32 protein-coding genes, 3 pseudogenes and 1 riboswitch (1 of these 36 running past the window's edge) are annotated in these 57,671 nt (G+C 61.2%); of the genes and pseudogenes, 8 read left to right on the forward strand and 27 right to left on the reverse strand.

The features are described from left to right. Window positions 1-755 precede the first annotated feature (755 nt). Window positions 756-1,760: an Abi family protein gene (locus AC1A0G_RS09235; protein WP_476529149.1), complete on the forward strand. Its 1,005-nt coding sequence runs from the start codon at window positions 756-758 to the stop codon at window positions 1,758-1,760. Between the two features lie 343 nt (window positions 1,761-2,103). Then, the gene (locus AC1A0G_RS09240) at window positions 2,104-2,775 is read left to right on the forward strand and encodes a DUF3800 domain-containing protein (protein ID WP_476529151.1); all 672 of its coding nucleotides are present in this window, start codon (window positions 2,104-2,106) and stop codon (window positions 2,773-2,775) included. A gap of 167 nt (window positions 2,776-2,942) precedes the next feature. Here the strand turns inward: AC1A0G_RS09240 and AC1A0G_RS09245 are convergent, their stop codons facing one another. Then, window positions 2,943-5,003 carry an isopeptide-forming domain-containing fimbrial protein gene (locus AC1A0G_RS09245; RefSeq protein WP_476529152.1) on the reverse strand — a complete coding sequence of 687 codons (2,061 nt, stop codon included), beginning with the start codon at window positions 5,001-5,003 and terminating at the stop codon, window positions 2,943-2,945. A 358-nt stretch (window positions 5,004-5,361) separates the two neighbouring features. After that, window positions 5,362-9,453 carry a SpaA isopeptide-forming pilin-related protein gene (locus tag AC1A0G_RS09250; protein WP_476529154.1) on the reverse strand — a complete coding sequence of 1,364 codons (4,092 nt, stop codon included), beginning with the start codon at window positions 9,451-9,453 and terminating at the stop codon, window positions 5,362-5,364. Between the two features lie 899 nt (window positions 9,454-10,352). On the opposite strand from AC1A0G_RS09250, the gene AC1A0G_RS09255 reads away from it, so the two are divergent. Next, a complete protein-coding gene (locus AC1A0G_RS09255) occupies window positions 10,353-11,477 on the forward strand; it encodes an ATP-binding protein (RefSeq protein WP_476529156.1) in 1,125 nt (374 codons plus the stop codon). A 14-nt stretch (window positions 11,478-11,491) separates the two neighbouring features. Here the strand turns inward: AC1A0G_RS09255 and recR are convergent, their stop codons facing one another. The 15 genes and pseudogenes from recR to AC1A0G_RS09330 form a co-directional block, all read right to left on the reverse strand. Beyond that, window positions 11,492-12,094 carry a recombination mediator RecR gene (recR, locus tag AC1A0G_RS09260; RefSeq protein ID WP_476529158.1) on the reverse strand — a complete coding sequence of 201 codons (603 nt, stop codon included), beginning with the start codon at window positions 12,092-12,094 and terminating at the stop codon, window positions 11,492-11,494. An 85-nt stretch (window positions 12,095-12,179) separates the two neighbouring features. Continuing rightward, complete coding sequence (locus tag AC1A0G_RS09265; protein ID WP_476529159.1) at window positions 12,180-13,562, reverse strand: ATP-binding protein; 1,383 nt, start codon at window positions 13,560-13,562, stop codon at window positions 12,180-12,182. Between the two features lie 2,375 nt (window positions 13,563-15,937). Next, window positions 15,938-17,494 (reverse strand): annotated as a pseudogene (gene dnaX / locus AC1A0G_RS09270) (DNA polymerase III subunit gamma/tau); the annotation flags it as partial. 87 nt (window positions 17,495-17,581) lie between these two features. Then, window positions 17,582-18,430, reverse strand: coding sequence for an ABC transporter ATP-binding protein (locus tag AC1A0G_RS09275; RefSeq protein WP_476529161.1), 849 nt, complete (start codon window positions 18,428-18,430; stop codon window positions 17,582-17,584). A 50-nt stretch (window positions 18,431-18,480) separates the two neighbouring features. Then, window positions 18,481-19,656 (reverse strand): taurine ABC transporter substrate-binding protein, encoded by a 1,176-nt coding sequence (locus AC1A0G_RS09280; protein WP_476529163.1) that lies wholly within the window; start codon window positions 19,654-19,656, stop codon window positions 18,481-18,483. A gap of 52 nt (window positions 19,657-19,708) precedes the next feature. Beyond that, window positions 19,709-20,650 (reverse strand): ABC transporter permease, encoded by a 942-nt coding sequence (locus AC1A0G_RS09285; protein WP_476529165.1) that lies wholly within the window; start codon window positions 20,648-20,650, stop codon window positions 19,709-19,711. Between the two features lie 654 nt (window positions 20,651-21,304). Further along, entirely contained in the window at window positions 21,305-22,435 is a 1,131-nt protein-coding gene (locus AC1A0G_RS09290; protein WP_476529167.1) for an iron-containing alcohol dehydrogenase family protein, read from the reverse strand. 167 nt (window positions 22,436-22,602) lie between these two features. Continuing rightward, window positions 22,603-23,964, reverse strand: coding sequence for an aminotransferase class III-fold pyridoxal phosphate-dependent enzyme (locus AC1A0G_RS09295; RefSeq protein ID WP_476529168.1), 1,362 nt, complete (start codon window positions 23,962-23,964; stop codon window positions 22,603-22,605). 322 nt (window positions 23,965-24,286) lie between these two features. Next, window positions 24,287-25,546 (reverse strand): PucR family transcriptional regulator, encoded by a 1,260-nt coding sequence (locus AC1A0G_RS09300; RefSeq protein WP_476529170.1) that lies wholly within the window; start codon window positions 25,544-25,546, stop codon window positions 24,287-24,289. 16 nt (window positions 25,547-25,562) lie between these two features. Beyond that, complete coding sequence (locus tag AC1A0G_RS09305; protein ID WP_476529172.1) at window positions 25,563-26,282, reverse strand: sulfite exporter TauE/SafE family protein; 720 nt, start codon at window positions 26,280-26,282, stop codon at window positions 25,563-25,565. 1,002 nt (window positions 26,283-27,284) lie between these two features. After that, window positions 27,285-29,132, reverse strand: a complete 1,848-nt coding sequence (locus AC1A0G_RS09310; protein ID WP_476529211.1) for an ABC transporter ATP-binding protein — start codon at window positions 29,130-29,132, stop codon at window positions 27,285-27,287. 282 nt (window positions 29,133-29,414) lie between these two features. Then, window positions 29,415-30,245, reverse strand: a pseudogene (locus AC1A0G_RS09315) (ABC transporter ATP-binding protein); the annotation flags it as partial. A gap of 207 nt (window positions 30,246-30,452) precedes the next feature. Then, window positions 30,453-31,268, reverse strand: a pseudogene (locus AC1A0G_RS09320) (ABC transporter permease); the annotation flags it as partial. Window positions 31,269-31,562: 294 nt separating this feature from the next. After that, window positions 31,563-32,042, reverse strand: a complete 480-nt coding sequence (locus AC1A0G_RS09325; protein WP_476529174.1) for a MarR family winged helix-turn-helix transcriptional regulator — start codon at window positions 32,040-32,042, stop codon at window positions 31,563-31,565. A 687-nt stretch (window positions 32,043-32,729) separates the two neighbouring features. Beyond that, window positions 32,730-33,713 carry an aldo/keto reductase gene (locus AC1A0G_RS09330; protein ID WP_476529176.1) on the reverse strand — a complete coding sequence of 328 codons (984 nt, stop codon included), beginning with the start codon at window positions 33,711-33,713 and terminating at the stop codon, window positions 32,730-32,732. 442 nt (window positions 33,714-34,155) lie between these two features. Then, window positions 34,156-34,259: riboswitch (TPP riboswitch) on the forward strand. Window positions 34,260-34,517: 258 nt separating this feature from the next. Here AC1A0G_RS09330 and thiS point away from each other — a divergent pair. Together thiS and AC1A0G_RS09340 are read left to right on the forward strand one after the other, a co-directional pair. Beyond that, window positions 34,518-34,712, forward strand: coding sequence for a sulfur carrier protein ThiS (gene thiS / locus AC1A0G_RS09335; RefSeq protein WP_476529178.1), 195 nt, complete (start codon window positions 34,518-34,520; stop codon window positions 34,710-34,712). A gap of 455 nt (window positions 34,713-35,167) precedes the next feature. Beyond that, on the forward strand, window positions 35,168-36,070 hold the full coding sequence (locus AC1A0G_RS09340) for a thiazole synthase (protein ID WP_476529180.1): 903 nt from the start codon (window positions 35,168-35,170) through the stop codon (window positions 36,068-36,070). A gap of 383 nt (window positions 36,071-36,453) precedes the next feature. On the opposite strand, the gene AC1A0G_RS09345 is transcribed toward AC1A0G_RS09340, so the two are convergent. The 3 genes from AC1A0G_RS09345 to AC1A0G_RS09355 form a co-directional block, all read right to left on the reverse strand. Continuing rightward, the gene (locus AC1A0G_RS09345; RefSeq protein WP_476529181.1) at window positions 36,454-37,980 is read right to left on the reverse strand and encodes an amino acid permease; all 1,527 of its coding nucleotides are present in this window, start codon (window positions 37,978-37,980) and stop codon (window positions 36,454-36,456) included. 381 nt (window positions 37,981-38,361) lie between these two features. Then, on the reverse strand, window positions 38,362-42,207 hold the full coding sequence (locus tag AC1A0G_RS09350) for an FtsX-like permease family protein (RefSeq protein WP_476529213.1): 3,846 nt from the start codon (window positions 42,205-42,207) through the stop codon (window positions 38,362-38,364). Window positions 42,208-42,422: 215 nt separating this feature from the next. Further along, window positions 42,423-43,124 (reverse strand): ABC transporter ATP-binding protein, encoded by a 702-nt coding sequence (locus AC1A0G_RS09355; protein ID WP_476529183.1) that lies wholly within the window; start codon window positions 43,122-43,124, stop codon window positions 42,423-42,425. Window positions 43,125-43,418: 294 nt separating this feature from the next. Here AC1A0G_RS09355 and AC1A0G_RS09360 point away from each other — a divergent pair, with 294 nt between their 5' ends. Together AC1A0G_RS09360 and AC1A0G_RS09365 are read left to right on the forward strand one after the other, a co-directional pair. Then, the gene (locus AC1A0G_RS09360; RefSeq protein ID WP_476529185.1) at window positions 43,419-44,243 is read left to right on the forward strand and encodes a hypothetical protein; all 825 of its coding nucleotides are present in this window, start codon (window positions 43,419-43,421) and stop codon (window positions 44,241-44,243) included. Between the two features lie 159 nt (window positions 44,244-44,402). Continuing rightward, the gene (locus tag AC1A0G_RS09365; RefSeq protein ID WP_476529187.1) at window positions 44,403-45,890 is read left to right on the forward strand and encodes an amino acid permease; all 1,488 of its coding nucleotides are present in this window, start codon (window positions 44,403-44,405) and stop codon (window positions 45,888-45,890) included. Window positions 45,891-46,104: 214 nt separating this feature from the next. Here AC1A0G_RS09365 and AC1A0G_RS09370 read toward each other — a convergent pair whose 3' ends face one another. Next, the gene (locus AC1A0G_RS09370; RefSeq protein ID WP_476529189.1) at window positions 46,105-47,592 is read right to left on the reverse strand and encodes an alpha-L-fucosidase; all 1,488 of its coding nucleotides are present in this window, start codon (window positions 47,590-47,592) and stop codon (window positions 46,105-46,107) included. A 582-nt stretch (window positions 47,593-48,174) separates the two neighbouring features. Here AC1A0G_RS09370 and AC1A0G_RS09375 point away from each other — a divergent pair. After that, window positions 48,175-49,161, forward strand: a complete 987-nt coding sequence (locus AC1A0G_RS09375; protein WP_476529190.1) for a hypothetical protein — start codon at window positions 48,175-48,177, stop codon at window positions 49,159-49,161. Window positions 49,162-49,616: 455 nt separating this feature from the next. Here the strand turns inward: AC1A0G_RS09375 and AC1A0G_RS09380 are convergent, their stop codons facing one another. The 6 genes from AC1A0G_RS09380 to AC1A0G_RS09405 form a co-directional block, all read right to left on the reverse strand. Further along, complete coding sequence (locus tag AC1A0G_RS09380) at window positions 49,617-50,936, reverse strand: serine hydrolase domain-containing protein (protein ID WP_476529192.1); 1,320 nt, start codon at window positions 50,934-50,936, stop codon at window positions 49,617-49,619. Window positions 50,937-51,088: 152 nt separating this feature from the next. Beyond that, complete coding sequence (locus tag AC1A0G_RS09385) at window positions 51,089-52,282, reverse strand: glycosyl hydrolase (protein WP_476529194.1); 1,194 nt, start codon at window positions 52,280-52,282, stop codon at window positions 51,089-51,091. A 245-nt stretch (window positions 52,283-52,527) separates the two neighbouring features. Next, a complete protein-coding gene (locus tag AC1A0G_RS09390; protein WP_476529195.1) occupies window positions 52,528-54,810 on the reverse strand; it encodes an alpha-galactosidase in 2,283 nt (760 codons plus the stop codon). 213 nt (window positions 54,811-55,023) lie between these two features. Next, on the reverse strand, window positions 55,024-56,052 hold the full coding sequence (locus AC1A0G_RS09395) for a LacI family DNA-binding transcriptional regulator (RefSeq protein ID WP_476529197.1): 1,029 nt from the start codon (window positions 56,050-56,052) through the stop codon (window positions 55,024-55,026). A gap of 101 nt (window positions 56,053-56,153) precedes the next feature. Continuing rightward, a complete protein-coding gene (locus AC1A0G_RS09400) occupies window positions 56,154-57,206 on the reverse strand; it encodes a LacI family DNA-binding transcriptional regulator (RefSeq protein WP_476529199.1) in 1,053 nt (350 codons plus the stop codon). A 142-nt stretch (window positions 57,207-57,348) separates the two neighbouring features. Beyond that, window positions 57,349-57,671, reverse strand: the 3' end of a protein-coding gene (locus tag AC1A0G_RS09405) for a glycoside hydrolase family 2 protein (protein WP_476529201.1). Its footprint extends 2,425 nt past the window's final position; 323 of the gene's 2,748 nt are visible here — the last part of the coding sequence; its start codon lies off the right edge, out of view; it ends in the stop codon at window positions 57,349-57,351.

Consider the following 57,671-nt stretch of genomic DNA (forward strand, 5'->3'; position numbering starts at 1 on the left):
AAGTCAAGCACCCGGACGGATTAACACCCGAACCGTTAATCGCACCCCGACACACGAATCCGCAGTAAGCCTCACCCCAGATTTAAGACACACTTTTCTTTACTTAACCCCTCCGTGCTCAAACACCCACTTTCACATTCACGGTAGGCCAACGCCCACTTACGAAGGCCACTCATGGTAGGCAATCGCCCACTTACGAACCCACCGTCCGTAAACACCCACTTTTGCACACCCTTCGTGGTGCCCAAACGACCACTTTCACATTCGTGGTCGGCAAACACCCCTTTACGAAGACCGCTCATGGTACACAATCGCCCACTTACGAACCCACCGTCCGCAATCGCCCACTTTGCACACTCATCGCAGCGCCCAAATGCCCCCCTAACAAGACGCCGCCACTTAATTCCGTGATATTCCCGCTAGGAAACAGCCAATACCCGCCAAAACATCACGCCTGCGAGCCATCTGGCGTGACATTCCTGCTAGAAGGTGGACGCTATCCCTGCCATCACGCCAAAATAATCTCCATACTCGCCCACGCCCGCCCGCCAACACTTCCACCTCAGTCATCCACACCCCCGTACCAAAGCACAATCCACCATTTTCCAACGCCTCCGAGCCTTCGACCACATACCCTGAAAACGATGAGGAAATACGCGATACGCATGTATCGTTACTGGCACCGTTGCCGCGGCCGTGTCATGCCAACCCGGCACGACACCAACACACCAACCAACCGATAGGAGCCAGAACCCATGTCATCGTATACGAACACACCCATAGACCCTGCAGAACCAGTAGACCCCACAGAACCAGAACGCCCGCCCAATAAGCCGATGCTCACTATCGCGCAACAGATCGATCATTTCCGAGCACGTGGCATCACCTTCGATCATTGCAGCAAAAAAGAAGCCGCCCAATACCTACGCACGCACACGTACTACTACAAGATCGCCGCATACCGGTCGCTGTTCCCCAAACGCATCGGAGGCGCGCATGACGGCGAGTACGCGAATCTGGACTTCGCCTATCTGCGCGATCTTGATCGACTGGATCACCAACTGCGGCAACTGTTGCTGCCGATGACCTTGGATGTGGAGCATTACGCGAAGGTGCGACTCATGCGGTCGATCGAAGACCGGGAACCGGATGGATACGCGATCATCCAGGATTATTTCGACGCACTGACTGATTACAACCGCATGTACCGCATGCGCGAAATCGAACGACTGCGATCGGACCTGTACATGGGTGATCTGATTCGCAAGTATCCCACGGATAGGATGCCCGTATGGGTATTTTTCGAAGTGGTCTCGTTCGGAGCACTGATCGACTTCTATCTGTTCTGCGCGAACCGCTGGCATGATCGCGTCATGAAGGAGGAACACTACCTGCTACGTCAGGCGAAAGCCGTGCGGAACGCGACCGCTCACTCATCCGACATCATCAACGGGTTCGCAGACGATCGCAGTCGGATTCATACCGCCGCACTGGTCAATGAAGCTCTTACCGCTTCGGGAATTTCCCGAAATATGCGTCGAAGTAGGATGAGGAACCCCCGTATTCAGCAGATTGTGATGCTGCTGTACATATACCAGCAATTCGCCGTTCGCAGCCAACGATCTTCACAATTGGAAGACTACATACAGAAGCTGATGTCGTCTCTGGAACACATTGAATCGTGGAGCAGCAACAACGATAGCATCCGCGCATCGTCCAAGTTCTTGCGTGTTGTCCTTGACAAATGGCTCCTCAGCTGATTTACTGTTTTCCAGATAAAAAAAACTTAACGTTTTTGCAGGGCGGAGTCACGAAAGTGGTTGCGCCCAGTTTTTTTGTTCAGCCCCATGCGGCGATTGAATGAGGATTCAGCGACGGCAATCTCTGTAAATACGCAAGGAGTCCGGCATCCCGTTGAGTGGGGATGCCGGACTCCTGTGATGGTTCGGATTATGACCGAGGCGCGGCGCGACCGCAAACGCCCACTAATGAATTTTGTGGATTACCGCCACCGTGTTATAAAGAAAAAGCCGTCATGCTTCGGCATGAGGCTCCAAGCGCCGGGGGATTTCCCCCGGCATTCTTTTTCCGCAAGGGGGCGATATGACCGACATCAGCATTTTCGCGGACGAGTCAGGCACCCGCAGTGGATCGTCAGATTACTATCTCCTGACGCTGGTTTTACACGATCAAGAGAACGATATCGTTACAGGAATACAGCACTATGAACAGGCCTTGCAAGATCGAGGACTGCCCGATATCCCATTTCACGCCGGCCCACTGATGAACGGACACGACGATTACGAGTCACTACCTTTGGAAATACGCAAACAACTTTTTACGGCATTCTATACGTTCATCTGGCACCTCCCGATCTCTTACGTTACGTTCATCTACCACAAACAGGATTTGGGCGGAGTCAAAAGTCTCGAAGCCAGAATGAAGCAGGACATCGTTAATTTCCTTTTTGACAGGCTCGAGCATCTTCAGCAGTACGATCATGTCAAGATCTACTATGATGGCGGCCAACCAGTGGTGACCTATGCGTTGCACACCGCAGTGGAGTATGCCCTATCAAAGAGGGCAATACAGTATAAAGATGGTTCACCGAAGGAATATCGGCTCTCACAAGCAGCCGACTGCATTTGCGCGATAGAACTTACCGCCCGCAAATATGAGGATCATAGAACCACGACGACGGACAATAAGATGTTCGGCAGCAGCGGCACATTCAAGCGCAATTACCTGAAAAAGATTCGACGTATGCGTCTGTGATCGTCGAGATCATAAGCGAACAATGGTTTGGTGATATACGACAGGAGTCCGGCGTCCCCGTTGGGTGGGGATGCCGGACTCCTGTGATTGTTCAGATTACGACTGATGAGCGGTGACGTTACCGATCACGCGGTGCGATGACCGGTGATCGGTAACGGACCGACTGATCAGTGACGACGCAGCGCACGGCTCGTGGCGCGGGACTTCGTGTACACGAGACCAGCGGCCGCGGCGAGCAGCAGACCCGCCACCGTGAACAGCATGATGCCCGCAGCACCGGTCAGCGGCAGCTGCGACACGGACTTCACGTTGCGCACATTGAACTGGAAACCGGTCATGCCATCACGATCGACAAGGCTCCAAGCATCATCAACGCCGGTTTCATCGAACGAGATATAGCTGATGGTCTGATCACCCCAGTTCTTGGCTTCGCCGGTCTTATCAGCGTTCGGATTCGTGGTGTCGTCCTGATAATACTTCGGCGTGATCGTGAACTTGAACGTCGGCAGAATCATGTCCTGATAGCCTGCAGGAGCCTTGATTTCCTTGACCTCATATTCAACGACCTCGCCCTCGTTATTCGTGCCCTTCAGGCCGACAAAATCATTCAACTCACCCTTGTCATCGGAAGTGAACACCGTCGCCTGGGCCTCATCGTTGGTAGTACCCCACGAAACAGCCTTGACCTCATTGCCGGCTTCAGACTTGGTGACAGTCTTGGTAAGCCAAGAATCGTTCTGCTTCACCTTGAACTGAGCGCCCGCAAGCGGCACATCCTTACCGGCATCCTTCGCGTACTTCAGCAGCTTGAACCGGAAGCTGTACACGTTGACTTCGCCGCCAGGAACCTTGGTCTTGTCTTCCTTATTCTCCGGGTTGTTGGAGTACACCAGATCGACCTTGTTCGGGTTGCCGTTCATGCCAGTGGTATCAGAGATCAGCGCATCCTTGTTCAGCGTGGCCTTGAGAATGACGGTGACCACCGTGCCCTCGTCAGCCAGCGTGTTCTTGCCGACTTCATTGACATAGTTGGACAGATCGATGGTGATCTTCGTGTACGCGCCGCCCTGAGCCTCGCTCGTCTGACGGTTCGCAGCCGGATCGGTATCCTGAGACGCATATCCGCTGTCGGCACGCTCCACGGTCGCCGTGAAATCATACTTCAGATCTGCGTTGTTCAGCGGTCCACGAGTCAGCTCAGTATCACCAACCTTGACGACGATGTTACCGGCAATGTTCTCATTGAACGTCAGGCCCTTGCTCATCGTATCGATGATCTGATACGTACGGCCCGGCTTCTCGTAGCCCGTATAGTTGGGCAGCACCGACGTCAGCTGATATGTGACCGTATCGCCGATGTTGTAGTCCGGGGTCAGATTCGGGGTGGAACCGTCATCCTTAACAACCTGCTTGTGAATCGGCAGGGTCTGGTTCTTGAGATTGATTTCACCCGTAGCCAGTTCCTTGGTAATCGGATTGCCACTAGAATCAGTGCCAGTCTTAATCTTCAGCGCAGTGCCGGCTACCATACGCACGGAATTAGTCCACTTGTTCGTGCTGTCCGATGCATTGGTAGCATCCAGCACAAAGTACAGTCCCGGTTCCAAGCGTTCAACCATGAACGACGCATCCTCATTAGACGCAGGAACTTCAACTGTGCTGGCGGGGTCACCCAACTTGGAAACATCCAACGACTCAGCCAGCTCACGAGTCAACCCAGTCCACGGAGAAGTCGTGCTCACATCGATACGGCCATTAGACGATTTATCCACCTTCGGATCAGTACCGTCACCGGTCAGATCGGCCTGAGCTGCCCACGCCAGCGGATCATCAGAACGATACGTCTTCGGGGTTGTCTTGTTGCCGTCACTGTCGGTGTTCCACTCAGTGGCATACTGGTCAGCAGCAACATTATTCTTCGTAGCCTCAGCCATAGCCAGCTGAACTGCTTCATATGCGTCTGTCCACTGACGTGGGTCCTCATTCCAGCCGACCGTTTGTACACCGATCGAACCGGAATCAGTGTACTTAACATAATCAGCCAGCTTGTAAAGCTTGAACGTACGGCCCGCTAATTGTTCAGCCGATGTCGCATTGATCGTCAACGTTGTACCGGTAACTGGCAGAGTCTCCGTCGCGGTCTCATCCGCGTTGGCGGTGGTGGCGCCGAGGGCGAGGCCGCCGAGGAGAGTGGCCGCGGCGGCGAGGCCGGCGAATAGTTTCCTCATTCGCATGAGAAACCTTCTTTCTTGTTCCTTCTTGTTTCCTTATGTGTTTTCTGCAATCGCGGAGAACGGGCGGCCGATTGGCCGGCTCCGCGATCCGCAAATCTTTGGTTGTTGAGGTGGTCGGGTGTGACGCTCCCTCAGTCACGACTTCGCCGTGACAGCTCGTCCTGCAATTAAGGACGGACTGCGTCCGCCGTTGATCGGCTCGTCTGTCGACTCGCACATTGCCTACAAACAGCTTCTGCTGTTTGCTTAACGGCAATGTCCCAGCCGAGGGAGCCGAGGCGGCTTGCGCCGCTTCTTCATAGCGGGACGACTCACTAAGGGACGGCGCCCGGGTCGTGGCAGTGACGCGTGATCATACGATCACCGCCTTGCGCTTGAGCCACTCGTTCGTCAACGCCAGCGCCGCGATCGCCACCACAGCGATCCCGCCGCCAACCAGCATCCAATCGCGAGCCGCCCAGTTCCCCGGTCCTCCCGTAAGCGGCAATGCCGCGACCGCGCGCACATTCTGGATCGCATTCGTCCCGTTTGCGGCATCGTGCTTCACCGGCAGCGACGCACCAGTCGGCGCATCAATCTGCACAGCAGCGGATGGATGCTCGTGGCCGATTGCGAACGTGTACGTGTTCTTCGACAGCATGAACCCGCTCGGCGCCTTGGTTTCGGTCAGTTCGTAGTAGTACGTCGTCTTCGCATCCGGCGCGGGCGTCAATCCGACGACTTTGAACTTGCCTTCCGCCGGGTCGGCGTCCTTGTCATACGTGCCGGATTTGTCACTTTCGCCTTTGCAGTACGAGCCGTTGTTATCCGAGCAGTCCGTCACAGTAACGGTCTTGAACGAATCTGCGACTTGCGTAAGCTCGCCTTGCGCATTCTTCGTATATGGGCCGACGATCGACCATTCTGAATCAGCCAGCAGTTCGCCGGAATCGGCTGCGATCTTCGACCACGACACCGTCGGGCGCTGGTTCACAATGTTGTTCGAGCTGACTGGAGTCGTACCGTCAGATTCGTAGACCTGTACCTTTTCCGGGGTGCCGGTCGACGAAGTGGACTTCACCGTGAACAGGTAATACTTGCTGCTCACAGGCTGCCAGTATCCATTCGGGGCAGTGAGTTCCTGCAGCTTGTATATGCCCGGCTTATCGACAGTGATGTTGAACAGGCCGGCTTTATCGGTACCGTCCTTGTCTGCAAAGACCTTGTCTTTGTTCTTGGTCTCGCACTTGTCCACATCCGTGGCATTTTCATCGTTCTTGCAGTCCTCGATGTCATGCGACTGCCCATTAATATTGCTGCCGTCAGCATCCTTGATCTGCGTCACGCGCCACTTGGAACCATAGACGGTGTCGGTCGTGTTCGCATCGATCTTGCCCCACGAGACGCCTTGCAGCACCTTGTTCGTGATGTCCTTGTCGATGCTGGTCGCATTGCCGCTACCGTTATCCCATTGGGCTTGCGCATTATTGACCGTGAACGAATAGGTCTTCGAGGAACCATCGGCGTTGGCTTCCGGGGTATATCCGGTCGGAGCCTTGGTCTCGATCACCGTATACGTTCCATTGGCGATGTTATTGATGTCGAAGCCACCGCCGTCGGGGTTGTTGTCAAAACCGACGTACGAGTAGTCATCACTGGCATCAGCATCATTACCAATATTGTCCTTGATGATGGCGGTACGCGTCACCGTTACCGTGGTCTGACCGTTTTCTGTCTTCTTGGTCTCCTCTTGTTTCCAGCATGTGCCCTGGTTCCATGCCGCCGTACCGGCATCGGTCAGCTTACCATCGGTGCCAAGTTCACACAGCGTCGGATAGAAGTCCTCCTCGAACGGACCTCCAGCTTTGGCCTCCGCCTCCGCTTTCGCATTGACGGCATCGGCATTCGTGGCCGTACCGGTCGAGGACACCTGCCATTCGGAGCCGGCAAGCTGCTGACGCTTGGTAGCATCGGTATTGTCATCAGTCTTGCTCCACGAAGCCGTCCACGGCGTGGAGAATAGCACATTGCCGTTAGTGCCAAACGCACCGCCAGATAAGCGTGCCTTATTACCAGTGAATCTGACTGCTGCGTTGTTCCAAGCACCATCCTTATGAGCCTGTATTTCCTCGTTACTCTTACCAAGCACAGTAGTTTTCAAGCCAATACCGGTCACATAGAAATTACCAGCCACATATTCCGCATTGACAGCATTACTCTTGTCTTTCGGATAGCTAAGCTGTAACGTGTACGCATGATCGGACTTTGCAAAGTCAACGTTCTTCCCGCTAACGTCACTCAAAGCTCCGTTTTTCTCTACAGCCGTAATCGCTTCAGACGTGTTTGGCCAACCATGCTGCCAATTGTCGCCGAAGCCACTGGCCTTCTGGACAGGCTCACCATCCCAGCTCCATGAAACAACGCTCGACGTACGGTCAGTGAACCACGTATCCATCAGCTGGAAAGAGTTCTTTTTGACCGGCTTTGCATCTGTACTCTTCGCATACGGGTTCATGATCGCGAAATCATCACCAGCACGATTTGACAAAGTCTTACCGGCATAAGCGCCTTTATAATTCTCCCTCACCACTGTAAGGCTGTTATCGGTGTTCGGGTCAAGACTTGTGTCAGTCTTATTGTCATACAGCGCTATGTTGCCACCCTTGCTCGTAACACCAGTGCCGGAGGGACACAACCAGAATCCGCCGCCAAAGTGGCCGGCCTCATTTCCGGTTGCCGCTGCCTTCGCGACATAAGTAGTGGAGCCTTCCTCCGTGTACACTGCACCACCGAGATAACCGGAGGAGTTATCTGTAAACTCACCGCCCATGATGTATGCAGTGGATCCACCGTCCTGCACAAAAATGGCACCACCGGCACCGCCGGCTGGGGTCTGCAATACTGTATTGCCCTTATCATCCTTCGTACGATACTGATCGTTGAGCAACACACCAGCCCAGTTCTTTGTGAACGAAGGACGATTGCCCCTAACATCATTCTTCACCCATAATGTACCGTTCGCATACACGGCACCACCGCCACTCATGAATTGCCAGTCTTGCGTACGGTTGCCCGAGAACGTGACTTTACCTTCAATAGTCAGAGTACCTGAATTCGATCGGATCGCACCGCCCCCTGCGCGCTGATGTTTATAGCAATTGTTTTGCGTCTGCTCGGTCGAGCAATCGATATAACTAATTGATCCATCGTCATTCAGCGAGCCATACGCCTGACGGTTACCCGTGAACGTACCACCGGTGATATTTGTGACACTCGCGTTTAAAATCGCACCACCACCGTATCCCAATGCAACATTATCTTGGAATAGTCCCCCAGTCACGGTAAGGCGGCTGCCACTGTTATAGATTGCACCGCCACCTTTGCCCATCTCATTGTCTCCAGCGGAGACATTGTTCGAAAATGTTCCCCCGTAGACAGTCACTTCTCCAAAGGAGAAAATCACACCACCCGATTGCGCAGCAGTATTTCCAGTAAACGAACCATCATTAACCGTTAACGAGCCACCACTAACTCGGAATACCCCGCCGCCCTTCGTAGCATCTGGGCCTTGGACCGAAGCGTTCTGCTTAAACTGTCCTCCATTAACAATCGTTTTAGTGCCATTGTTCTGATACATGACACCGCCATTCCCAGCGATGTTACTCGAGAAAATACCACCGTTAATGGTAACGGTACTGCTGTAAGCATTAACGATGGCACCAGAACCATTGTCCGGCAATTTGAAGTCCTTGAAAGTCAAGCTACCGTCAATGGTGAGTGAACCAGCAGTCATTCCTATAACATGCATATTTTGTTGGCTGCTCTGCACAGTGCAACCGTCAGTGGCAGATCCACATCCTTGGAATGTGCCATCACCAGTCAAGGTCAATGCTCCAGATCCGCTGACCGAGAACAGAGTTTTTGCGAAATCCGCCGTCTGGCCTTGCACCACAGTGCCCTTGGCGATCTCAATGGCGACGGAACGTGTGACCGAAATAGTAGATGTTGCGCTTACAGTCGCATCAGCGGACAGCACGATGACATCGTCCGTCGTATTTTGCACTGCATCAGCCAGAGCATCCCACGTTGAAACAGCGGCCGCATCCGCGGCAGGAGTCACGGCGTTGCCGGTGTCTGCGGCGGAGTTACCATCATCGGACGGCGTTGTGGCGGAGGAATCGGGTTGCGTGGTCGATCCGGCGTTGGAGCTGGATGACTGGTCAGTCGCGTTCCCAGTTGCGACGTTACCGTTATCGGCATCCGACTGGTTTTCGGTGGTTTCCGACTGCTGGGCGTCGACCTGCTGATCCGTTTGCTGGGTCTGGGTCGTGGCCGCAACACTACCCCCCGTTGTTGGGGTGGTGGGTTCTTCGGCTATGGAGACGCTGGTGAATGCGCAGGTCATCGCGATGGCCAATAGGGCCGATATGGCCGCACAGGCATGCTTGCGCATCTTCTCAGGCATTTCACCACTCCTCATCATCAAACATCAGGCCACGTCTCGTGTGGTGACCATCCTCCTACGTTGTGGGATGATAGACCCCCGATGTGATCTTTTCACCCCCATTATAAGGGGGTGATTAACGGTAATCTGATCATTTGCGATTTTTTCAGTGACTTGAATCACATATGATAAATGTTGACATTTTGTCAACATACCTTGTATTTTCGTTGGAAATATAGCGATACAACCGGGTTAACGCAACACAGATAACGTTTGCAGATACAGCGCAAATCCACCATTTCTGAAACGAATCAGCCGACGATGATCAATGATCACTTCTTATCAATCAACAACGATCACGCTGTGAGCGATAACACACCTAACCTTCCGTAACCCACCCGCCAACGCGAACATCAGCGTCACCCATACCATGTCTGCCGATCGAGCGCCGCACCAAACGAAACACCACCAATGAGCCCCGACCGTCAACACAGTGCCTCGCCGGACTTAATGCGGTGGGTTTTGACGCTCCCCCAGCCGGCTTTGCCGACAGCGTCCCGCAATTGCGGACGACCTACGGCCGCGCCTTGTCGGCTCGCTGTCGCTCGCACCTCGCCTACAAACGCCGCCGGCGTTTGCTTCACGGCTCGGCCCTCAGCCGAGGGAGCCAAGAATAAAGACGCGTCAGTTTAGGTTCAATAAGTAGCAGTCGTCCCTAACGCCGAACTGCGGCACCGCCTAATGCCAGATCTTGCTCTCCGGTAAGTCAAGAATGTCCGAAATCTTGACTTACCGGAGAGCAAGATTCATGCCAGACAACTGCGGACAATACAGCGGCCTCTCCTTCGCTCCCATTTTTGATATTTTTGATATTTTTGATATTTTTGATTTCAATATCACCGATGACGGGAGAACACCATATGCGAGCTACGATGAACCCTTTCAAGCCAACCGCCGGAGGAGAACCGCCGTTGCTCATCGGACGAAACAAAGTCATACGCGACTTCGAAAAAGGACTCGACAACGGCGTCGGCGCACCCGGGCGTATCATGCTCATCACCGGAGCGCGAGGCACCGGCAAAACCGTCATGCTCACCGTATTTGGAGACAAAGCTCGTGCGCGCAAATGGGATGTCATCGAAGAAACCGCTTCGGACGGCCTGTGTGAACGTCTCGTCAGTGAACTGCGCAACCGCGACAGCATCATCGACCGGTTCACCATCAAACCATCCGTCAGTATCGCCGGGACCAGCCTTAGTCTCGGGGAAGCCGAACTCTCCCCCAAACGTATGCCGGAAACGTTACGCAAGGCAATGACCGAACGCATCACAGCGCTCGACAAACATCATGCGGGACTGCTGATCTCCATCGACGAAACCCAGGCCGCGTCGCGGTCCGATCTCGTCGCCATCGCAACGGCCATTCAGCACCAGATTCGCGAGCGCCGCAACATCGCCATCGTGTTCGCCGGTCTGCCACAAATGGTATCAGACCTGTTCAACGACGAGGTCATAACGTTCCTGCGCCGAGCGAAAACGAACATACTATCCGACGTCCCGATCGACGAAGTCCAGTCGGCATTCGCCGCAACGTTCCGAGACTCCGGCATGACCATCGACGACGACCAACTGCAGAGGGCCGCCCAGACAACGGTTGGATATCCGTACATGATCCAGCTCGTCGGATACCACATCTGGGACGCCGCTGATTCGCGAGATTCGGACACCGTTTCGGACGACGACATCACGAACGGCATTCGCGAGGCCCGCATCGATCTCGACAATGCGGTCTGCATTCCTGAACTGCACGGACTGTCGAAGCACGATCGTGAATACCTCGCGGCGATGGCACGGTTCGACGGACCTGCGGCCACCAACGAGGTGGCCGAGCTCATGGGCAAAAGCGCCAATTATGCGGCGACATATCGCAAGCGGCTGATTGACGCGTACGTCATACGGGAAACTGAACGTGGCGAGGTCGATTTTGCGGTGCCGTTCCTGCGTGAGTATTTAAGACGGCGGGGCGGCAACGAACGCCGTGCGTGACTATCGTTTATGTCTCACGCCTCGCGGCGGCCGGCGAGGGCGCGGCCGAGGGTGATTTCGTCCGCATACTCGAGGTCGGAGCCGACCGGCAGGCCGCTGGCGAGCTTGGTGACCTTGATACCGAGGGGGCTGAGCAAGCGGCTCATGTACGTGGTGGTCGCCTCGCCTTCGATGTTCGGGTCGAGCGCAAGTATGATTTCGGTGACCTCGCTGGTCTTAAGCCGGTCGAGCAGCTTGGGGATGTTCAGATCGGCCGGTCCGACGTTCGCCATCGGGTTGATCGCGCCGCCGAGCACGTGGTACAGGCCGCGGTATTCGCGCGTGCGTTCGATGCTCATCACGTCCTTCGGCTCCTCGACCACGCAGATCACACTGTGGTCGCGGCGCGGGTCGACGCACACCGGGCACGGGCTCGTCTCGCACACGTTGCCGCACACGTCGCAGAAGCGCACCTTCTCCTTGACCTCGGTGATCGCGTCGATGAGCTGCTGTGCCTCCTCGTCGGACGCGGACAGCATGTAGAACGCGATGCGCTGCGCGCCCTTCGGCCCGATGCCGGGCAGGTGCGCGAACGCGTCGATCAGGCGCTGGATCGCGCCGTCATATGCGAGTGCCATGTGGGTGCCGCCTTTCTTCCCGGTTCGTTACGGATGAACGTATGCGGCTTCATTATGCCGCATCGGCGCATACAACGCCGCATAATCACACCGGACGCACCGTCAACGAAAATCCAGGATCGGCATCCTCGACTCCACTTGCCGACGCAAGATCACAGACGTCCCGTAGACAGAACATCGCATAAAGCGGCATATATGTCGTCGCCCCTTCCCGCATGACATTGGATCGAGACAACACCACGCCTTGCGCTATACGGTATTCGGGATTGGACAGCACTGCATCGATGGCGGCATGCGCGCGATACGTACGGCCTGATTTGATCTCAAACGGCATTACGGAATCGGCATTCGTATCGGCGATGAAATCGACCTCACCGCGCTTCTTCGCCATGTAATAATACAAAGGCACGTTTTGCGCAGTGAGTTCCTGAGCGATGACATTCTCGTATATCGCACCCAGATTCGGAGACGGATCATCAAGATATGCAGCCCTAGCGGTCGGCTGCGGATATCGTGCCATGAGCATACCGGCATCGGATTGGTACAGTTTGAATTTCGGTGATTGCGCGGTCCGCTTCAACGGCGACTTCGGTTCGGTGACACAGTCGGTTTTCAATGCAACGCCGGCGTCCACAAGCCAGAGAAAGTCCTTCTGGTTACGTTCATATCGGGCGGTCGGACCGATAGAAGACACCGCGAATCTACCGTTGCCGTCGACGAGCTGAGCGGGAAGCCGATCAAAGATCTCCTGCACCTGCAATGCTCGATTACCTGCATATTGCGAGATATCGTGGCGATACTGTCGATTGAGTTCGATCTGCGCCGCACGCACAGCCGCCAGATCACCCTTGCTATCAAGAAACCGTTGGACGACTTCCGGCATCCCTCCGACCACCACATAAGTACGGAAATTCGTCATCATCGCTTCATGAACATACGGATCGATCGGCATACCCGATCGGCAAGATTCTCGAATGCCGTCAAGTGTCGATTTCTGCACGCCAATCGCCCAGCAAAACTCCTCAAAATCCATCGGTCGCATGGTTTTTTCAACGACTGAGCCAACCGGATAGGATCGGACACCCTTGAATTCAGTGCCGAGCATAGATCCCGAGAAGATGTAGTCGAACCGCCCATCGGCAACAAGAAACTTGATCATAGTCATGATGTCCGGGGCTTCCTGAACTTCATCGATGAAGATCAACGTGTTGCCAGGCGCAAGCGGCGACGGCGAAAACAGCGTCAGACGACTGATGAATTCCTGCACATCGCCCGCCGATGCCAGAGCGCGCGCGGCTTGTTTGTTGTCATACAAATTGATTTCGAGGTACTGACGGTACTCGCGTTTGGCAAACTCACGCACGGCATAGCTTTTGCCGATCTGGCGAGCCCCGGTCAGCAAAAGTGTCTTACCTGAGTCCTCCCGTTTCCAACTCAAGAGTTCATTCGAAATTTTGCGCTCCAGCATAGCCATCCTTACCGCATATGTTATGAGAGTTACATTTTACAGTATGGATGCACAAAAATACATAGTTGAAATTTCGATTTTTGCACAAAAATAACAAACTCATAGAGTCGTCTCTGCGCAAAATTACTGAAACGCAGGTTTTAGAACGATGCATCGCGAACGGGTGTAGGTCCGCGGAGCGTTCAGGGTGCCGATGCGATGCGCTCTATTGTCATAGGGAAAATAGGGCGCATCGCATCGATCGCACAACTCAATGCACGACCCGGCTACTCCTCGTGCTTGGCGTTGCGGGCGATGTTGCGGGGGTTCTGCGGGTCGTCGGACTTGAATTCCTCGGTTTTTTTGACCTCGAAGAACCTGTGCAACTCGTCCATGCTCATCGCGTCGGCGGTGCCGAGCGACTTGTCGTCCATCGAGTATTCGTCCTCGTCCGGGTCGACCTGGGGGGCTGCCGGTTGGAACTGCGCGGGCTGCTGCGGATACTGCCGGGCGGCCGGCGCGGCTGATGCGGCGAACGGTTGGTTCGGGAACGATGACTGGACCGGCTGGAACGATGACTGCGGCTGGGCCGCGGGGGCCGACGATGCGGGGGCCGGCTGGAACGACGACGCGGGGGCCGGATTGGACCATGGGTCATCGTCGTCGGGCGGGGCGACGTCGGGCAGTGGGATCGACTGATCCCACGGGTCGGCCGGGGCCGGCTGGGCGATTGCCGGTCCGGCGGGCGCCGGTTGGACGGCTGGCGCGGATGGCATGGGCTGGTTCCACGGGTCGACGGCGAACGCCTGAGCTGCACCGGCTGATTGAGGTTGCGGGGTGTACGCTCCCCCAGTCAGCCTACGGCTGCCAGCCCCCTCAGCCGAGGGGGCCGAGGCTCCACCAGTAGATTGAGGTTGAGGGGTGTACCCTCCCCCAGTCACGCTTCGCGCGACAGCGTCCTGCAACTGCGGACGGCCTGCGGCCGCGCTCTGCTGGCTCGCTGCCGCTCGCACCTCGCCTGGAAACGCCTCCGGCGTTTCCTTAACGGCTCGGCCCTCAACCGAGGGAGCCAAGGCTCCGCCAGACTCAGAGAGGGATGCACCTTCTTGGCCCCCTCGGCTGGGCTGAGCCGTTAAGGAAACGCCGGAGGCGTTTCTAGGCGAAGGCTCGACGACAGTCGAAAACCCGTTATCCTCTCGGCCCCCTCGGTTGAGGGGGCTGTCAGCCGTAGGCTGACTGGGGGAGGGTACACCCGACGACGCCTCTATAGCGGAAGCCTCCGGTGCTACAGGCTGTGCGGGCACGGCCCACGGGTCGGTGTCATCAGTCAGGTCGGGAACCGCAACATGCTTCTTGTGCGGCTCGGCCTGCGGGTGATGTGCAGCGGACCCATCGTGCAGCGGCCGCACGGTACCGTCCGGCTGCGCCCACGGATCGGCATCATCGGTCGACGTACCAGCCGCATCACCAGACTGCACCGCCCACGGATCGGCACCTTGCGTATCGCCAGACTGGGCAGCATCGTGCGCAGCCATCCACGGATCGTTCGCCGGATTCGACTGTCCGACAGTCGACGCTGTACCCGCCGGAGTCGCCCACGGATCGGCTTCATCGGTCGACTCACCGACGTTCGACTCACCGGCAGCACCGTCAGACGATACGTTCCACGGATCGTCGTTTGCCGCGGGCGCAGCGGAATCGCTTGCGGACTCGGACGAACCGGCTCGATGAGCCTCGTCGTCGTCCGTCTTCGCGGACTCGCCGGCCGTACCGGAATCGTTGTGTTCGCGGTCGCCGGATTCGGTTGCGGCCGCCGCGGACTCGGACGCGGTTTTGGCGACGGCCGCCTGCAGACTCTCCTGCAGCAGCTGCGCTTTGATCTTCTGCTGCTGGTCCTGCGGCAGCTTGCTGAACGGCGGCGCGACGCTGCCATCGGCCATTTTGTTGGTCGGGGCGATGGTCACGTTCTCGCCGAAGGTCTTGTGGACCTCGTTGCGCAGGATGGCGACCACGTTCGTGGTGCCGTCGACCGATTCCTCGGCCACGGCCAGCGCGAAGGCGTATTTGCTCAGCGGCTTGTCGAATTTGAGCCACAGACGCTGATGACCGGGGTGCGACTGGTCGGCGGCAAGCAGGACCTTGGGGATTCTGGTGCGGCCGACGTAATGCTGCACATCCTTGGGGAGGGATGCGACGAGCGCGTCCCACTTCTGGTCGGGGGTGCGGGTGTCGGGGGCGGCGGGTTCTTGAGGTGCTGAGGAGTCCTGAGGTTGCGGGGTGGACGCTCCCCCAGTCACGCTTCGCGCGACAGCCCCCTCAGCCGAGGGGGCCGAGGAAGTTCTGAAGCTGACGGAGCCTTGGCCCCCTCGGCTGGGCTGAGCCGTTAAGGAAACGCCGGAGGCGTTTCTAGGCGAAGGCTCGACGACAGTCGAGCCAACAGAACGCAGGCGCAGCCTGTCCTCAATTGCGGTCGGGCTGTCAGCCGTAGGCTGACTGGGGGAGGGTACATCCGACGACGCCGCAGAGTCAGGTTGCTCTTTGCCGGGAGACATATTGCGAGCTGCGCCAGCAAACCCGGAGTGTTGCTGGTTGCGGGCGGCACCCGCGAAACCGGTCTGTGGCTGGTTACGGGCAGCACCGGCGAAGCCGGTGGACGCTCCCCCAGTCGCGCTTCGTGCGACAGCGTCCTGCAACTGCGGACGGCCTACGGCCGCGATCTGCTGGCTCGCTGTCGCTCGCACCTCGCCTACAAACGCCGCCGGCGTTTGCTTCACGGCTCGGCCCTCAGCCGAGGGGGCCGAGGCTCCGCCAGCTTCAGGATCGGCAGCAGCACCGCCCATCAGCGCGCCCTCGCGCCCCGCGAGCAGTCGCGCGGCAAGCAATTCCAGTCGCATGCGCGGCGAAATCGCGCCGGTCATCGAACCCAGCGTCGTGTTGATCGTATCGGCCATCACCGTCAGCGCACCCAATCCGAGCGCACCGGCCTGCCGCTGCAAGTCGGCCATGTTCTCGCCCTCGGCGGTGTCCGACATCACCGTTTCCGCACGTTCGCCGGCCAACAGCAGCACCAGCAGATCACGCACGCGGGCCAGCAGGTCCTCCACGAACCGCCGCGGATCGAATCCGCCGACCACGACCTTCTGAATCACGCCATACAGCGCCTCGCCGTCGCGGTCGATCACCGCGTCCACAGCCTCGCCGATCAGCGCCTCTGGGGTGAAGCCGAGCAGCGCCACCGCGGAATCGTGCGAAATCACGCCGTCCACGGAACCGACCATCAGCTGATCGAGCACCGAAAGCGTGTCGCGCACCGAACCGCCGCCCGCGCGCATCGCGAGCTTCAATACGCCAGCTTCCGGCTTGATATGCTCCTTCTCGCAGATCGTCTCCAAATACGGTCCCATGATCTCCTGCGGGACCAGGCGGAACGGGTAGTGGTGGGTGCGCGAACGGATCGTGCCGATCACCTTGTCCGGCTCGGTCGTCGCGAAGATGAACATGACGTGTTCCGGCGGCTCCTCCACGATCTTGAGCAGCGCGTTGAAGCCCTGCTGCGTAACCATGTGCGCCTCGTCGAGGATGAAGATCTTGTACCGGTCACGGGCGGGCGCGAAGCCGGCGCGTTCGCGCAGTTCGCGGGCGTCGTCCACGCCGTTGTGGCTGGCCGCGTCGATCTCGACCACGTCGATCGAGCCGGGGCCGCCGGTGGCGAGGTCGCGGCACGAATCGCACTCGCCGCACGGGTGCGAGGTCGGGCCTTTCGCGCAGTTGATGCACCGGGCGAGGATGCGCGCGGAACTGGTCTTGCCGCAGCCGCGCGGGCCGGAGAACAGGTAGGCATGGGTGAGCTTGCCCGCGTCGAGCGCGCGCATCAGCGGGATCGTGACCTGATCCTGCCCGATGACCCCGTCGAAAGTGTCCGGTCGATAACGTCGATACAGTGCAAGTGCCATGCCCACCAACCTACCGCAAGCCGGGTATCCGACCCGCGCGGCCGGCCGGCGACGGCGCGATGGCGCACCGTCCGCCACCGCCCCGGTCTACTCCTGGTCGTCCTGCACGTAGATGGCCTGGGTGATCCGCTCGCGCAGCTCCGTGAACTCGGGCATCGCGCGCACCTTGTCCATGTTGTCGGGGTCGTCCGGATCGCGCGGCAGGGTGATCGGGATGTCCATCTTCACGGTTCCCGGGTGCGCGCTCATCACGATCACGCGCGTGGCAAGGAAGATCGCCTCGTCCACACTGTGCGTGATGAAGAACACGGTGCTGTGCTTCTCGCGCCAGATGCGCAGCAGCTCGTTCTGCAGCTTCTCGCGGGTGAGCGCGTCCAGCGCGCCGTACGGCTCGTCCATCAGGATCAGGTCCGGCTCGGTGGCGAGCACGCGCGCGATCTGCGCACGCTGCTGCATGCCGCCGGACAGTTCGTACGGTCGACGGTCCGCCGCCGACGTCAGTCCGACCAGATCAAGGAAATGATCGGCCTTCTCCTTGCGCTCCCCCGCCGGCACCCCTTGCATCTTCATACCGAACTCGACGTTCTTGCGCACGGTGAGCCACGGGTACAGCGGCGGCTTCTGGAACACGACGCCGCGCTTCGGACTCGGCCCGTTGATCGCCACGCCGCCCGACACGAGCGCGCCGTCGGTCGGCTTCTCGAATCCGGCGAGCATGTTGAGCAGCGTCGTCTTGCCGCAGCCGGACCGGCCGACCACGCAGATGAAGTCGTGCTTGTTGATGGTCAGGTTGATGTCGTGCAGCGCGGTGACCTCGTCGCCCTGCTGGGTCACGAATCGCTTGTTCACGCCGCGGATGTCGACCGCGATGCCGCGTTCGTCCATCGACTTCTTTTCGGTCAGCTCGCCCCAGGTGAGTCCGTTGTTGTCAGCCATGATCGGTCCTTTCGTATTGCGGTTGCATGTCACCTGCATGCGTGCCGGAGTTATTCCTTCGCCACCGCGTCGATCGCGTCGGTGTAGAGCACGCTCGAGTAGTCGCCACTCACCTTGTCGAGGCTGCCCTGCGTTTTGAGGAATTCGGCGGTGGCTTTGAAGATGCCGGGCAGCTGGCCGTGGAAGATGTCGCTCTGGTCCTTGGCTTGCGGGTAGGTGTAGCCGGCGAACTGCTGTTTGACGTCGTCGACCGAGTTGCCGAGGATCGTGGAGATCGATTCGGCGGAGGATGCCTCGTCGCTGGAGATCAGTCCGGCGGCGTAGTTCTCGACTGCGGTCCACGTTTCCATCACGTCCGGGTTGGCCTTGACGAACGCGTCGGTCGCCAGTTCCATGTCGTAGGTCGCGGAGCCGGTTTTCGCGGTTGCCGCGCTCGACGTGACGATCGTGCCGCCGTCGGCCTTGAGCGTGCTCAGGACCGGGTCCCACACCCATGCCGCGTCGATTTCGCCGCGCGTCCATGCGGCCGACATCTTGTCCGGGTCGAGGTTGATCAGGTGCACACTCGTCTCGTTCATACCGGCGTTGTGCAGTGCGGACAGCAGCGAGAAGTGCGAGGTCGAGCCGAACGGCACGGCGATGTTCTTGCCGGCGAGGTCCTTGATGGACTTGTAGTCGCCGCCGCGTGCGACGAGCGATTCCGCGTCGCCGATGATGTCGTGAATCCAGATGACTTTGATCGGCAGGTTGAGTGGGGCGGATGCGGCGCGCACGGCCGGCGACGATCCGGCCAGGCCGATGTCAAGCGAGTTCGAGCCGAACGCCTGGATGACGTCGCCGCCGGAGTTGAACTGGCTCCACTGGATCGTCGCGTTCGGCAGACAGGCTTCGAGCAGGCCCTTGTCCTTGACGATGAGGTCGGCGTTCGGGATGGCTTGCCATGCGATGCGCACGGTGCCGGTGAACTGCTCGTTCTTGGCCGAGTCGACCGGGCATTCGGTGACTGCGGCGCCGGACGTGTTGCCGACGAGTTCGTCGGCGGTCGGCATTTTCGCGCAGGCCGTGACGCCGGTCAGCATCGCGCCGGCGAGCAGCGCGGCGGCGGTGCGGCGGATGACGGTTGCGTTGCGAAGCTTTGCTGTGGTGGTGATGCTGACATCGTTTGCGACGCTGGTTGCAGCATCGTTGATGACTGGCTGACTGCTGGTGCATACGCGCGTATTCATCGTGGGTTCCTCTCTACGTTCGCTCAGGTTACGATCGCTTGGACTGGCCGGATTATTCCTTGCCGACCCACGGCGTCACCAGATGCGTGATGCCGAGGATGAGCCAGTCGAGCAGCAGCGCGGCGATGCCGATCACGAAGATGCAGGCGATGGTCAGCGGCGTGTTCAGTTCGGTGCCGGACAGGTACGCGAGCGCGCCGATGCCGGGGATGCCGTTGTTGAGTTCGGCCGCGACGACGGTGGTCCAGGCGAAGCCGACCGCGAGTCGGATGCCGTTCATGATGGACGGCAACGCGCTCGGGAACACGACGAACAGGAACGCTTTCGGCCGCGAGGCGCCAAGCGATAGCGCCGAGTTGACGCGGTCGCGGTTCACGCCGTTGATGCCGTCCACCGTGGCGAGCACGATCGGCGGGAACGCGGCGAGGAACAGCAGCCAGATTTTCGTGGTGTCGCCGATGCCGAACCAGACGATGAGCAGACCAATGTAGCCGAGCGGCGGCAGCGCGCGAATGAAGTTGATGTACGGCAGGACGATGCGGTTGAGCCAGCCGATTTCGGCGAGCAGGAAGCCGACGAGCACGCCGACGACGATGCCGAGTAGCATGCCGATGCCGATGCGTTCGAGGCTGACGACCAGGTGCTGCCACAGGAAGTACTGCTGTTCGCCGCATACGATGCGCGACGATCCGGCGGATGCCGGACGGCAGCTGTTCGCTTCGATGAACGCGTTCCACACGGCTTGCGGACTGGGCAGGTACAGCGAATTGATAAGGTTCGCGGAGGTCGCCGCCCACCATACTGCGATGAGCAGCACGAGCGAGATGATCGGCTGGATTTTCTTCGACTGCATCCATGCCGGCATCGGCTTGCGTTTGGCGGTTTTCTCGCCTTCCACGATCGCGGTGCCGGCGATTGCGGTACCGGCCACAACCGGCGTATCCGGCGTTGCCGCCGTGCCGTCCGGCGCGGCCAACGTTGTCTCATCGCTCATGATCGTTCCTCTCTACATTCGCGTTGCCTTAGGTTTACGACCGGCAACCGCCCGTTCGATTACGTAATGCGCCCCGAATCGCAAACATCCCGTTTCCGTTGCGTTACGTAGGTTTTGGCTCGTGGTTTTGTCGTTGCGATCGGGATCGTCCGCACTACGTGCGGCCGATGCCGTGATGTTGGCGGCTTGCGCCGCGGGTACCCCACCCGTCAGCTTCGCTGCCACCCTCCCCTGAGAGGGGAGGGAAAACGCAGATCACGTCGCGCGGGCACCCCACCCGCCCGGCCTGCGCCGGGCACCCTCCCCTGAGAGGGGAGGGAAAACCAAAACGTCTTCAGGGGGAACTCGTTCGTGTCTGTCGGCTTCAGCTTTCCTTCCCCTTTCAGGGGAGAGTGTCTCCTCGAGGGAACGGCCCGACCAAATTCCCTCCCCTCTCAGGGGAGGGTGTCAGGCATGCCGAGCCACATGCGTTCATCGTCGTCTATCCCTCCCCTCTCAGGGGAGGGTGGCAGCGAAGCTGACGGGTGGGGTACCCGGCGTCGGCCGCTGCCGACGCCATCAACACGGCATCGCGCGAAAGCGCGATTCCTCATCCACACCTCACACGCGAAGAACCAACTTCTCCGCCCGGCCGAAACGACGCAACCAGCAGCATCACTGCGTCACGGCGAGGTGTTCGTACATGTCGCGCAGCATGTCGTCGGTGATCTCGACCGGATTGTTGTACAGGTTCGGGTGCCGGCTGATGCGCACCAGATCGTCGATCTGCGATGCGGTCAGCCGCAGGTCCTTGAGTCCCGTACGCAACCCGACCTTGACTTTCAGATCGTGGATCGCGTCGGCCATCGCGTCGACGTCGGCGAATCCGATCGCCCGCGCGAACTTCTGCACGCGACCGTGCTGCGCGTCCTTGTTCACTCGCGCGAACCAGTCCAGCGTCAATCCGCAAGCCTCGCCGTGCGCAATCCCGTGGATGTTGGTCAGCGGGAACGAGCAGGCGTGCGATGACGTGGTCTTCGGCAGCGTGAACGCAAGTCCCGCGATCACCGACGCCTCGCACATCTTCTGCCGCGCTTCGGCGTTGGTCGGATCGGTCACGGCGATCGGTAGGTACTTGAAGACGAGCGGCGCGGCGTGGATCGCGCACGCGTCGCAGATCGGCTGGTGCCCCTTACTCCAGTAACCTTCGATCGCCTGGCTGAGCACGTCCATGCCGCAGGATGCGGTGACGTGCGGCGGCACCGAGTACGTCAGTTCGGGGTCGATGATCGCGACGGACGGGAAGAATCCGTCGGAGACGATCGGTGCCTTCTTGCCGAGCGCGCGGTTGGTGAGCACGGAGACGCAGGTGACTTCGCTGCCGGTGCCGGCGGTGGTCGGCACGGCGATCAGCGGCAGATGGTCAAGTGGCATGGCCTTGCCGGTGCCGTGATAGTCGGCGATCGAATCGTTCGTCAACGCGATGCTGGCCGCGGCTTTCGCGAGGTCCATCGCACTGCCGCCTCCCATCGCGACGACGAACTTGAGGTGCTTCTCGCGGATGATCGCGGCGGCCGCATCGACTTCAGTCACGTCCGGATTCGGGGAGAATGCGGAGAAGACTTCGGCGAGCGCACCGTCGGATTCGTTGACGAGCCGGGCGGCCGTGCCGTCGTGCACGAAGTGGTCGGAGGTGACGAGCAGGCCGCCTTCGGTCAGGCCCAGGTCTGCGGCGACATCCTTGATTTCGCGCACGCGGCCGTTGCCGAACCGGATCGCGACCGGCTGCTCATAATCCCACAGCATGATGTGTTTCCTTTCTTCCATCCTCTGCGCCCCCTATCAGGGGGAGCTGTCAGCCTTGGCTGACTGAGGGGTTCGAACGTAGCGGCATTGACCCCCTCAGTCTGCTTCGCAGCCAGCTCCCCCTGTCAGGGGCGCAGGTGCACAGGCGACACCAAGGCCGTCGTCGTTCAGTCGCAGAAGTTCTCGTCCACCCAGGTGAGCACCTCGTCGACCTTCGGCAGTTCGGCCTTCAGCTCCTCGGCGGTGATCGTCAGCGGCGGGCAGATGTTCACGTTCGTCTCACGCCCGAACGTGAGGAATCCCTTGTCCTTCAACGCTCCCATGATCTTGCCCATCACCGGGTTCGCGGTGTGGTACGGGCTCATCAGCTCACGCGTCTCCTTGTTCTTGACGATCGTCATCGCGGCGAACAGGCCGATGCAGCGGGACTCGCCCACGCACTTGTGCTTGGCCTCCATCTCCTCAAGGAACGGCTTCAAAATGCCTTCCATCTCCATCACATGCCCGGCGATGTCGTGCTCGACGTAGTAGTTCACGGCGGCGACGCCCGCGGCACAGGCCAGCGTGTGGCCGGAGTAGGTCAGGCCGCACTGCAGCACGTGATCGGTGAAGTAGTCGGAGACCTTCTTCGAGACGACCACGCCGCCGAGCGGCACGTAACCGCAGGTGACGCCCTTCGCGAACGTGAAGATGTCGGGCTTGATGTCGAAGTTCTGCCACGCGAACATCTTGCCGGTGCGGCACCAGCCGGCCATGACCTCGTCGCAGATCATGAGGATGCCGTACTTGTCGCACAGCGCGCGCACGCCTTCCATGTAGCCGTCCGGCGGCAGGATCACGCCGTTCGCGCCGACGATCGACTCCATGAGGATCGCGGCCACGTTGTCCGGGTTCTCGTAGATGAGCTGGTCCTCGAGGCGCTTCAAGTACAGCGCGGTGACCTTGGCGTCGTCCTTGCCGCGTTCGAAGCCGTCCTCGTACATGTTCGGGTTCATGAAGTGCACGAAGCTCGGGGCCGCGCCGCCCGCCTCGGATGCGAAGCGACGCCAGTCGCCGGACGCGAACGAGGCGCCGAGGGTGGAGCCGTGGTAGGAGCGGTAGCAGCTGAAGATCTTCTCGCGGCCGGTCACCATGCGGGCCATCTTGATCGCGTTTTCGTTGGAGTCGGCGCCGCCGTTGGTGAAGAACACGCGCTGGTAGAAGTCCGCGCCGGCGAGGTCGACGATCATCTTGGCGAGCTTCGACTTCGGTTCGGACGCGTAGGCGGGGGCCATGAAGCACATCTTGTCGGCCTGTTCCTTGATCGCGTCCACGATTTCGGGCAGTTCGTGGCCGAGGTTGGAGCACACGAGCAGCGACGACATGTCGGCGTACTTGTTGCCGTCGTAGTCGTACACGTAGATGCCCTTGGCGGACTTGACCGGCATGACCGGCTCGCCCTGCTTGTGCCACGACTGCATCACGTATTCGCGGTGCAGTTCGGCCACTTCGTCGCCGGTCAGTTCCTTGGTCGCCAGTGATTCGCTCATCGTCTCATCCTTTCGGTTGCGGCCGTGGCTCGTGCGGGTACGTTCGGTGCGTTCGCGGCCGGTTGGTGATGCCGGATGGATGAGACGGAAACGTGCATTGTATGTGCACGATACACAATCGAAACATATCGCCGTGAGGTTACACGGTGATTGTCGCGACGGTCATCCGTTCGGCGACTGTCCGAAATCCTTGTGGATTCCGTGATTGCTTTGCAGTCTACGAGCGAATGAGCTGTCGATCTATATCGCGCAACCTAAACCTGATTGTGCTCCAGCACAATCGACGGTCAGCGTCGGCCAGTGTCGGTCAGCGACGGCCATATCAGCAGTCGAGGATCTCGCGCACCTGCAATCCGACCGACAGGAACTCGCGCGTGCGGAAATCGGACAGGTTCACGCCGAGGATGTCCTCGATCTTGTTGAGCTGGTAACTCACCGTGTTGCGGTGCACGAACAGCCGTTCCGCCGTCTCCTTGACCGATCCGGAGAACTGGAAGTACGTGCGCAGCGTCGCGGTCAGTTCGGTGCCGTTGACGCGGTCGTATTCGACGAGCGGGCCGATGCTGTCGCGATAGTAGTCGTCGAGGATGTCGCGGTCGGCGATGGCAAGCAGCAGTTTGTCGACGCCGGAATTGTCGTACAGCGCGACCTCGCCGGCATGGTTGCGCAAGTGTTGCAAACGTTCGAGTTTGAGGGCCTGATGATAACTTTTGCCGATACATCGCGCGGATTTCGTCACCTTGCCGACGCCGATGTACGTGCGGTCCAACGTCGCCCCGTGACGGCGGATGCCCGCGATCATCTCGCGCACCATCATCTCGACCTGTTCGGCCGTGTATCGGGCGAAGACCAGCACCAGCCGATCCTCGATATTCACGACGGCCACACGCCACTGGTTGCGGGTGACCAGCGATTCGATCTCGCGCGAGTACTGCGCGATGCGGTCGACGTCATGCCGTCTGCCGGTCGATTCGCCGGACGGTCCGGACACGCCGTCCCGCTGCCCGCCGGACTGGCTGCCGTCCCGCCCGACGGCCGTTCCCCCATCAGGCTCGGCGCATGCGCTGAACACGGTCACGCAGTAGTTCCAGTCCTTGCCGAAACCGGACTGTTCGAGGTATTCGAGATACATTTCCTCGCGGTCGGGATGGAAGATCGCGTTTTCGAGCGCGGCGGCCAGTTCCACGCTGTGCTTCTCGCTCATGGTGATCGCGAGGCTGAAACTGTGCATGATCTGCGCCATGTGCACGCTCCACGGCACTTTGAACAGCGGAAAGTCATGCTCGTCGCAGAACCGGATCGCATCCGGACTGATCTGGTGGATGAACGGACCGATGTTCACCACCGCGGCCGACGCACCGGAATCATACGCGCTTTTCAGCAGTCCGGTCAGATCCTCCTGCGTCTCCAAGCCGATGCCGGTCGTGAACGTGACCTCTTGACCTTCGAGGAAGCCCGCGATCTCCTCGTTCTCGACCATATGCACCCAACGCACCGGCCGTTCGAGCCCGTTGCGCCCGGCCACAAGCATCATGCTCTTGTCGTCGGCCTGCTCCACCAGTTCCTTCAACCGAACCGTCATCGGACATCCTCCTCGTTCACAGCACGATCGACGCGCCGGAAATCACCAGCAGTATATACGTGAGCGTCAGGAACGCGTGCTGGCTGACATGCCGCTGCAAACGGTTCCCGATCATGATCGCAACGATCAGCGGTGGTATCGCAACCGCGCTGAGAACGAGCGTATGCTGCGTCATCACGCCGGACGCGCCCTGTTCGACGGCCATGACCGAGTTGAGCGCGACCCACACGCACGCCATCGTCGCGCGGAATTCGTTCTTGTCCTTGAGCGTGGCGGCCGCGTAGATCACCAGCAGTGCGCCGCCGGAGATGAACATGCCGTGGATGACGCCGGCCGCGAGCGCGATGACGATCAGCAGCCAGCGCGGCGGATCGGTGCGGCTTGGACGCAGGAGGTTTTTCAGGGCGATCGCGATGATGAACAGGCCGTATGCCTTGCGCAAGGGGGCGAGCGGAAGCGCGGCGTACAGGGCGATGCCGGCGACCATGCCGACGGCCATGAGTCCGACCATTTCGCCGAGAATGCGCCAGCGGATGTGCGCGCGGTGCTGGATGCCGAGCCACAGGCAGGCCAGCAGCGTGGTGAGGTTGAGCACGACTTTGGCGGCGTCGGTGCCGAGCAGCAGCATCGAAAACGGCATGGCGAGCACGGTGCCGGCGAATCCGGTGATCGCCTGGATCACGTTCGCAAGGAACAGCACGATCAGGAACAGCATGTCGCGCATCGTCTCGCTCATCGGCACCTCCGTATCGTAGGTCTGTCGACCGGCGCGGCGACGGATCACCGTTGCCGATCCGGCAGATGCGCCCACGATACAGCCCCGATACGGCCGCCATGTAACGCGGAGCGGCGGCCGAATCACGCTCCACGCACGATGCCGTGCTCGCGAGCCGAATCGTGCCGTCCCGCGATTCGGAATCACCGCGATGCTGCACCCGTGCACCACTCCTGTGATTCGGAATCACGCTTCGCGCGATGTGCCGCACCCGCAAGCAGAATCGCACCGCATCACGATTCGGAATCACGCTGTCACCCTACGATTTCGAAACCGTGCTACACGCGACGTCGCACCCGCAAACGGAATCGCCCACCCCCACGATTCGGAATCACGCTTCGCGCGATGCTGTGTTGTTGGCGGCGCCGACACGCCGCAGTACCCCAACCCGGCGCTACGCGCCACCCTCCCCTCAAAGGGGAGGGACTCGCGATCGCCTCGAGAGACCAAGTCACGGTCCCCTCTCCCCTCAGGGAGGGGCCGCCAGACCGCAACACCTCCCTGCCTCTTTCCCTCCCCTATCAGGGGAGGGTGGCGGCGCAGCCGCCGGGTGGGATACCGCGGCGTAAGCCGCCAACAACACAACATCGTCGTGCCCACAGCACGGTGATTCCGTTCCGCCAAGCATGCCGCGGAGCGCTCCATCAATCAGCGAGCGTAGCTCGTTGGATAACGCGTGTGTCCGCAAGGCGCGGAATGCGAAGGCGTACGAAGGTACGTCGAGCCTTCCGTAACGCAGCGGACACTCCGTTATCCAACAAGCGTAGCGAACCAGTTGACGCGTGCGGCCTCGGTGCCTCGCAGGACGCCGGCGTACGACGGTACGTCAAGTCCTGCGAGGTGCCGAGGACGCTCCATCAATCAGTGAGCGTAGCTCGTTGGATAACGCGTGTGTCCGCAGTGCCGGGCGAGGTGCAGACGTATGTGATACTTCAAGCCTCGCACGGTGCTGCGGACACTCCGTTATCCAACGAGCGTGAATTGGCTGTTGTAGAGGTCGGCGTAGAACCCTCCCGCCGCAAGCAGCTCGTCGTGGGTGCCGCGCTCGATTACGTCGCCGTGGTTCATGACCAAAATCATGTCCGCATCGCGAATCGTGGAGAGTCGATGCGCGATCACAAACGACGTGCGGCCGACGGTAAGCGCGTCCATCGCCTTCTGGATCAGCTCTTCGGTGCGCGTATCAACCGACGAGGTCGCCTCGTCGAGGATCAGAATCGGCGCGTCCTGTACCATCGCGCGGGCGATGGTGAGCAGCTGCTTCTGGCCGGCCGACAGCGACGAGTTCTCGTCGAGCACCGTATCGTAACCATCCGGCAGCGACTGAATATAGTGGTCCAGTCCAACCGCGCGGCAGGCCGCAACGATCTGCTCGTCGGTCACGCCGGGCTTCGAGTACGCGATGTTCTCGCGCACGGTTCCGCGGAACACCCACGTGTCCTGCAGCACCATCGAGAACTGGTCGTGCACGTTCCAGCGCGGCACGCTCTTCGTGTCCACGCCGTCGATGGTGATGCGCCCGCCGGCGATCTCGTAGAAGCGCATGAGCAGGTTGACCATCGTGGTTTTGCCCGCGCCGGTCGGTCCGACGATCGCGACTTTCTGACCGGCTGAAACGTTCGCGGAGAAGTCGTTGATGATCGGCTTGCCCGGCTCGTATTCGAACCGCACGTGGTCGAACGTGACGTCGCCGCGCACCGGCTTGCCCGTACCGTCCGGACGCACGCCGAGCAGCGCCGGCTTGTCGGATTCGTCGGCCATCTCCGGCTCCTCGAGGAAGCCGAACACGCGCTCGGATGCGGCCGCGCATCGCTGCAGGTTCTGGAACGCCTGCGCGAACTGGCTGAGCGGCTGCGTGAACAGGCGGATGTACATCATGAACGCCACGATCACGCCGAATTCGATCTGCCCGTCCATCGCGAGCGCCGCGCCGACGACGCACACGACCACGTATCCGAAGTTGCCGACGAACTGCATGAGCGGCATCATCAGGCCGGACAGGAACTGCGACTTCCAGCCGGAATCGTACAGGTCGGCGTTGTACTGCTCGAAACGGCGAATCGAGTCGGCCTCGCCGTTGTACGCCTTGACAATCAGATGGCCGGCGTACATCTCCTCGACGTGGCCGTTGACGTCGCCGAGCGCGACCTGCTGGCGCACGAAGTACTGCTGCGAGGCTTTCATGATCGCGCCCATGAGCACGAGTCCGAGCAGGCTCGAGCCGATCGCGCACAGGGCCATGATCCAGTTGTTCCAGAACATCATGACGAGCGCGCCGACGAACAGCGTGACCGACGTGATGAGCGAGCCGAGCGACTGGCCGAGGGTCTGGCCGATCGCGTCGACGTCGTTGGTGATGCGGCTGAGCACGTCGCCGTAGCTGACTTTGTCGAAGTAGCTGAGCGGAAGTTTGTTGATTTTGACGCTGATCGATTCGCGCAGCTGCTGGGCGGTGCGCTGCGTGACGTTCGCCATCAGCCAGCTTTGCAGGTAGCTGAGGATCGCGTAGCCGACGTACAGTGCGACGAGCAGCCAGCCGATGCGGCTGACGGCGGCGAAGTCGATCGATCCGACGACCGGTTTGCCGTGGACGAGTGCGGGCAGACCTTTGGTGATTTCGTTGGTCATGTCCTTGAGTTTGTCCGGTCCGATGATCTGGAAGATCGTGCCGGCCGCGCCGAGGATGAGCGCGATGATGATGACGGGGATGTATCGGCGGCAGTAGTGGACGAGTTTGCCCATGACTTTGCCGAAATCCTGCGGTTTTTCTGCGGGTCCGTTGCCCGCCGGGCCGTGCGGCCCGCGTCCCATTGGACGATTCGTTGGTCCTGGCATGATATAAGTCCTTTCAAAAAGCATCCTCGCCTCCCTCTGATGAGGGAGGTGGCGCGCGAAGCGTGACGGAGGGAGAGATAGGCGCCATACGCACAACCTTCTGACGTTCCCCCAGTCAGCTTTGCTGACAGCGTCCTGCAACTGCGGATGGCCTGCGGCCACGCTCTGCTGGCTCGCTGTCGCTCGCACCTCGTCTACAAACGCCGCCGGCGTTTGCTTCACGACTCGGCCCTCAGCCGAGGGGGGCGAGATAGTGGATCACGCGGTCAATTCCGTCTTGCTGAGCTGGGATTCGGCGATCTGGCGGTAGATGTCGCAGGTCTCGAGCAGCTCGCGATGCGTGCCCTGGCCGACGACCTTGCCGTCGTCGAGCACGACGATGCGGTCGGCGTTCATGATCGTGCCGATGCGCTGCGCGACGATCAACTTGGTCGCGTCCTTGGCGTGCTCCGCGAGCGCGTCGCGTACCTCACGGTCGGTTTTGAAGTCGAGCGCACTGAACGAGTCGTCGAAGATCAGGATTTCCGGATCACGGTAGACGGCTCGCGCGATCGACAGTCTCTGCTTCTGGCCGCCAGACACGTTCGAGCCGCCCTGCGCGATGGCCGCGTCGAATCCGCCGTCCATGCGGCTGACGAACTCGGTTGCCTGTGCGACGTCGGCCGCTTCCTGCACACGTTCGCTGCGGCCGTTGTCCGACGTGCCATCGTTCGCAGTCATGCCGGCCGTACCGTCGCCGACCGCACGTCCGCCAGCCACACTGGACATCTCAGCGTGCACATCGTCGCCGTAGCTGATGTTGCTGGCGACCGTCCCCTTGAACAGCACCGACTTCTGCGGCACGTAGCCGATCTTGTCGCGCAGCGCCGTCAGGTCGTAGTCGCGCACATCCACGCCGTCGACGAGCACCTGCCCGGCGGAGACGTCGTAGAAGCGCGGCACCAGATTGATCAGCGACGTCTTGCCGGAACCGGTCGAGCCGATGAACGCGACGGTCTGGCCACGCTCGGCCGTGAACGAAACGTGTTCGAGGATCGGCTCACGCGAGTCGGGATACGTGAAGCTCACGTCGCGGAATTCGACGGTGCCGGTCTGGTCGCCGCCGATGCGCGCCACGTCGGGCGCCTTGTCGCCGCCGTTCTTGACGAGCGGTTCGGTGTCGATCACTTCGAGCACGCGCTGCGCGGACACGTCGGCGCGCGGCCAGAGCACGAACACCATGCTCATCATGAGGAAGCTCATGATGACCTGCACCGAGTAGCTGGAGAAGACGACCATGTTCGAGAACACGGTGAGTTTGTCGGTCAGCGCGGCCGCGTCGATCAGGTATGCGCCGATCCAGTAGACGGCGAGCATGAGACCGTTCATCACGGTGTTCATGAGCGGCATCATCACGGCCATCGCGCGGTTCGTGAACAGCTGGGTGTCGGTGAGATCCTTGTTGGCCTTGGTGAATTTGGCTTCCTGGTAGTCCTCGGCGTTGTAGGCGCGCACGACGCGCAGACCGGTGAGGTTTTCACGTGAAACAAGGTTGATGTTGTCGGTGAGCTGCTGCATCGCCTTGAACTTCGGCATGACGAGCGCCATGAGGATCACGATCGCGACGAGCAGGATCACCGTGGCGATGGCCGTGGCGAGCGTCCACTCGAAGCCGTCGCCGGCGATCTTCATGATGGCCCAGACGGCCATGATCGGCGACTTGACAATGAGCTGCAAGCCCATCGTGATGAACATCTGAATCTGCGTGATGTCGTTGGTCGAGCGGGTGATAAGGCTTGCAGTCGAGAAGCGGTCCATCTCGGCCGGACCGAACGATTCGACCTTCGCGAACTCGAGCGAGCGCAAACGTTGGCCGAAACTTGCAGCGACTCGGGCCGCGATGAAGCCGGTCACGATCGCGCATGCGACCGAGCCAAGCGAGACGAGCAGCATCTTGCCGCCGGCGACCCAGATGTCGCGCATCTCGCTGCCCGGCGTCTCGACGAGCGTGGTGATGTCGGACATGTAGTCGGGCAGTTCGAGGTCGAACCAGATCTGACCGACGATGGCGACCAGCGCGATGAGCATCTGGCCTATCTCCGCTTTGGAGAGGTATTTCATGATGCGAAGCATCGATTCCTCCTATGCGTTGTTGGTTCCTGAAGATACATATCGGTTAATTAGTTTCCAGTATTAAATTACTTACAGTGTAAGATATTACACGCAATCCTGCGTGTTTCCTGAAAATCAGGCACTTGCGTCAATCCGGGCAGGCGAAACGCACCTGCATTCCGGCCGAGCGCACCACCCACTGGTCATTTCGACCGAGCGCAGCGAGTGGAGAAATCTTTACAGACCCACCCCCGAGATTTCTCGACTCGGCTTCGCCTCGCTCGAAATGACAACGCCGAGGCAAACGACGAATCCTTACTCCTGATGTTCGAACGCCTTGCGCACTTCCTCCGCGGTCGGACGCGGCTGGCCAGGCTTGCAGATCGACATGTACGTCACGAACTCGCGCGTCAGATCGACAAACTCGCGCGTACGCCGTTCCCCCATCTGGGAGAAAATCCAGCAGACCGCATCGCGCATCTCCTCCATGTCCTTCCGCCCGCGCTCGCGCCCGGCATCAGTCAGGTTCACGAGCACTACGCGGCGATCATCGGTATCGGTTTCGCGCGTGATCAATCCTTTTTTCTCCATTGCGGACAGCAATGTCGAAATGCGGCCGGACGTCGCGTTGAGCTCAACGGCCAGCTGCGACGGCGTCATCGTGCCATGATGTGCGAGCTGCCGAATCGCGAACACCTCCCCTTGCGTGCCGCGCGTCAATTCGCGCTGCATGTCCGAACGATGGCACCATGCGGTGCGCCACAGCTCATCGACCGCTTCCTGCTCGAATCCCATTAGCCACACCTTTCCACATGGATATGCACATATGCACTCGCACTGAGCACAACATTGCATATATTATCTCTCACTATAAACAATTACACACTGTAATATATTCGGCGACCATCAACGCCACCGTCGGCGTCGTCGCCCATTCCAATCGCGCGCGGCGCACTCCAGAGCGCATAAGCTGCACACCATACGCGACACGCCAACAACCACCCGAACGCCATAACGCATAAAACATGCAAGACCATGATTTCCAGCTATTTTCGCGCTACAACACGCCGTCAAATAGTGATCCACGTCACAAAAATGAAGGGTTATCGTTCACATTATGACCATCTGAATGTATCGTGGAATCACCGACACAGAAGACGGCGAAGAAGAAAGCCACTGGGGGGCCCGAGGAAGGGGAATATACGATGGAACGCAACGTTTGCAGCATTGTCGGCTGCAGTCACGAGGCAGTAGATTCAGGCATGTGCGCGGCGCACTTTACCGCAGCGCTGGTGCACGGCGTCATCCAATACGCCGGCAATCGCCCGCGTCCGGCCTGCCACTGATTTTTCGGAATATTTGACGGCCGCCGTTGTAATCACGCGCACTCATTGACGCGCGGCTACAACGCGGCCGTTCTCTTTTCCAGGCGTCCGCAATCACGCGCCGTTCACCGACACGCACCGATACGGACGCCTTTTGTTATGCCGGTAAAACCGCCAGCTCATCCGGTGTCAGTCGCAGATCGATCGCAGCGAACGAATCGTTGATCTCACGCGGATTGCGGGCGCTCGGAATCGTGAACAGCCGATCATACCGGGTCAGCTCCCACGCCAGCACCACCCGCTGGTACGAAACGCCACGCGCCGCCGCAACCGCGCGGAACGGGTCGTATGCGTGCCGGTCGAACGGGTCGAGGAATCCACCGAGCGGCGACCAGCACACGAAATCGAGTCCCAGCTCGGCACAATGCTCCATCGTATGTTCCGGGTCGGGGTGCGACGGCGAAAACTGGTTCTGCACGGCGATCAGCCTGTCGCCCAGCATCGCACGGGCCGTGTCGATCTGCGCGTTGTCCACGCGGGAGATGCCGGCGTATCGGATCACGCCTTCGTCAAGCAGCGTTTTGAGCGCGCCGATCTGGTCCTCGTACGGCACCGCCGGATCGGGGCCGTGCGAATACAACAGGTCGAGCGCGTCCACGCCGAGGTGACGCGCGGACTCCTTCGCGTCGCGGATCATCGTTTCGGGCCGCGAATCGGCCATCCAACCATACCGGCTGCCGGCCGCCTGCAATCGCTGGCGATCATCCTGCGCCTCAGGCTCCCCTTCCGCCATGCTCGCATCGATCGTGCGGCGGTAGCCGGTTTTCGTCGCCACCAGCACCTCGCCGCGCGGACCGTCCCAGCCGGCGAGCGCGTCGCGCACCAGCATCTCGCCGTACCCGAAGTCGCCGGGAATGCCGGTTCCGTCCGATCCCGGAGCAGTCGGCAGATAGTACGACCACGCAGTGTCGAGGTAACGCACGCCGGCGTCGAGCGCGGCGTGGATCGTGCCGATCGCCATCTCACGGTCCGGCCGTCCTTCGATCGTGAGCGCCATCGTGCCCATGCCGAGCCGAGGGATGCGGCGCCCCGCGAAATCGACCGTGTTCGCAAAATCAGTGTCATGGTGCAACGTCGTCATACTGCCCATCATCATGCGAGGCCCTGACGCGGACAGGTCGCTCCCGAGTCTGGTCCGGCTGAAACACTGCGGTCGCCTACGGCACGCCCCTGTCAGACCATCGGGAACAGACCATCTCCGGACAGCGAGGCAAAACGCCGCCGCACTCTCCCATTCAAGGGCGGGGCAGTACCTCTTTTTCGCATATCTCCGCGATCTTTCTCCAAACCTTGAGGCAGATCTCGGCCATCGCAACGGTCGTTCTCCAAACCTTGAGGCGTCATCCCTTCCAAACAACAGGCCCCCACACCCCCGTTCTTATCGATATCGCCCTGGCATCCGACAGAAGCTGCCTCAGAGTTTGCGAGAAGACCTCTGCAACAGCGAGAATCTGCCTCAAGGTTTGCGAAATCCCGGCAATGCAACACAACACCCATGTCACACCCCGGGGCTTATGATGGTCGTGCAACCGAACGGGAGCCCGGCTGGGCTGAGAGGAAGTCGCGAACTTCGACCGTCAACTTGATGCGGGTCATGCCGCCGTAAGGAAACGGGTTGTTTCGCCGTCGCAATCGATGCGCGGCGGTTCGCGATCATCCATTTCAGCCTGTGTGGGGTTTCGTATCCGTCCATCGTCTGCGCGCGCGGACTCGTCACCGTCGCGCCTCGTCGTTGTGCGGGTCGTTTGCGCCACAACTCAAGAATAATTCAAGAACAATCAGTGATACTTACGACAAGGGTCATGAAGGGGCGCACCACCTCACAGGGTACGGCTGCTTCAGCGACCCTTTTTTCGAATCCGGCGCGGCCGGGGAAGGGGAACCGATGATCGTCAACGGTCAGGAGGAGCAGCTCGACGAGCCGATCAGCGTCGCCGAGTTCATCGAGCGCAAGGGATTCAAACCGGCCCGCGTGGCCGTTGAACTCAACGGCGAGATCGTGCCGCGGGCGAAACGCGCGGAAACGATGCTCAAGGGCACCGACACCTTGGAGATCGTCACGTTCGTCCAAGGCGGCTGACGGTCCGAACCGGCCGATATCGCGGCCCGCGCCGCGGCATATCGCGTCATCTCACGAGACGACGCCGAGTCGAGAATCTTCCTGGAACTTCGTCGAGCTTAATGCACGCACTCTTACTCTCGGCTCCCTCGGCCAGGCAGGACCGTAATAGCAAACGCCGGAGGCGTCTGTAGGCGAGGAACGAGCGACAGCGAGCCAACAACACGGCCAGCCGAAAACTATCCATAATTGCAGAACGCTGCCGGCAGAACCAACTGAGGGGAGCGTCAAACCCATCACATTACGTCCGACAAAGCACTAGTAACTCATCGGTCTTAACACGATCGTCCTTCTTCCCCTGCTCCCCCTGAAGGGGGAGCTGTCAGCGAAGCTGACTGAGGGGGTGACACACTCGCCAAGCCCGGAAGCACTACTCAGCCAATACACCAATCGTCCATCACTACGAAGGAGTAATCATGACCACCGCATCATCCACCGAACCGACCCTCGACGAACTCGTCGGCACCGCCACGAACACCGCGCTGCTGCCCGAGCCGGACGCGCACGCCTACGACGCGATCGCCACGGGCGACGCCGATCCGCTCATCCTTGGCGGGCACAAGTTCACGAGCCGATTCATCCTCGGTTCGGGCCGTTACGATCTGAACCTCATCAAGGCCACGATCGAGAACGCCGGCACGCAGATCGTCACGATGGCGTTGCGCCGCTGCCGCACCACCGAAAACAATCTGCTCGACTACATTCCGAAGGGCATCACGATGCTGCCGAACACGTCGGGCGCGCGCAATGCGGAAGAGGCGGTGCGCATCGCGCGGCTCGCCCGCGAGGTGTGCCATACCGATTTCGTGAAGGTCGAGATCGAGCATGAGACGAAGTACCTGCTGCCGGACAACGCGGAGACGATTCGCGCGACCGAAATGCTTGCGAAGGAGGGTTTCGTGGTGATGCCGTACATGTTCCCGGACCCGATCGCGGCGCGGCAGCTCGAGGATGCGGGTGCGGCGTGCGTGATGCCGCTCGGCTCGCTGATCGGCTCGAACAAGGGGCTGCGCATGCGCGACTTCATCGAGGTGATCATCGCGAACGCGCACGTGCCGGTCATCATCGACGCGGGCATCGGCCGGCCGAGCCAGGCCGCCGAGGCGATGGAGATGGGCGCGGACGCGGTGATGGCGTACACGGCGATCGCCTCCGCGGGCAACATCCCGGTGATGGCGCGCGCGTTCAAGCACGCGATCGAAGCCGGTCGCGAGGCGTACCTTGCCGGCCTTGGCACCGTGACCGAAGGCCACGCCGTCCCGTCCAGCCCGACCAACGCCGCCGACTACCTCTCCCCCAGCGCTTCGACGGCGGCATAAGCAGTGTGGCGGCGCAGAAAACGCCACCACACAAACAGAGCACGAACAAAGCAAGGGCGAGTTAGCCCCCGGCCCGCATGGAACACTCATATCGGTTCCGCAATGGGGCATTTCTTGCAGTTGTAGGGTCCTGTCCCGAGACTCGGCGCATTCGGCACTCGCCAGATCCCATAACAATGGCGGAATTCCAACACAAGGAATTCCGCCATACTGGCCGGGCAGCCGACCGTGGCCCTACAACTGCGAGATACCCCTCACACATCAACCGGGCACCGAGCCGAAAAACCTTCAACCATCCCAAAACAGGCCGGCGCTTCCCTGCCCCTGCCAGGAACCTCCCAGATCCACCCGAACAGGTTCCGCCAGCGGACAGGGATCACACGCTACCGCCCCAACGCATCCTTGAGGTCGCGCGACTGGAACCGCTCGTGCAGCAGACAATACCCGCCGAACACGGCCAGCCACACGAGGCCCGCAATCGCGGAACCGCGCGTATCGTCCGCCAGGAACAGCGTCGCGTACACGAACACGAAGAACGCGATCGCGAGCGTGTTCGTGAACTTCCACGCCGGCATCACGAACCCGTCCGGGATGAAGTCGGCCGAACGGCGATAGCGGCGGTGCGCGATCATCGTGAGCACGTAGATGAAGATAATGACCGCAGAGGACGCGGACGCGAACAGCACGAACGCGCCGGAGACGCCCGGAATCGCGTTGATGACCGGCGAGAGCAGGATCAGCGCCGCGGACACGAGAATCGCGCGCGCCGGCACCTGGCGGTTCGACACCTTGCCGATCTTCTGGAACGTCGGCGACTCGGATTCGATCGCGAGCTGGTACAGGTGGCGTCCGGCCGAGTACAGCAGCGAGTTCAACGCGGAGGACGCGGCGGTGATCACCACGAAGAACACGAGCGCGGCCGCCCACTTGAGGCCCGCGTACTGGAACACCATGATGAACGGCGAGGCGAACGAACCGTCCGCGTTCGGCTTGAACGTGGTCCACGGCACGATCGCCATGATCGCGAGCAGCGCGCCCACATAGAAGATGAGCACTCGCACGATGATCTCGTTGACGGCCTTCGGCAACACCTTGCGCGGGTTCTGCGTCTCGGAGACGGTGACGCCCACGAATTCGATCATCTCGTACGCGTAGAACACCATCTGGAAGCTCATGAGGAAGGCGAGCCAGCCGTTCGGCGCGATCGAGAAGTTGTTCGTGATGTTGTCAAGACCTGCGTGGCCACCGGGCGAAACGGAGTCCTGTCCGGTGATCTGCACGGCGTCGTAATGGTAGCCGATCACGACCATGACCACGGCGGTGGCGATCATCGCGCAGATCAGCGTGATCTTGATCATCGAGAACCAGAACTCCGCCTCGCCGAACGCCTTGACGGCGATCAGGTTGATCGTGACGAGCGCGGCGAGAAAGCACAGTTCGATCAGCCATTTCCAATGGATCAGGTTGATGCCGAACGTGTCGAAGAACGTGATGAAATAGGTGGAGACGGCCGTGATCTCACTCATGCCGATGAGCACGAGCACGATCCAGTACGACCAGCCGGCGAACTTGCCCCAGCCGTTGCCGAGGTAGCGCCTAATGAAGTTAATGAACGTGTGCTGGCTGGGGTCGCGGTACATGAGTTCGCCGATAGCCCGCATGAGCAGGAACATGATGACGCCGACCGCGATGTATACGAAGATGATGCTCGGTCCGGTCAGTGCGATGGACTTGCCGGAGCCGAGGAACAGACCGGTGCCGATCGTGCCGCCGATGGCGATGAACTGGACGTGGCGGTTGTTCAGACCGCGCGCCATCTGATTGTCTTTGTCGAGATTCTCGACCGATGTGAGGGTGCCGTTGCCGTCGGATGATGAACCGTTCGGCTGGTCGCTCTGGGAGTTGCTCATGTTCTACCTGCTCTTTCAATAACAGGTTCAAACTGTAGCATTGCGCATGTTACGAAAACAGGGTTAGTTCAACGATCCAACGTGACAATATCGTGCGCATTTCCCCCAAAAGTTCAATTCGTTGAACTTTCGGGTAGTGAACTGTTATGTCGACCGGAGGCGAAGCCGAAGCGGAGACATCTTTCAGGCCAACGGCGAAGGAACAGATTTCTCCGCTCGCTGCGCTCGGTCGAAATGACATGCACCTATGTTTGGTCAACTGGCATGTCCGGTCTCCCTGCGAGAGAAGAGGACAACATTCCCATTGTCAGTTGGTTATTGACGTTGCGGTCACCCCCGCAAGAGGAAGACAACGACACGAATCAGCTACACGTCTAGGCATCACTCCACGCTTTTGAGGGAGACGGCGGGGTCGATGCGGTCCAGGACGGGGTTGGTGAGGAACTGCACGAACAGGGCGAAGACGAGCGTGACCGCGGCGGCGATCGCATAGCTTTGCCAGCGCACGCTCACCTCGAAGTACATGCCTGGCATGGCGAGCGCGGCCGTAAGGAGGCCTCCGACCCATCGCCCGACCGGCAGACCGACGATCACGCCGATCACGGTCAGGATCATCATCTCGCGGTTCACGTACCGGTGCACTTCGCGGTCGTAGAAGCCCAGCACCTTGAGCGTGGCCATTTCGCGCACGCGTTCGGACACGTTCGTGTTCGCAAGCGTGAACAGCACCACGAGCGCCAGTCCGCCGGCCAATGCCACGATGAGCGCCACCACGGCCCCCATAAGGTCGAAGCTGAAGCTGCGTCGCAAGTCAGCCGTGCTCGAGACGGTCAGCACGGCCGCATCCTTGCCGAGACGTTCCGCGTAGGCGATCTGATCGCCGTCAGAACCGTCATACTGTGCGAACACCGTGTTCAGTTCCACGCCATCGACCACGGTCGCTTCAGGATCAGTGGAGGCAGTGCCGACCCCGCCGACGGCCGATCCGCTGTCGCCATCCGTTTTCCCGGCCGTGGTTGAACCGGATGAGGTGCCGGAATCGCTCGAACCATCGGAATCCCGCGAATCCGCAACCGAATCATCAATACCTGTATCGTCTCCGCCGAAGAACCGCTGGTAGTCGGCGGCCAGCACGTACACGTCCGCGCCGATCACCGACCGGCTGACATTCACGACGCGCACCTGCTTGCGCTGCGCCTCGCCGTTCTTGAGCGTGATCAGGTCCCCGGCCCGCACGCCAAGCGCATTCGCTGCGCTCTGCGAGACGATCACGCCGTTCGCCCGGCCGTTCTCGAATATCTCCATGCGGATAGGCAAACCGTCCGAGGCGGAACGCAGATCGGCGATGCGGTCCATTGCGGACCCGTACGGCACGGTGACGATCTGTACGGTTTCCGTCTCGTCCGTACCGGTCGTGATCTCACCGTTCTCGACTCTCGCCAACGCGAACGACTGGGACGAGTCGTCGACCGCGCCATCGCCGCGCAACCGGTCAAGCACCGTCGACACATCGTCATGATCTGCCACGACCATGAGGTCATACCGGTACACGTCCCGGTATTGCGTGTTCGGCAACGCATCCACGGTATCGCTGATCGCCAGCCCGCACACGATGAGCGCGGTGCATCCGGCCACGCCGCCGACCGTCATGACGAGCCGGGATTTGAACCGCACGAGGTTGCGCACGGTGACCTTGTTGAGGAATCTCATGCGCTTCCAGACCGGCGTGACCCGTTCCAGCAGCACACGAGAACCGGCCCGCGGCGCTTTCGGACGCATCAGTTCGGCCGGCGTCTGGCGCAATTCGCCCGCACACGCAACTGCCGTGGCCGCGACCACACCCACCACGAACAGCGCAATGCCCGCCGACCCGTACAGCCAGTCGTATTCGAACCGCACATCAGGCACCGAGTACAGCCCCTGCAACACGATCAGCAGGAACGCGGGAATCCCGATGAATCCGGCGATCAGGCCGAGTCCGCCGCCGATCAGGCACGCAAGCGCGGCGAACATCACATACCGCATCGAGATCGCGACCGGACCGTAGCCGAGACCGACGTAGGTGCCGATGAGCCCACGTTCCTCCTCGACCATGCGCGTCATCGCGGTCAGGCTCATAAGCACGGCGACGAGCAGGAACACGACCGGGAACGCGCGGCCGATCGATTCGATCGAGCTCAGATCGGATTTGATCGCACTGAATCCGCCGATCGCGGAACGCGTCTGCACGTACCACCGGGCGACGGCGATATCGTCGACCCGCTGCTGCTGTTTGGCGAATTCGGCGTCCGCGTCCTTGCGCTTCCGGTCAAGTGTGCGTTGCGCTTCGGTGATCTTCTTCTCGCCGTCCGCGAGCTTGGTTTCGGCTTCCTTGAGCTGCTTGCGCCCGTCCTCAAGCTGCTTGCTGCTGGTCTTAAGCTGCTGCTCCTGCTGGTCGAGTTCCTTGGCTTGACTGTCGAGCTTGCCCGCGTTGGTTTCCAGTTCGGCGGATTGGGTGGCGAGCTGCGTTTCGGCGTCGGCGGTTTCCCGTTCCTTCACGCTCAGTTGCGCGCTTTGCTGGTCGAGTTGGGTTTGCGCGGGGATGATGGACGAGTTCAACGTGGACGTGAGTTGGTCACGCTGCTGGATGAGCTTCGAGCGCTGAGCGGCCAGTGACTGCCGTTGTGAGGCCAGCTGCGCATTGATGCTCGCGATGGCTTCGCTCGTGGGCTGCGCGGGTGCACTGATGCCCAGTTTTGCAAGCGTCGCACGGATGTTCGCCCATTGTTTGGCCTCGGCATCACTGCGGGCGGAACTGCTGTCATTCGCCACGGTTTCGGCCGCGACGACGCCAATGCCATCAATCGCCTTAACCGTTTCAGATTCTTCGACCGATTCGACCGGCAGCTTGCCAAGAGCCGCACTGACACTGTCAATCGCCGCGATCGTGCCATCGACCTGCGTGATGCCCTGCTTGGCGGCCGTAATGCCCTGTTCGACCGGCGAACGCTTGGTATCGAGTTGGGCTTGCGCCTCGTCAAGCTGCTTACGCGCGTCGGACAGTTGCGCTTTCGCCGCATCGAGCTGCGCGCGGGACGCGTTGATCTGGGCACGACCTGATGCGATCTGCTGGCGGGCGGCGGAAAGTCGCGCCCGCGCATCCGCGATCTGCTGTTCGCCGTCCTTGAGCTTGGACTCGTTCTCGTCGAGCTTGCGCCGGTTCGTCTCGTATTCGGTGCGCGCGGAAATAAGATCGGCGCTGTTCTTGTCGATGGTCTGTTGCGCGTCGTCGAATTGCCGCTGTGCGTCCGTCTTGGCCTTGTCGAGCTTGGTCTGTGCGGCGTCGACCAGCTGCTGACGGCGGGCCGTCTGCCGCTCGGTCTGCACGGTGTCGGTGATGCGTTTCGCCACCTCTCGCACCAGATTGTCGTATGCATTGCCGAACGAGTCTTCCGCCGCGGCCCCATCCACGGTCAGGCTGATCGCGGTGTAGATGTTGCCGGTCACGCCGTCGCTTGACGCGAAGAACGTGTAGTCGGAGGCGAGCGTCTGGCGGAACGCCTTGCTGCCGATACCGTCGGGATTGCTCACGTCTTTCGGATCGAGGACTTCGCCGACGATCGTCACCTCTGTCGGGAATTGCGGGGATTGTTCGCCGGATTCGACAGCTGTGTCGGCGGAGTCGGAGGTTTCCGCAGATGCGCTATCAGCATCAGACGCGCTGCCGGCATCAGCAGTACCAGCCGAATCGTCAGTGCCGTTTCCCGCGCCGCCCGTCGTCGTTTCGGACGGCGTCACCTTCAACGTATCGCCGACCGTCAGCCCGCTGTCCATCAGGAACTTTTTCGTCACGGCGATCTCGCCGGCCTTGCCCGGCATCCGTCCATCCTGCACGGCCGGCTGGTCGAGTCCGTTCACGCCGATTTCGGTGATCGTCACGGTTTTGTCGGTGCCATCGATCGCAACCGTACCGCTTTGGCTGCGTTCCGGTTGCACGGCGCGCACACCTTCGATGCCACGCAGCACGGCCACATCATCGTCGGTCAGCCCCAACGTCGACATCACCTGGATATCGTGCAGACCTTGCGCGTCATAGAACCGGTCGGTCGCGCGGAACATGTCCCGGCAACCCGCGTAGATGCCGGTCAGCACGGCCACGCCGAGCAGCGAGATCACGGCGATCGATACGAACCGCCGCCATCCGCGCAGCCAGCAGCGCAACGTGTCCTTCGCGAACGCAACCGACATGCCCCGCCCGCGAGCGCCGATCGAATCACCGGCTCCAGGCAAACCGGCGTACCCTGTCGAGCCGGCGCGGTCGTACGCCGAATCCGCATCGGACACATCGCCCAGCTCGTTTTCCAGCTCAACCGCTCCGTCATCAATCTGGGCGGCAGCCGCATCAACGGCCGATCCCCCGCCGAATCGTTCCCCGTATCGTTTCCGTCGTCCGATCATCGCGATCACCACTCAATCTGTGCAATCGGCGTCGGCGCGGGATTCACGTCCTCGCTCGTCACACGCCCCGAACGGAAGCGAATCACCTTGTGGGCCATCGGCGCAAGCGCGGAATTGTGCGTGATGATCATGACCGTCATGCCTTCCGCCACGCAGATGTCCTGCAGCAGTTGCAGCACTTCCTTGCCGGTCTCGTAGTCGAGAGCGCCGGTCGGCTCGTCGCACAGTAGCAGTTTCGGTTTCTTGGCTATCGCGCGAGCGATCGACACGCGCTGCTGTTCGCCGCCGCTCAACTGTGCGGGAAAGTTGTTGAGCCGGTCGGCCAAGCCGACTTTGCGCAACGTTTCAGCCGGGTCGAAATGATCGGGGCAGATCTGCGAGGCGAGCTCGACGTTCTCGAGTGCGGTCAGGTTCGGCACGAGATTGTAGAACTGGAACACGAAGCCGATGTCGTTGCGGCGGTACGTGATGAGGTCGCGTTTGCGCAGGCCCGTGATGTCGCGCCCGCCGACGACCACGCGGCCATCCGTGGCCGTGTCCATGCCGCCGAGGATGTTGAGCGCCGTGGTCTTGCCCGCGCCCGACTGGCCGAGGATGACGGTCAACTCGCCTTCGTCCGCGGTGAAACTCGCCTCGTCCAGTGCACGGATCGACGAGGTGCCGGCCGGATACTCCTTGACCACATGGTCGAATTCGATATACGCCATCGTGCACTCCCGTCGTGTCGTCGCCCGCCAGACGGCTGCATCGCCGTCCGCCGCATCGCTGGTTCATCTGGCTTTCCATTAAACCTTGTCGCACCGAAAAGGCGCGGATATGCACACGCTGTCAGCGTTCGGAATCCCCGCGCCCCTCGGCGTGTCGAATCGAACAAATTTGCGAATAACTCGCCGTCGTGCCGGCTTATCTGCTGACCAACAGTTGTCCGGTTGGCTATTGTAGGTAGTATTCGGCGGTCTCGATAGCGAGTGGTAGCGCGAGACTCAACGAGAGGAGTTGCGATGGCTGGGCGATCGGACGACGACAAGATGCGCGACGTGCGGGAGACCGCACAGCTGCCGCCCGCGTATGCGACGTTTGACGATTTCGCCGCACCGCAGGAACCGGCCGCCGGAGCGACCGCATACGGTTCCGATCGGGCGCACGTGGCACGGTGGAATCGTCCGGCGAACGTACTGATCGCGGTGATCGCAGCAATCATCGTGGCAGCGATCATCCTTACGCCGATCGTCATCAACCAGCAGACCAAACATGCCGACGCACTGTCCGCATGTCAGAACGCGCTGTCCGATTATCGTCAGTCGCGAGATCGGCTGAGCAAGCTCACCGGCAACAGCGACGACGCGAACCGCGATCCAGCCGTATGCTCCACCGGCGACTCGACCGAAAGCCTGACCTCGACCGCAGCCACCTTAAGCGCTTCCGCATCGTCGTTCAACGCACAGGCTGCCTCGCTGCAACGCCAGCAGGAACAGGCCGCGAAGGAACACTCGAACGAGAACGGTCGGACCGATGGCAGCTCCGGCGGTTCCGACACCGGCTTCACAGCCAACGGCGAGTCCGCCGCCGCGGCCCGTGAAGCGCTTCAGCAGTCGCTCGACACCGCCAACGCCCTGCTCGGCACGGTGCAGAACAGCATCGCGGACGGTACGGCGAAACGGTTTGTCGTCGGCACGCTCACCACCGCGATCGACGGCGCCCAACAGCTGCTCAACGACAGTGGCATCAAGGATTCCAAGTACTACAAGGCCGCAACGGTCACCCTGAACGAGGCCATCGCCGCCGTCAACGACTGGGTCGACCAGCAGGCCGCCAAAGCGCAGTGACCGAACCGGCCTACGCACCCACCGGAAACGGACGCGATGCGCGGCGGTCACGGCGTGCGGCATACAATAGCGGCCATTGCATACGGTTGCATCGATCGGCGACGCTACCGGTGTACAGACAACTCCGCAAGGACTTCACAAGAAGAGAAAGAAGCAGGCATGGCAGCATCACCCGCCCCAACCGAACCGCAAGCGCCGCGTCCGGTGCGCGACACCGACGACGTCCCCGTCCCGGCCACCCTACGTAAATCGCTGAAAAACCGCCACATCCAGCTCATCGCCCTCGGCGGCGCGATCGGCACCGGCCTGTTCTACGGCTCGAGCGAATCGATCAGCCTCGCCGGCCCGAGCATCCTGCTCGCCTACCTCGTCGGAGGCCTCGCGATCTTCATGATCGTGCGAGCGTTGTCCGAAATGTCGGTCGAGGACCCGAAGGCCGGCGCATTCAGCTACTACGCGAGCCGCTACTGGTCGAAGCGCGCCGGTTTCGTGAGCGGCTGGAACTACTGGTTCAACTACATCCTCGTGTCGATGGTCGAGCTGTCGGTCGTCGGCAGCTTCGTCAACTACTGGTTCCCGAACATCCCGCAGTGGGTGTCCGCGGCCGTGTTCCTCGTCGTGATCGCCGCCGCGAACCTGCTCGGCGTGAGCAAGTTCGGCGAGTTCGAGTTCTGGTTCGCGATCATCAAGATCGTGGCCGTAGTCGCGATGATCCTCGGCGGACTGGCGGTGCTCGTCGCGGGTCTGCCGACCGATTCGGGCATCAAGGCGAGCTTCGCGAACTGGTTCGCGATCGACGGCGGCTTCTTCCCGCACGGCCTCATGCAGCGCACGGCCGACGGCCAGTGGACCGGCCTGCTCATGGCCCTGTGCGTCGTGATGTTCAGCTTCGGTGGCACCGAGCTGATCGGCATCACCGCGGGCGAGACCGAAAACCCGCGCACCACGATCCCACGCGCCACGAACGGCATCATCTGGCGCATTCTCGTGTTCTACATCGGTGCGCTCGGCGTGATCATGGCCGTGGTGCCGTGGAACACGATCGACGGCAAGTCCAGCCCGTTCGTGCAGATCTTCGATTCGGTGGGCGTGCACGCGGCCGCCGGCATCCTCAACTTCGTGTGCCTGACCGCCGTGATGAGCGTCTACAATTCCGGCCTGTACGCGAACTCTCGCATGCTGTATTCGCTCGCCAAGCAGGGCAACGCGCCCGCGTACCTCGGCAAGCTGAACTCGCGTGGCGTGCCGGTCGCGGGCGTGATCACGTCCGCCGTGATCACCGCGCTGGCCGTGGTCGTCGTGTTCCTGTGGCCGCAGTTCGCGTTCAACTATCTCATGTCGATCGCAACGATCGCCGGCGTGATCAACTGGTCGATGATCATGATCACGGAAGTGCATTTCCGGCAGGTCGTCGCGGCGGGCGACGGCCCGGCCGAACTGGCCGGACTGCGCGGTTCCGAGGCGTTGGATGCGATTCATTTCAAGCTGCCGTTCGCGCGCGTGATGCCGTATATCGTGCTCGCGTTCCTCGCGCTGGTCGTGGTGCTCATGTGCTTCTCGTCGAGCTATCGCGTGGCCGTGATCGCCGGCGTGATCTGGCTGGCGATCCTGCTCAGTGCGTACCAGCTCACGCAGACGCGCAAGTGATCCCGTGATCGAACGTCTGCCGGGCGGCCTACCGCTCGCCAGATGCTCGCAAACAGGCCGTGACTGAGTCCAGTTCACATCATGACGACTCGGTTACGGCCTTTTTCGTAACCACAACAACCGTAGCCGAGTCCGCGCTGCATCATAATGACTCAGGTACGGCCGTTCGCGATCTGACCGGCTCAGCGGACTGGCACCGATGGCCCGACAAGCCCTACGCGATGTCGATGCGGAAGACGACCGGCTTGTCGGTCTGTTCCAGACCGGGCACCGTCGCCGTGAGGCATGCGCCGTCGCGCGTCCATTCGACCGAGCCGTCGTGGCCGAGCACGCGGATGCCGGCGATCAGGCCGTGGAAGTCGGCGTTGTGCTCGGCGTCGCCGTCCTTGAGCTTGGTGAACCGGTACACCCCGTCCTTGGAGGATCGCATCGCGATCGCGTACAGCGCGGAACCGTTCACCGTATAGCGCACGTCGGCGGCGGTGAAATCCTTCCGATCGCCGTCCGAGAACTGGCCTTCGCGCACCACGGTCGGCCCTTCGCCGAACCGCTTCCACGGACGGCTGCCGTAGATCGCCTCGCCGTTCACGCGCAGCCAGTCGCCGATCTCCAACAGCACGGCCCGATCCTCATCGGCGATCGTGCCGTCCGGTTTCGGCCCGACGTTGAGCAGCAGGTTGCCGTTCTTGCTCACGATATCGACCAGATCGTGCAGGATGCTCGCGGCCGAACGGTAGTCGTTGTGCTCGGTGTAGCCCCACGAGTTGAGCGCGATCGACGTGTCGGTCTGCCAGTGGAACGGCTTGCATTCGGCCAGCACGCCGCGTTCCACGTCCGGGACCGCGGTGCCGAACATGAACGAGTCGTTCTTGTAGCAGATCACGGCACCGGTGCCCCACTCGTCGGCACGGTCGTAATAGTACGCGGCGAACTTCTTCAGGTACGGCTGAACCGCTTCATGCAGAATCCACCAATCGAAGTACACGATGCGCGGATGGTATTCGTCCACGATCTCGCAGCAGCGCAGCAGCCAGTCCTCAAGGAACTCGCGGGATGGCTCGGGCTTGCTGGCAAGATCGTAATGGTCCGGCTCGGGCATGGCCGGCCAGTAGAAATCGCCCCGATGGAGCGGCTCGTGGATGTCGCTGTCAAAGTCCTTGCCATGGCCCATGAAGAACCAGTGTTCGACGCGATGCGAGGATGCACCGTTGACCAGGCCGCGCTCACGGAACGCGCGGGTCAGTTCGCCGAGCACGTCGCGCTTCGGCCCCATTTCGGCCGCGTTCCAATGCGACAGACGACTGCGATACATCTGGAACCCGTCATGGTGCTCCGCGACCGGCACCACGTACCGGGCGCCAGCCCGCGCGAACAGGTCGGCCCACGCCTGCGGGTCGAAGTTTGGCGCGGTGAACATAGGGATGAAATCCTTGTAGCCGAACTCCTTCTGCGGACCGTACGTCGCCACATGATGCTTGAACTCGGCCGACCCCTGCACATACATGTTGCGCGAGTACCACTCGCTGCCGAACGCCGACACCGAATACACGCCCCAGTGGATGAAGATGCCGAATTTGGCGTCCTCGAACCATTCCGGCGTGCGATACTGCTGCAACGACGCCCAGTCGTCCTTGAACCGCCCGCCCGCGATCACCTCGTCGATCGCCGCGAGATCACGCCGCATATCCTCCGCAGTCTCCATATCCAGTCCTTTCTGCGAACGTCGTCACCGACATCGTAGGCACTAATCCGATCATGAACAACTTCATCCCAAACACCCTGCCGGACCCATATCCGGCCTCGAGACAGGCATATCTTGCAGTTGTAGGGCGTCCATCCAGGAGCCTTCGACCCTCGCATGTAAGAAAACGTTGGAAAATTAGCCATCTACAGAATCCTCCCCATCCAAGATCCTGCCATGCGCGGATGGCCATGCCCTACAACTGCAAAATGCCCGCTGGCATTCCACGCCATCAAGAGCTCCGCGGCCGCCCTTCTCTCTGGGAAATATGCGTTCAGCGACGGCCTTACACCGGAACGAGAGGAGGCCACACCTCCCCTATAGAGGGTATGAGGTCGCACACGTTGCGTCATGCCGCATACGCCCAGCACGCCCTCCATACGGAAATATGGCCCGGCGATATTCCGTATGAAATCACAAGCGAAATCACACGATAGGCAGCCTCCGCCCTACTGCGACCTTGCAACACGCCGCGCGCAGACCATTTTTCCACATACCCCGTTTCCGATGGCGCAACAAGGGTTTGTCCCGTACCGTGAGTTCATGGATACGATAACAACAGCAACAGATGCCAAGCCGGCCATCGGGGCCAATCGTTTTATTACGGAACAGCAGCTCATCACCATTCAGGCGCACGAATACAGCCGCTTGAACGAACTGGCCCGCAGGACCACGCTTCCTGTCATCGCCAGCCACACGTCAGCTTTACGGGTGCTCGGCATAGAACTTCCCGAACGGTATCATCCGGCCTTCGATCCCCGACCCATGCATATCGCCGTCGGATCGCACACCCAGCTCAGAACACTTCGCGACACCGCCATACATATGAACCATACCGAGGTTCTCGAAGATCATACCGTTCCTTGCGCGGCACTCTTTTCCTCCGTAGACGCGGAATTGGCGCTGATTCAGATGGCCGGCGTACTGGACATGTTGGAACTCGTCGTGCTTGGCGACTGCATGATGCGCAGGGGCGTGCAGCGCAGGACCACCAAGCGTGGAATGCTTCTCGCGGTGCAGAATGCCGGAGCATTCCATGGCAAAAGAAAGCTGCTGAAGGCAATCCCCCTCATGCGAAGCAACACGGACTCCTCCTATGAGACAAGAACCCGTATTGCCTTGGCCTGCCGAGGATTGGGCACAGCGGACGTGAATGCGGCAGTCACCACGGGGAGGGATACGCCCTGGTCCGTGGACATGGCATATCCCGAATTGATGGTTGCCGTCGAATACGATGGTCGATTCCATATGACCGACGTCTCCCAAGGAGAACATGACAAAGAAAAGCGCGGGAATATGCGCAGTCGGGGATGGGATGTGCACGAGGTCACCAAATCTCGTCTTGCCACGCCGGAATCCCGCGACATGCTCGCGGCCGACGTCGCGACGTCCTTCGGAAAGGCGCTGGACGTTCCTATTCATCCGCTGCCGTGCATTCCCCTCGAACAGTTAGCGGATCGCCGACGCAGACATAGGGCAGCCGGCTTGGAGATTCCGCAGCTGGAACGTCATTTTTCCAATCCGATGTAACGGGAATGTTCAGCAAGGACGCACCGGTAGGCGGCACTGACGCCAATAATCAGCCCATGCAGTTGGTTGGCGTCGCGTTCTGGGATGCGACATCCTCGGAACCGGCCACGAGGCTCCGTTCCGAGGATGTCGCATCCCAGAACGCACACCGCACCTCCGTCACGGACGTATCTTGCAGTTGTAGGGCATACGATCGGGAAAGACGGGGCACCGCCGTTCACACGGTCCACACAAAACGGCCATTTTCCAACGATTCACCAGAGCCGATACCTGACGCTTCACGCAGGAATGCCCTACAACTGCAAGATATGCCGTCACCAAGCCACATCCAGCCGTCGATGCGGTCTCATCCGATGATCGCCAGCCTACAACCGGGTCGGCAACAGGGCCGACCGATCCCCAACCACAAAGAGAGAAACCGCAATCATCACGCCGGCCCGTCAACACGCATCGGGCTACGCCAGATGCGTGTTGACGATGTTCTTCACCTTGCGCACCAGCGGCGACGTACCGATGTTGGTGAGCTGGATGTTGAGCAGGAACGTCGAATCGACCGCCGAATCATTCACGAAATACGTGCCCAGCCAGCCGTCCCAGCCATACTCGCCCTTGTGCGAGACCATGATCGACTTGCCCGGCTCCTCGACGATGCGCATGAACGTGTTGTAGCTGCACCCCGGCTGCCATTCCTCGAAATCGGGGTAATGCCGCGCGAACAGCGCGCCCGAGGTCATCATGCGCACGGTGAGCGGCTGCAGGATGCGCTCACCGCCGTATTCGCCGCCGTTGAGCAGCATGCGGCCGAATTTCGCGTAGTCGTCGATCGTGGATTTCAATCCCGCGCCGCCGGCCTGATACGCCGGGTCGCTGGTCGGCGCGTATTCGACGCCGAGATGGTCGGTGACGATCTCGCGCAGCGGCCCGCCCGCATTCGCCGGGTCGATCGGCGAGTTCGGATTGTCGTAGACCGCGGCGAGACGGCCGATCTTGTCCTGCGGCACGTAGAACGCGGTGTCGGTCATGCCGAGCGGCTCGAAGACCTCGTCGCGCAGGAAATCGCCGAACCGTTTGCCGGACACGACCTCGATGATTGCGCCGATGATGTCCGCGCTCGTGCCGTACATCCAGTGCGAGCCCGGTTGGAATCGCAACGGACATTGGCCGAGCCGGTTGGCCAGTTCGACCGTGCCCATCTGATTCGGCCCGTGCAGCCGGTCGTTGAGTTCGTCGAAGACCTTGCCGACGATGCGGCCGGCCTCGAAGCTCGCGTCGCCGTACGGGATGCCCGAGGTCATGGTGAGCAGATCCTTGACGGTGACTTCGCGGACGGCCGGGATGGTGCGCTCGCCGTCGCCGATGACCGAACCGGTTGACCCGGCCTGATCGGTGGGCACGTCGTTGGACAATGCGGCACCGGACTGACCGTCGGATGCCGTCGCACCATCGCGCTGAGCCGCTTCAGCCGGCGCGAATTCGGTGGTGACGCGCTGCCCTTTGAAGCCGGGCAGATATTCGCTGACCGGCGCCGCAAGATCGAGCAGCCCCCGCTCGACCAGGATCATCGCGGCCGTGCCAGTGACCGGCTTGGTCTGCGAGTACAGGCGGAAGATCGTGTCGCGGGTCATCTTCTCGCCGCGTTCGATGCTGCGCATGCCGGCTTCGGCGTACCAGCGCTCCTCGCCGTGCTGCACGGCCAGCATGTTCGCGCCGGCCACCTCGCCACGGTCGACCGCACGATTCAGCGCGTCCTGAATAAGTTGTTGTGCGTTCTCCATTGATGATTCCCCCCTTGTGTTTGGCAACAATATGCCACCGTTCGCAACGATTTGCAACGAATGATGCGCAACAGCGTTACGGCTGCCACAAATCACAGCGGCACACCACGAGCCCCGCGATCCACCGCAACAGCCGCAACAGCCGCAACAGCTCACGCGTACATATCGGGCAGCGTGTCGGCAAGCCGAATGAAGTCGTCGCGCACGAACCGCTTGAAGTCCTCGGCGTACTGCGAATCCGGCGCGGGCGTGCCGTACGCGCCGCTGCCGGCCGCCTCGGCGGAATTGCGCCACGGCAGATACCACATCACACGCCGGGTGCACTCGTTCGCAACGGCCGCGCTGAGCATGAACGTGGTCCACGGCGTGTCCGGATCGTCACCGAAGGCGGCCGCGAAATCGCGGGGCGAGCCGGTTTCGGTCGCGACGGCGATCTTGCCGCGTTCGCCGGCCAGTCGACCCGCACAGGTGAGGATGCGGACAAGCTTGTCATGCCGTTCGGTCGGATCGGCGGCATCCGGTCCATCCAACGGCTGATCGATGTCCCAGTAATCGTCGAGGCCGAGCACGTCCACGCAGTCGTCGCCCGGATAGCCGTACAGATAGCCGGCTTCCAGCGTCGCGTCGTCGGTCATGTCGATGCGGCTGCGGTCGGGCGAGTACACGTACAGCACGTTGTGCACGCCGCGTTCGTCGCGCAGATGCTCGACGGTCATGCGCCACAACGCCGCGTATTGTTCCGGCGCGGTGTCGGTCGGCAGCGCGGGCGAGCCGGGCGCCCACCAGAACCAGTCGCCGGTGTGCTCGTGGTACGGACGGAACACGATCGGGATCGGGTTGCCGTCGTCGTCACGCACCGAAGTGAGGAAGTCGGCGACCGCATCCAGCCACCCGAGATACTTGGCGTGCAGGTTGCCGCCCGGCAGTACGGCTGAAACGGTTCCGTCGGCCATGTTGTCGCCGTAGCCGCCTTCGGTGATCGGGTTGACCGAATGCCAGCTCAGGGTGACGATCGCGCCGAGATCGTAGGCACGGCGCATCTCGCGGCGGATGTCGGCGAACGGGATGTGGTCGATGTTCGCGTCCCAGCCGAGTTCGATGCGGCCCATGTCGAAACCGCAGACGGCCGGATATGAACCGGTTACGGCGAGGATGTCGGAGTCGACGTCGGCGACGTGATGGCAGAACGTGTCGTCCTGATGGCCGAACATGGCGAATTCGCCGGCGTGCGCGTGCAGCGCGTCGAACAGTGCGCGGGTGCGCGGATTAAGGTGCGGGTCGACCGGAGTCGGGGTTGTGGCTGGTGCCGCGGAAGATACCGGGGCGGACGTGGTCTGGTTGGTCATGGATGTGCTCTTTCGTTGGATGGTTGACGATGATTCACTGGTCGAACGTGCGTCGCGCGGTTGAGATGAGGTTCGGTGAACCGGAACGGGCTTGCGATCAACCACATTCGGGAGGCGCTGACGCCGGGAGGGGATGGCATCCGGCGTGCGGCCGGATGCCATGATTCGGTTGTTGCGATGGTTTGGCTGAACCGCTTACGACGTCAACCGAAGACGTCGACGGTCCAGTTGTCGAAGTCCGACGGTCAGATCGCTTCGATGTCGAGGACGATCGCCTGCATCGGCCACAGGTTGGGCAGTTGCAGGCCGATGTTGGCGAGCAGTCGGCCGGGCGCGACGAATCCGGACGGCTGCTGTGCGGCGGTGAGCCACTGCGGCGTCACCCATCCCCAGTGCGATTCGCCGATCTCGCGGCGCAGCCGCACACGATAGGTGCGCGCCGGGTCGAGTCCGGTGACGTAGAGCCGTTCGGCCAGCCAGTCGCGGATGTTGTCGGTGGTGGCGACGACCCACACGGCCCGCGTGCGGTCGGCGTTCACCACGCCTCGCGCCCGCAGCGACGGGTCCTTGAGATCGGCGTGCATGACGCGGCCGGTGTGCAGCACGCCGCGCAGTTCCTTGTACAGTGCGACGAACGACTTGAGCACGGCGATCTGATCGTCGGAACATTCGAGGATGTTCCATTCGAAGCCGGAGCAACCGGTTAAGGAGATCGCCGCACGATAGCTCAGATCGGTGGCGCGGGCCGTGGAATGGGCCGGCGACGGACCGACGTGCGCGCCGATCATTTCGGGCGGCACGATGAGTTCGGTCCAGCGTTGGATGTCGACGCGGTCGCGCGGATCGTTGGAGTCGGATGCCCAGATGCGGTCGGCGTGCTGCAGGATGCCGGCGTCGGTGCGTGCGCCGCCGGACGAGCAGCTTTCGATCTCGAGTCCCGGGAAGCGCGACTTCAGTTCGTCGAACAGGCGGTAGCACGCTTCGGTGTGCTCGTGCAGACCGAAACGGCCGTCGTGCATCGGTTCGGTGACCTCGCGGTTGTGGTCCCACTTGATGTAGTCCACGCCGAGCCGCTCGACCAGCGCAGCCATCTGGTCGCGCACATGCGCGTACGCGTTCGGATTGGCGAGGTCGAGCACGTACTGCGTGCGGTACGACAGGTCCTCGCGGCACGGAACCGCTTCAGGTGCGGCGAGAATCCAGTCCGGATGCTCGCGCGCCAGATCGGAGTCGAGGTTGACCATCTCCGGCTCGAACCACAGGCCGAACTCCATGCCGAGGCCGTGCACATGCTCCGCCAGTCCGTCGAGTCCGCCCGGCCAGACCTCCGGGTCGACCACCCAGTCGCCCAGGCCGCGCGTGTCGTCGCGACGCTCGTGGAACCAACCGTCGTCGAGCACGAACCGTTCCACGCCGACTTCGGCGGCACGATCGGCCAGACGCTTGAGCGTGGCCTCATCGTGGTTGAAATACACGGCCTCCCACGTGTTGAGCGTGAACGGGCGCGGCTTGGCGGCCGGGTTCACATGCCCCGGCAGCGAGCGCAGCCAGCCGTGGAACCGGTCCGCGATACCGTCGAAGCCGCGCTCGGAGTAGGAGAAGCAGACTTCCGGCGTGGTGTACGATTCGCCGGGCTGAAGGCGGATCTCGCCCGGCCCGAGCAGTTCGCCCGCGCCCAGAACCGGTTCATGTGCCGGCAGGTTGTCGATTCGGTACGTCTGGTTGCCGCTCCAGGCGAGATGGCACGCCCAGATGTCGCCGGATTGCGAGCGCGGCGTGCCGACCGAAGCGATGAACATCCACGGGGAGTCGTGGCCGGTTTTGCCGCGACGGCAATCTCGCGTGACTGAACCGACGGGCAGTGAAGCGGTTGAGGGCTGCTTTTCGAGCGGCCAGCGACCGGTGAACTGGGTGAGCGTATCGACGCGCTTGGGCATGGGCAGGGTCGCGTCGAGCCAGTTGACGGCGAGTGGTTCGGCGGCGTTCGCGACGGCGCGCGTTGCAGTCGACGATGCGGTCGGATCGGCGATATTGGTGATCGTGTGCCGCGCGATGACCAGACCGGAATCGGTGATGCGCAGCGTCGCGGTCAGTCGCAGACCGTTGACGTTGTCTTCCGCGGTGACGCTGATCGATGATGAATCGGTTGAGTTGCTGATGGACGTCCAGCGGGCGTACACCGGACGGCCGCCACGGCTGGCTTCCAGTCCGGCGCGTCCGGCCCAGCCTTCCGCGCCTTGCGGGATCAGCGACGGACGCCATGCCGCATCCGGCTTGTTCGGCGGCGTGTCCTTGAGCGTCATCGCGTCGAGCGCGAGCAGCGCGGATTCGTTCAGCGGGCAGTCCGGCGTCCCGGCCGTCGCGCAGCCGGCGCAACTGCCGTTGCCGATCACGCAGCCGCAGTCGTCCGTCTCTGCGACGAAGTCGCGGCCCCAGTATTCGACCTGCGGCATGTCGTCGGCCGGCGTTTTGAGGATCACGCATACGCCGCCGCCACGCAGCACCGCGTGAGGTCCCTGATCGAACATCGTTGTCTCCTTAGGTTTGGATGTGGATTGAGTATTGGTTTGGTACAACAGTTATGCAGACGGCCATCCCGGATGCTTGCAGGCTACAAGCCAGGTTAACCGCTTAAGATCGCGAGACGCGACGATGCCGGCAACGTATTGCAGCCGGCATCAGGAACACATCGTCGCCATCACCGGATTCGCCGCCGACGCTTCCCGCCGCTCTCCGATATGTCAGTTCCTAGCCGGAGCCGTGGTGCCGCGCACGCACAGCCGGTACGGTTCCTCCTGTTCGCTGGCGACGGACTCCTCCGCGATCATGCGCAACAGCATCCTCGCCGCCTGCCGGCCCGCGGCGACCACGTCACGGCTCATGGCGGTGAGGTTCGGATGCACGGCGGTGCACACGTATGAATCGTCCCACGAGACGATCGACAGATCGTCCGGCACGCTGATGCCGGCTTCTGCGGCGACATCAAGGCCGGATACGGCCATAACGTCGTTGTCGTAGACGATCGCGGTCGGCCGGTCTTCGTCCAAACCCAGCAGCCGTCGCGTCGCGTCCGCACCGCTTTCGGGCGTGTAATCGGCGTGCAGACAGCGATACTGTATGCCGAATTCCGTGGCGGCCTCGCCGAAGGCATGGTCGCGGATGAACGTGTGCCCAAGCGTTTCAGTTCCTGCGATTCGTGCGATGCGACGGTGGCCGAGCTGGTACAGATACTGCATGACCGTGCGGGCGGCCCCGGCATCGTCGCTCCACAACGCGGGCAGTCCGCCGCAGACCGTCGGAGAACCCAGCACCAGCGCCGGCATCTCGGGGTGCTGCTTGAGCAACGCCACTCGTGGATCGCCGAGTTCAAGGTTCAACGTGAGCATCGCGTCTGCGCTGCCGGTGGCGATCCAGTCGCGGATGATGGCGAGCTGTGCGTCCTGACTGTTGGCCAGTCGGATCAGCAGGGCGTAGTTGCGCGGTTCCAGTTCGGAGCCGAGGCCGGCGATGAGTTCCATCATGTAGGATTCGACGCCGAACAGCTTGGGATCGTAGGCGAGGATCAGGCCGATGCGGCGTGTGGTGGCGCGGGCGAGCGCCTGTGCGGCGCCGTTGGGCTTCCAGCCCAGGCTGTCAGCGATTTTCAGCACTTTGTCGCGGGTTTCCTCCGAGACGCCGGGCTTGCCGTTGAGCGCGTACGATACCGCGCTGTTCGAGACGCCGGCCGCCTTGGCGACATCCGTGATCGTGATTTTCTTTTGACTGGCCATAGTCCAACTACCTTGCTGAAATCGTCCTGATGGCCTCATCCTAGCAGACGCATCGACAAGGACACAACCGAAACACTAATGTTTTCAACAACATAAGCGCTTCAGTTACTCACCCGGTCATCATTGCGGCACGGCCCACTGCTCCCCCGCACAACCAACCGATACGGCGGTTCCGGCTCGATCCCCACCGATTCTCCGTCAAGCAGACGCAGGACCATGTCACCGGCCGTGCGCCCCACGGCGACCACGTCACGGTGCAGCGCTGTCATGTTGGGATCGGCGAATCTGCCGGCCGGAGTGTCTTCCCACGCGATGATCGACAGGTCGTCCGGCACGCGCACTCCCCGCTCGGTCGCCACCGCCATCGCGGCGAGCGCCGTCGTATCGGCGTCGCATACGATCGCAGTGGGAGGCTCGTCATCGTCCAGCAATCGTTCGCAGCACTCCCTGCCGACCTCACTGAGATATTTGCCATGCAGGCATACGCCGCTTAACCCGAACTCGCCGCACACCGTTTCGAATGCATGATCTCGATCACGCGTATGCGCGTATTCCTCGGGACCGGCGATGCGGGCGATGCGACGGTGCCCCTCGTCGTGCAGGTAGGTCACGATCTGCCGCATGCCATCCTCATCGGCGCTGTACAGCGTCGGCAATCCGCCGGTGACCGACTCCGGCGCGAGGAACAGCGCCTTGTCGCCGGGATTGTCCCGGAACAAAGCCAAGCGGGGATCATGTTCGGATACGTCCAGCACCACGCTGGCGTCCACGGCGCGTGACCCGATCCATTCCTCGTAGATTCGGCATGCGGCCTGCGCCCCATGCGTGGTCATGCGCAGCGTGACCGAATATCCGCGTTCGCCCAGCTCGGCGCTCAGGCCCGCGAGCAATTCCATCAGAAAGCTGCCGGCGCCAAGGCTTTCCTCGTCCTCCAGCAACAGCACCATGCCGACCGACATCGCCTGCGATTTCGACAGCGTTTTGGCGGCGTCGTTGGGTTGCCACCCCATCGACCGCGCGATGCGAATCACGTTGTCACGCGTTTCACGTGAAACACCGGGTTTGCCGTTGAGCGCATACGACACCGCGCTTTTCGAGACGCCCGCGGCTCTGGCCACATCCATGATGGTGATGGTGGGTCTCGGCATCGTCATCGCGTGCAACCTCCTGGAATATGGGTACGCCCCGGTCGGATTCATGGTATCGCCGATACCGTAAAACCGATCGGGGCGTCATATACGTTGCGCCGGGTTGTGACGCGGCGAAGCGGCTTACATCACACCCGGCATCGCTAGCTCAGCGCTTGAGGTCGTTGGCGCAGCGTAGCACGTTCGGCGCGGTGAACGCGGCCGGATCGGTCACGCCGGCGCCGGTCGTGATGTGCCAGGTCACCGATTCGCCGGGCAGCAGGCTGGCCATGCCGCCGTCGATGCGCGCGTCCTGGTCGACCTTGTCGACCATGCAGAACAGATCGCGAACGTAGGATCGCGCGGTGACGGTCAGGTCGTAGCCATCGTTGGCGGCGGACCGGGCAACGCTCGCGTCGAACGGCGTCGGGTCGAGCTTCTGGTCGATGACCTCGGCCGGGTTGTGGATCACGCGAGTGAACGCGGGACCGT

The sequence above is a fragment of the Bifidobacterium sp. LH_230 genome (assembly GCF_056357555.1).

What these genes read in the sequence shown, in the direction of transcription:
- AC1A0G_RS09305 (WP_476529172.1), bottom strand. Translation starts at nt 26,282, where the DNA reads ATGAGCGAGACGATGCGCGACATGCTGTTCCTGATCGTGCTGTTCCTT.
- AC1A0G_RS09345 (WP_476529181.1), bottom strand. Translation starts at nt 37,980, where the DNA reads ATGAGCAACTCCCAGAGCGACCAGCCGAACGGTTCATCATCCGACGGC.
- AC1A0G_RS09275 (WP_476529161.1), bottom strand. Translation starts at nt 18,430, where the DNA reads ATGGCTGACAACAACGGACTCACCTGGGGCGAGCTGACCGAAAAGAAG.
- AC1A0G_RS09325 (WP_476529174.1), bottom strand. Translation starts at nt 32,042, where the DNA reads ATGGGATTCGAGCAGGAAGCGGTCGATGAGCTGTGGCGCACCGCATGG.
- recR (WP_476529158.1), bottom strand. Translation starts at nt 12,094, where the DNA reads ATGGCACTCGCATATGACGGCGCGATCCAGCGCCTGATCGACGCGTTC.
- AC1A0G_RS09360 (WP_476529185.1), top strand. Translation starts at nt 43,419, where the DNA reads ATGGCTGGGCGATCGGACGACGACAAGATGCGCGACGTGCGGGAGACC.
- AC1A0G_RS09310 (WP_476529211.1), bottom strand. Translation starts at nt 29,132, where the DNA reads ATGGGACGCGGGCCGCACGGCCCGGCGGGCAACGGACCCGCAGAAAAA.
- AC1A0G_RS09285 (WP_476529165.1), bottom strand. Translation starts at nt 20,650, where the DNA reads ATGAGCGATGAGACAACGTTGGCCGCGCCGGACGGCACGGCGGCAACG.
- AC1A0G_RS09390 (WP_476529195.1), bottom strand. Translation starts at nt 54,810, where the DNA reads ATGTTCGATCAGGGACCTCACGCGGTGCTGCGTGGCGGCGGCGTATGC.
- AC1A0G_RS09375 (WP_476529190.1), top strand. Translation starts at nt 48,175, where the DNA reads ATGGATACGATAACAACAGCAACAGATGCCAAGCCGGCCATCGGGGCC.
- AC1A0G_RS09365 (WP_476529187.1), top strand. Translation starts at nt 44,403, where the DNA reads ATGGCAGCATCACCCGCCCCAACCGAACCGCAAGCGCCGCGTCCGGTG.
- AC1A0G_RS09235 (WP_476529149.1), top strand. Translation starts at nt 756, where the DNA reads ATGTCATCGTATACGAACACACCCATAGACCCTGCAGAACCAGTAGAC.
- AC1A0G_RS09290 (WP_476529167.1), bottom strand. Translation starts at nt 22,435, where the DNA reads ATGCTGTGGGATTATGAGCAGCCGGTCGCGATCCGGTTCGGCAACGGC.
- AC1A0G_RS09255 (WP_476529156.1), top strand. Translation starts at nt 10,353, where the DNA reads ATGCGAGCTACGATGAACCCTTTCAAGCCAACCGCCGGAGGAGAACCG.
- AC1A0G_RS09395 (WP_476529197.1), bottom strand. Translation starts at nt 56,052, where the DNA reads ATGGCCAGTCAAAAGAAAATCACGATCACGGATGTCGCCAAGGCGGCC.
- AC1A0G_RS09240 (WP_476529151.1), top strand. Translation starts at nt 2,104, where the DNA reads ATGACCGACATCAGCATTTTCGCGGACGAGTCAGGCACCCGCAGTGGA.
- AC1A0G_RS09250 (WP_476529154.1), bottom strand. Translation starts at nt 9,453, where the DNA reads ATGCCTGAGAAGATGCGCAAGCATGCCTGTGCGGCCATATCGGCCCTA.
- AC1A0G_RS09295 (WP_476529168.1), bottom strand. Translation starts at nt 23,964, where the DNA reads ATGAGCGAATCACTGGCGACCAAGGAACTGACCGGCGACGAAGTGGCC.
- AC1A0G_RS09355 (WP_476529183.1), bottom strand. Translation starts at nt 43,124, where the DNA reads ATGGCGTATATCGAATTCGACCATGTGGTCAAGGAGTATCCGGCCGGC.
- AC1A0G_RS09380 (WP_476529192.1), bottom strand. Translation starts at nt 50,936, where the DNA reads ATGGAGAACGCACAACAACTTATTCAGGACGCGCTGAATCGTGCGGTC.
- AC1A0G_RS09350 (WP_476529213.1), bottom strand. Translation starts at nt 42,207, where the DNA reads ATGTCGGTTGCGTTCGCGAAGGACACGTTGCGCTGCTGGCTGCGCGGA.
- AC1A0G_RS09370 (WP_476529189.1), bottom strand. Translation starts at nt 47,592, where the DNA reads ATGGAGACTGCGGAGGATATGCGGCGTGATCTCGCGGCGATCGACGAG.
- AC1A0G_RS09400 (WP_476529199.1), bottom strand. Translation starts at nt 57,206, where the DNA reads ATGACGATGCCGAGACCCACCATCACCATCATGGATGTGGCCAGAGCC.
- AC1A0G_RS09340 (WP_476529180.1), top strand. Translation starts at nt 35,168, where the DNA reads ATGACCACCGCATCATCCACCGAACCGACCCTCGACGAACTCGTCGGC.
- AC1A0G_RS09385 (WP_476529194.1), bottom strand. Translation starts at nt 52,282, where the DNA reads ATGACCAACCAGACCACGTCCGCCCCGGTATCTTCCGCGGCACCAGCC.
- AC1A0G_RS09245 (WP_476529152.1), bottom strand. Translation starts at nt 5,003, where the DNA reads ATGAGGAAACTATTCGCCGGCCTCGCCGCCGCGGCCACTCTCCTCGGC.
- thiS (WP_476529178.1), top strand. Translation starts at nt 34,518, where the DNA reads ATGATCGTCAACGGTCAGGAGGAGCAGCTCGACGAGCCGATCAGCGTC.
- AC1A0G_RS09265 (WP_476529159.1), bottom strand. Translation starts at nt 13,562, where the DNA reads ATGCTGGAGCGCAAAATTTCGAATGAACTCTTGAGTTGGAAACGGGAG.
- AC1A0G_RS09330 (WP_476529176.1), bottom strand. Translation starts at nt 33,713, where the DNA reads ATGACGACGTTGCACCATGACACTGATTTTGCGAACACGGTCGATTTC.
- AC1A0G_RS09280 (WP_476529163.1), bottom strand. Translation starts at nt 19,656, where the DNA reads ATGAATACGCGCGTATGCACCAGCAGTCAGCCAGTCATCAACGATGCT.
- AC1A0G_RS09300 (WP_476529170.1), bottom strand. Translation starts at nt 25,546, where the DNA reads ATGACGGTTCGGTTGAAGGAACTGGTGGAGCAGGCCGACGACAAGAGC.